Below are 50,801 nucleotides of genomic sequence, written 5' to 3' on the forward strand. Positions count from 1 at the left end.
CGCCTGCTATTAGCGCGCACCTGCCCCGGGCATCCGGGTCTGGTCCCTGATAGCTCAGCGGTAGAGCTCTCGACTGTTAATCGAGTGGTCGTAGGTTCGAATCCTACTCAGGGAGCCACTACTTTCCATAAAACCCCGCATTTCCGCCGTTTATCGGACCTTTGTGTCTCACCCATCTGAGGTGGTGAGACATATTCAGTCGTTCGCGAGAGCTTGTCGACCGACCAATTCCTGCGCTTGGCGAGCACTCATTTCCCACTTCGCGAGGGTATCCATCGCGCTGCTAGCCAGCTTTTTCTGGTTCGCCGCGCGCGTGTAGATCGCGAGAACCTTGTCGCTTTTCTGTCCGCTCACCGATTTCATGAGCTCGTTTGCCATTTCGAGTTCGGCCATGCGGCGCAGCGTCGCCTTGCGCAGGCCATGCGCCGAGCAATGAGGCAGACCGGCATCGACACACGCTTTCTTGAAGAAATTGCCGAACGACTCCTTGCGGAACGGCTGACCGCGCTTCGTCATCAGGAAACAGAACGGACTGGTGTCCGACGGCTTCATCGCGATGACGGCCTCAAGGAGCTGCGGCGGCATCGGGATCCAGAGCGTTGCCCCGGTCTTCTCCTGTTCGACAGGAAGGCAGCCGTCGACAATCTGAGCCTTGCCCATGCGCACTACGTCGCACCGGCGCTGATCGGTCCACAGGATCAGTTCCATAGCCAGGCGCTCGCGGGTGCCGAGGGCATGGTGATCGCGGAACATCTGGATCTCGTCCTCGGTCCACGAGTGGAAGCCGCCCGTGCGCTCGGCCACCGTCAGCCTGACCTTCTCGGCAAGCGCCGCCGGGTTGTGGTCGATCATCCGCGACTTCACCGCGAAATCGAACAGGCGGACCAGCTCCTTGCGCAGCTTCTGCGCAGCGTGAACCCCGCCCTTCGTCTTGTTCCCCTTGCCCGTCTTTACCCGCTTGCGCGCGACGATCTTGTCGATGGCTTCGAACGTGACTCGAGCGGTCGGCAGGGTGCCGATCCTGAGGCCGGTCTGCGTCACTCCCTCACGAAAGTCCTCGAGGATGGCGCGGATTTTCGACTGCGTGACCTCGCTTGGCCCAAGGCGCTCCGGCACTGACACATACCGCGATACGATGTCATCGATCGATCCGGCAGCGTAACGCGGCGCAACCTCGGGGGCCTCTACCTCGCCGGGATGCAGGAAGGCATGATATTCCTGCCGGAATTCCTCTGTCCCAGGCTCCGCCTTGAAGTACCCGCCCGGTAGATCCTTGTGCCGGAAACGATAGCGCGGCGCACCGTGCTGGCTGTCGAACCGCGTCACGTACTTCGGCAGGAACTTGTTCGAGCGGATGCGTTTGCGGTTCATCAGACCTGATCCCACGGGTTGTCGGATGCCGGCTGCGGCGGTTCCGATTCGCCGATGATGATCTCAATCTTCGCGTTCGCCAAATCCATCACGATCCGCGCGCGCTCGATCCCGGCCGCAGCGACCGCCTTGCAGGCCCGGGTCATGTCGTCCTGGATGATGCGCGCGGGAACCGTCATCCCCAAAGCTCCTCGCGCAGCACCGCCATTTCCGCCTCGGTCACGCTCTGGCAGACCAGAACACCGCGGTTGAACATGATCGCCGCCGCAACTGCCGCGCCGGGCGTCGCCATATCGGCGAAGTGCTCGCCGTCACGCAGGATCTCCTTGCCGCTAGTGGTGAAGCGCTCGCTCATGCTGCCCTCCCACGAGGGCATTCCCAGTCGCAATCCTCTGTGCCCGCCAATGTGCAACCATGGCCGGGAATGAAACCGCACTGGTACGAGAGAAACGCCTCGTCCTCGTCCATTTCTTCGGGTTCGTCAGAGTCCATGTCGTCGGAGAGGCAGGCTGCGCAGAGGCCGCCGTGCTTGTGCCGGATGATGGTGTCGCAGCGCTCGCATTTGCGCTCGGTAATGGCGACGGGGTCAGCCATGGGCGCTCTCCCCGAGTAGGCATCCGCTCGGATAGCCGCTGTTGTGCGACCAGAGATCGCGGTCGAAATCCTTGCAGGCCTCGCCAACGCTGGGAGCCCGCTCGCAGAAATTGCAGATGGGGCGATCTGGCTCGTCCAAAGCTCGGAGCCGCTGAGGCGACACCTTCACGAACAGCCGATCGTTCCTGATGTAGTCGCGCGCTGGCGTTCCTTCGTCGCTAGGCACATCATCCACCGCGACAACAAAGCGTGTGCCGTTCTCGCGCACGACAGTCCCCGGCCACGTCTCGTCAAGCGAGTAATCCGCCTCGGTGGAAACCTCCCATGTGATAGCCACACGCTGGCCGACGTGGAACATGGACTGGCGCTTGTCGCACTTGAACTTGACCGAGGTGATCCCCGAGCCCTTGATCGCAGCGCGCACTTGCTCCCTGCGTTCACATGTCGCCTTGTCGGCAGCGCAATTGATGCAGGTGGAATAGCTGGTCATTTCCCTACCTCGTCGACGTAGCCGTGATGGACGGTGAAGCTGTAGGCAACGACCCACGGGTTATCAGCCCAGCGCGTTCCCGGATCGGTGTGCAGTTCGTCCCAAAGGCTCGAATAGCTGCGCCACGGCTCAGCGTAGGGAATGATGGCATGGGGATGGGCAGCGCCCTTGTGCCGACCCTCGTGGATCGTCTCGTAGTCGCGCCAGCCTTCGACCTCGCCGGTGTCAGGGTGGCGCCCTCGCTCGATCCCCTCAGCGATCGCATCCGCCTCGCTGATGTCCTGCAGCCGCTGGACGCGAACCTCGGTCACATCGAGCCAGAGGCGCGAAGCCCAGCGCGGCATGTGGATCGAAGGGCGACCTTTCGTGAACTGCTTCGGCAGCGCGCGACTGCCGTCCTTTGCAGCCGGTCGGATATGCTCGTCAGCGGCATAGCGCACGCTCCATAGGGTCGGGTCAATGTCGCGGGGCTTCTGATCATTGGTCGCCCAATGGCAGGCCCACGCCTCGCGCACGTAGAGACGGTCGCCGGGGGCATAGCCGATATGCGCCATCCATCCGGTGCGCTCGGCCGGAGCCTGCCATTCGAAAGCGTCGGCCTCCCACAGCCAGCCATCCCCGCCGAGGTGGCGAAAGCGGTCAGCGCCTTGCAGCGCCCGCACCATCGCCTCTCCCTTGAGAGTGAATGCAGGTGCGTGGGGCGTGCCAAATACCCGCGCGCTAGTCAGCAGCCGCCGCGTTTGCGTCTTGGTGCCTGCGAGCAGCGCTCTGACCATCGGCGCGCTGAAGATGATGCCTTTGGTGGTCACCGGCTTGTCTCCCGCTCAGCAATCGCCTTGATCGCATCGGCGATGATCGGACGGATGCGCTCGATAAGGACTTCGGTGACGGTATCGGGCTCTGCCCCTATCCTTGCGGCCAACAAACCTGCGGGGATCGCGAATGCCCGACCAGCGGCCATCATCGCTACCATCGTCTTGCTCATCGGATCGTCGACGAGCGCCATGTTGCGATCGATCGCCGCGCAGACATCATCGCTGCACTTGATCGCAATATCGCGTGTGATTTGGTCGTAGCTCATGCACTTTCTCCCGGCAGCGGATCGGCAAGGTGCAGAACGCCGCCGCGATCAATCGCCACGCCGTTGCGGAGAAGCTGCGCGACCCCGTTGTTGAAGTTGCCGCCGCGCGGGACGACGCCGAGGCTGGCAGCGAGCGCAGCCCGTGTCAGCGGACCTTCCTCCTTCAGCGCAATCATCATTCGTGGTGCAGGATTGCTCAGTACATCCGACCACAGCGCGAACGCCTTATCTCGCCGCAGACCAGTCGTCGCCAGCCATGCGCTGCGCACAGTATCCCCATCCTCGATAATGCGGCCGCTCTCTCGCATGGCCTTCCGCGCAGCGTTGAAGCTGCCGCCCCGCGCCTTGTTGCCGACCATGGCCGCCAGCGAGCCCCAAGGCACGCGCGCCGGGCTGATCTGATCCAGCATGTCGAGCATCTTGCGTGCCGAGGCGTTGAGCGCGGTTGCCGTCTCTCCGGCTGTCACCTCCTGCGGTTGTTTCCGCTGACGCTGAGGTTTCGCCCTCGGGGTCGCCGACATCATCGCCTGATGCCCCTCTGTTTGGCCGGCAGTCTCCTCACCGGCCTTCCGCTGCCCACTTGCAGGGACCTCTTTGGCGAGTGCGACGATCTTCTCCGCCCACTCGCTCATCTGAAAAATCTGGTCCAGCTGGTCGCTGATGACCATCGCACATTCGGCGTTCGCGCGGATCAAGTCGGCAATCTGCCGGTCTTTCTCGACCAGCAACCCGCCCCCCGCCGCACCAGCCTCGTAGGCCAGCTTGGAATCGGCGGCGGAGGCTGGCCGCACCGGAGCGAGCGCCGCCCGAATCACGCCCAGGTCGATCTGCGCCAGCATCTTAGGCTGGGTCGCCAGTTCTCCCGGCGCCGGGGTGCGGCTGCTGTCGAAAGTGGTCAGCGCCGGAGACATGCCAAGAGCGAACATGGCAAGGCGCGGCGAGTAGACGTAGCGCTTGCCCCTTTCCAGAGACGCAAGCGTGGTCTTTACCGCGCGAAACTCGTGCGTGGAGGCATTGTCCCGCAGATAGTCCAGCACCGGCTTCTGATCGACCGGCGCCACGAGCTGGTGCACCACGAGGGTCTGCGCCTGCGTGAGGACTTCCTTGTCGATCGAGGCCGGGCGCTGCGTGATCAGCATCAGCACGAAGCCAGCCAGTCGGCCGCGCTTCGCCATCCAGATGAGCTCTTCACCGGCCTCGTAACCGAAGTCGTCGCGCGGCTTCTGCGCTGCGAACTCATCCGCCTCGTCCACGATCAGGTGGAAGTTGCCATCGGACTTGGCGCGGAGGCGGCGCAACAGGTCGCGAACAAAGCGGCGCTGCTCGGAACCGGTACGGAGGCCGGAGACATCAACCACGGCGGACACCCCGTCCGCAATGATCGCGCCGATGGCCTCACCTTGGTCGACCGCGATCGGCACGTCGCCGTGCGCGCCGCCGAAGATAGGGATGTCGAAGCCCGGGCCATCACCGGCGGCGTTGCTGCGCAGGCCCCACCATGCGCCAGTCGGGTCAATGATGCAGACGTGGCGGCGATCAGTGAGAAGCGCCTCGGCGTAGCCCTTGGCGGTGACGGTCTTGCCCGAACCGGACGCGCCGACGATGGCCATGTGCATGGTGATGGCATCGGTACTCATGATAGCGCCTCAGGGAAGCCGTTGTGTTCGACGCCATCGAGCAGCCGGCCGGCGGCTTTCTTGCCGACCTTCAGCATCATGTTGAGCTTGTCGCCGTGAAATCCCTGCCCTCCTGCGAGGTTCAGCCAGCGCTTACGATCCCAGTCACCCGGTTTCGGTACCTTGTTCCATTCGGGATCATCGCGGTCGCGATCATAGACTGACACCCACTCGCCGTTCTGCTTGTGGAAGTAGGCCACCCCGAAAGCCTCGCACCAGTCGCGGGTATCGCGGAACCACTGCGGATGAGCTGGCCGCGCCTTCGGCCCGCTTTCGCCGCCGCCAATGATCTGGTCGACAAAGCTCCAGCCCGACCAATCGACCGGCCCGAGCGCGGGCTCGTAGCTTACGAAATGCACAGCCGCAGGGGTGTTGCGGAAGTCATACATGCGCTCGTCCGCACGCTGCTGATCCTCGACACTGACACCAAGCCAGATGCCGGGTGGCGGGTTCTCGGGGCCGTAGTCGTCCAGTTTGGCGCGGGCGTCGTCGCTGCGCCGGTCGAGCGGATCGACGCGCTCCATGACGTGCACCCAGGCCGCCGCGTTCGCGATGTCCCAGAACTCAGAATTGTTGAGCCACGCCCGCATGACGTCTGCACGCTTGGTCAGCACCTGCAGGGTATGGCCGCGCAAGTGGTGAGCCGCGATCATAACGCCGAACAGCTGGGCGACGTCCTCCATCTGCAAGGCGGCATGGAAGAAGTCGCTCGTGCTACTGGCGAAGATCTTCGCGGGCTTGCGCCAACGCAGTGGAAGGTAAATGCGGTCCCATTGAACAGCCACTTCGCCGGTCCAACGTCCACCCTTTGCGATGCGCTCAGCGAAGCCATGGCCCCACTGCCCGGGATCGGAAAAGCGAGCGGCCATCGCCTCGGCGTAGCAGCCGCCGTGATCACCGGGCCCACCGCATCCCGGGGAGATGCGCGTGCAGCCGCGGATCGGGTTCCAATCGGACCGGTCGGTCCATTCGATCTTGCTGGTTGCCATGATCAGTCCACCTCCCCCGGAAGAGTTTCCTCGTTCCGGCTCTCCGCGAACCAGATCATCTCCTCGTCGTTGAAGGCGTCGTCAAAGTACCGGCATTCGATGATGGTGATCGCTTTGCCCGGATACTCCTTGCGCGCCCACGCGATCGCATCAGCGCGAGTCAGACACTCGTTTTCGTAGCTCTCGGCCTCCGCCTCCTTTGCCCACCAGCGCCATGGGCTGAATGCCGCCTCGCCGCGCGCGGCGCGCCAGCGGGCAAGGATCGGTTCGTGAGCCTCGGGGAGCCATTCATCACTGGCCCAAAGCGCCTCGAGCAGCTTCTCGATGTCGGCCGTGGCCTGCGAAGAGGCGTAGGGCTCGAGAGCGGTGGTAAGTGCTTCGGTCATGCTGCTTGCGCCTCCTGCGCGGCTGGGATCATGGGGAGCGGGATCGGCATGGCCTGACCGCTGGCGAGGTTGATGAAGGCCCCGGCGTGGCCGATGGAGCCGCGGCCGAGCAGCTCGAACAGCAGGGCCAAGGCGTGGCTGGCGACGACGCGGTTGACGAAGAGGCTCTGCCGTTCGAGCGCTTCGGCGACGGAGCAGCTGGGCGCGTCGTCCTCGGCGATGCTTTCGTCCGCTAGCTCGGGGAAGTATTCGAGCACGGTGGGCAGGCGCGGCGGCGCGTCCTTGCCGATCGCCTGCGCAGACGGCTGCCCGATCAGGAACTGGCCATCTGATGCGCGGTTGCCGAGGTCGAGCCAGTAGGCCGGAACCGGCTGATAGCGATCAGCGGCCAGCTTCTCAGCAAAGGCAGCCCCGATGGCGCGGCGCGCGCTAGCGGTATCGACACAGGTGATGACCATGTCGAAGCCGCCGACGCTCACCGCCGCCGGCGCCCTCCCATGCACCGCGCGCCAGTTCAGCCCATGGGCGATGTTGATGCGCTCGACGAGGGTGCGGGCTTTCGAATTGCCGAGGTCGCACCGGTAGAACGGCTGGCGGCCGAGGTTTGCCTCGGACACCACATCGTCGTCGACCACGGTGACATCGAGCGAGCGCGACGAGATCTCGCGCAGCGCCGTATCGAGCGAAGCCAAGCCCATCAGCATTTGGGCGCCGTTGCCGCCGCAGCCGACGAGGAGCACCTTGAGCGCGCGGTCCTGCAGCTTCGCAGGGAGGTAGTGGCGGTTGTCAGGCTGCATCGGTTGCCTCCTCGAACGGCAGCCCGGGCAGTTCCAGGAACATGCCCCCGGCGCAGAGCCGCGCGGCAAAGGTTGGGCCATCGTCCCGGGCAAGCGAGCCCGCGACGATCGCGATCTTGGTGCTGTGGGCATCGTCCGCGTTATCGGTCGAACTGAAGAACGCCGCCGTCGCGCCGTGGCTGTGCAGATCGCAGACTAGATGCCAGCCCTGCGCCAGCACCGGCGGCCGGTAGACAAGCCGCGAGGGCGTGGCAGCATCGATGTCCGGATATTCAAGGCGGAACGTCCTCGCTTGCTCGTGCCAGAGGATGAACGCTGCCGCCTCGTTCGGCAGAGCCGCCGCGAAGTGCTCCAGCACTTGCGTGAACAGGACGCCGGGGATGGGCCCGCACCGGAAGTGCAGAGCATCCGGGCCCACCCCGCCGTAGGGCGCATGGCACTCCGGCCCCTCGGTCACGCGGTAATCGAGTTCCAGCCATGGACGGCGCAGGATCAGCATCATGCCATCGTCGCCGACGATAAAGCCATGCCCGGTGCGCGCGGTGCGCAGGGCATCGATGGCGGGTGAGCCGCCCGTCGGCGGCACCGGGTAGCAGGGGACCGCATCAAGCACGGCGGCGGCGGTCGGATCGGAGGCGACGATCATCGTGCGCTCCCCGCGATGAGCTTGCCCACTGTCAGCGGCTGCCTGTGCACGGTGAAGGGCTTGAGCCGCCGCACAGGAAAGGTCTTTGCCTTGCTGGCGGCGAGAGCGTCCCACAGGCGGACGAGACCGCCCTTCCCCGTGATCGCCTGATCCTGCCCGTGGTTGGCGTGCGTCGACCAGGAGTCGAATACGGCCGCCTCGTATTGCGGTATCGATGCCACCGCGAGCGCCTTCGGCTTGGCGATGTTGCCCCAGCACAGCGACCCGCTGATGAAGACGTTCAGCACCGGCGAGTGATAAGCCACAGTCTCGGCGGTCGGCCGCTTGTTCACCGCGAGGGCGTAGACGCCGAGGCGCCCGCGCGTGGCAATGAGCAAGTGCGCAGGATAGGGCACTGCGACAGTCGTCCGCTGGCGCAGCGCCTTAAGATCGTCGGCTGGCTTGCTGATCGCGAAGTGCGCCGCGCGGATGCGTTCGGGGATCCACCACACCAGCATGTCAGGGTGCGCGACCAGCACGTTTTCGGGCAGGATTTCCGGCGGGGCGGCGCGGCCGAGAAGCTTGGTCCATTGGCGCAGGTGCGCGCGGGTCAGCGGCTCGCCAGCGGCAATTGCCGGGCGGCCGTCCTGATCCTCGATGCTGTGCACGCTGGCGAACGCGTCGGCCGCGCCGTGGCCACCGGGTGTGCGATACAGCAGAATGGCGCTGTCCAGCATCAGACCACCGCCTGTTGCCTGAAACTCGGTCGAGACGGTCATGCGCGCCTCCGTTCGGCGAAAGGTTCGAATGCGATCAGGTCCTGCGCGGCTGTCAGCAGCTCGGCGCCGAGGCGCAACGTCGCAAACCAGCGATCGATCGCGGCGACATCGGTAATCGGGCAAAGGCCTGCCGCGCTCTGAAAGATGGTTTCCATCCCCATGCGCCCTACTTCGTCGACCTCAGCGGCGAAGAAATCGACCGGCACAAGTGTCATCGGCGGCAGGTACGCAGCGTCCTCGTACTCCGGCGCGTATTCGATCAGATGCTCGTGGTCGAAGTACCAGGCATTGCCCTCGCTGATCGCTGTCAGCGCGATGTGGGCTTTGTGAAGACGGCGCAGGATCGCGGCGAGCGCAAGCGGCAGGTCCTTTAACGGCGCTGCATTCTCCGCCAGCATGAAGTCAGGCTTTTTGGCGTGGACCTGAGACGGCAGGATGATGTCATCCGGATCGTGCCCGAGCATTTCTGCCGCTTCGGCAGCGCTGCCATCATCGGTCGCGCCATCCCAGTACATCCCCGCCAGTTCATCGAACATCTCGTCGTAGGTAAACAGGGGCAGCGCGGCGGCGAGCGTGTCGACCAGCGCCTTGTAGGCCCGCGCGCGCCAGCCCAACGGGGCGACGCTGCCCTTGAGCGTGTTCGCCAGCACATTCGTCTGTTCGATCCAGCCAAGCTCAACCTGACCGATACTGTCGCAGATGATCGCAAGCGCGGGCGCGGACGGATTCTCGTCATGACCGGCAAGGACCGCGACGCGGAAGTCCGCGATATTGATGCCGCCCATCACCTCCATCACCGCAGCGTCGAACGCCGCTTCGATCTGCTTGCGCGCTTCCATCCGGGTCATCACCCGGTCGCTCGGCTGGTGCGCGGCAAGCCAACGACCAAGCAGCTTATGGTGCGGTGCCAGCGGCTCATCGAATGCTGCCGGAACGGCCGGCGACAGCGCAACCGCCCTGCCCGCCAGATCAGCCGAGGGGCGCGAGAGCGAGGCCTGCCGGCGGCGTGAGCGGTTCGCGCGAACCGGTGACAGGCCCGACGGCGATGGCCGCGTGAAGGACGCGCTGCGCGTCGCTGCAGGTGGGGCGAATGTCGCTGGGTGTGTCGCCATCATCGGTTTCAATCCATTCGAGGAGGGTTTTGCGGGGCGGCGGCGGAACGATGCTCATCGGCCCTTGGTGCCGACCGCGCGCCTGTACTCGGTCACCAGCGCGCCGTTCGACACGCCGAGGTCGACCGCCTCCGCGTTCAGGATCGCGGGGTAGAGCGTGGCGTGGTAGGCGCGCAGGGCCGAGGGATCGCCGGCGAGGTGCGGCGGGACCGGCAGATCGATGCCATCATAGCGATAGACGCGGGTGAGCGTGGTGACTTCCATGGAAGGGCCTTTCAGAACAGGGCGACGGGTTCGCCGGGGGCGGCAGGCGCAACGACCGGCGCGGGTGCAGGCGCTGCCTTCGGCTCGGGGGCCTTTGGCGCGGGCTTGGCCTTGCTGCTGGCAGCCGACTTCGCCGCTTCGGTCGCGGCGCGATGTTCGGCCAGCTGATCGCCAAGGGCCTTGCGCGCGGCGAAGATCTGGCCGAGCGCGCCAGCTTCGCCCAGAGCGAGCTCTGCATCGATCTCGGCTGCGGTGGCGGTGATCGCGATCGGGCGTACCTCTGCCGCCTCGGGGCTAGCCTTGGCGCCTTCGGCCTTGCGCGGGATGATGGTGAGCGTGACAGTATCGCCCGCGCCGGCGACGAGATCGATGCAGAGCGAATAGCGGGCGAGCAGCGGCAATAGGCTGGTGATCAGCATCGGTCAGGCCTCTTCGGTTTCGGGGGTGGCGGAGTTCTTTGCACTTTCTGCAAATTGCTCGGCGGGCGGCTCTTCGGCGGAGAGCGACAGGCCGACCTTGCCATCGAGCGTCATCGCGCTTGGCAGGCGCCCGGCCCAGTCGAAGCCGGTGGCGTTCAGCATCGAACTGGCGACCGATTGCGTTGTCTGGCCGAAGATCTGCGCGAACTTGCGCGCACCCATGTGAGCGATCAGGCCGCATTCCTCGGCGACGAACTTCAGCTCATCCTTGTTCAGCTGATCGAGGAACTTGGCATCGACGCGCCATGTCGTGCGCAGGTCGACCTCAAAGTCGGCTGCGAGATTGCGAACTTCGTCAGGTGACACGGATACGCCGGTCCTGACACACTTCGCGGCTAGATCCACAATGCGCAGCGCGTTGGCGCTTTCGCTGATCGCTGCGGCAACAGCATCCCGCCAAGCCTGATCCCGGGTCGCGACCATTTTCACCCTGAGGCCAGCCACGGTGACCTTGGGCTTGGCGGACGTCGTCGGTGCGGAAGGCTTGGCAGGTGCGCTCGCCTGCTCCGGCTGTGGAGCAGGCGAGCTATCCGGGGTACTCGGATAAGGCTCACCCGACACAGCCGTCGGGGTTGCCTCATCACTCGCCGCTCCGGAATTAGGTTCAACAATAGGCGCAGCCGCAGCCAGCGCAGCCTCGACCTTCAGGGCAAAGCATCCGGAGTTGGTGCAGTGGCCGTCCTCGACATGCGTTTCGAACAGCGCGCGCTGGCGAGCGGAGTTGTAGCTGCAGCCGACGCATTCGGCCTTGTCGAAGGTCGCCGCAGCAAGGTTCTGGGTGACGCGCATCAGCAGCTCGCGCGTCTTCGCGACATCGATGCCGGAAGTGAGGATCGTCTCCAGCGCCTTGTCCTGCTTGTCGGCCGGGACGGCGGCGAGCAGCTCGGCATGGCCGACCTTGATCCGGCGCTCGTCCAGCGCGACCTTCACCGCATTGGAAAGGCCGGCCAATGCGAGGCGGCGATCGAGTTTGAAGGTCGACCAGCCCAGACGCCTTGCCGCCTCAGCGCGATCGTTCCCGCATGCCGCCAGCACGCGCGTCGCGGCATCGGCCTGTTCGGTTTCCGAGGCATCTTCGCGGACATCGTTCTCGTCGATCGCCGCCTCGAGCGCTTCCTGATCGGTCATGGTGCGGATGATGGCGGGGATCAGGCCATCGGTGCCGAACGCTTCCGTTGCCGCGCGGAAGCGCCGGCCGCCGGCGACGAGCTCAAACACCTCGCCACCAAACGCATCGTCATATCCGATCTGGCGCACCAAGATCGGCTGCAGCACGCCGTTGCGCCGGATCGATGCCACCAGCTCGGCATGCTTGTCGGGATTGAAGTAGCGGCGCGGGTTGCTGCCCGCCTTGATGGCTGACAGCAGAATCTTCCGCTGCAGTTCGATAGTGTCGGTCATGCTGGCTTCCTGATCTTGAGCATGGTGGTCGGGACGTTGGTGCCGGCCTCGGCAAAGCTGGCGACCGGCAGGTCTTCCCAGTCGCCCTCAAGCTCGCCGTGATCGTAGCGGGCGCTGGCGGGGAGGATGGCGACCAGCACACCGCCCGGCTGGACGAAACGCAGCGCATGACGGACGTGCTTGGCGTAGTGCCGGCCATAGAACGGCGGGTTCATCACCACGGCCTCGAAGGGCATCGGCTCGCAATCGAGGAAGTTGGCGCTGAGCACGGAATGCCCCTTGGCCTTCGCCTCGGCCGCGCGGCCTGGATGGTACTCGATCCCGTATCCGGCGTGACCATAGGTGCGCAGCATGTCGAGGATGCGACCGTCACCGCAGCTCGGCTCCAGCACCTTCATCGGTTCAGGGCGGCTGGTGCGGTAACGATCCCACTGGCGCAGATCGGGAATGCCGGCGAACGCCAGCGCGCGCTCGGCCACCTCCGGCGACGTCCAATAGAACTGCAGGTCCTTCGACACCGCGGTGCTGGCGCTGGGCTTCACGCCTTCGGGCTCGGCATCCGGCAGCACTTCGCCATAGAACTCGGCCAGGGCGCGGTTGACGGCGTGCAGGGCGTCCTTGTCGAAATAGACGTGGGCGTTGCCGTTGCCGAACTTGCGGATAGTGAGCCCACGGTTCGGGGCGTAGTACTTTTCCTCGCCCAGCCCCGACCTGTACCGCGACAGGGTGCGGCCGTTCATCACGGCATCGCTGCCAAGCTTGTGCTGATCGTCGATGTCGAGCATCTCGCACCACTCGACGCTCGGCTGGCGGCGGAACGCGGCAAGAGCGTTCGCCATGTCCTGAAACCGGTCGCGGCCATAGGTGCTGGAGAAGCCGCCCCAGTTGTTCAGGACGACGCGCTTCGGCAAGCCCTTCACGCCGATACGGACCCGGCTGTGCGACTTGTAGGCCGGATCGAGCGCGGTGAACGCCTCAGCCAGACCGCGCAGGATGTGAAAGCGCGGGCGGATCAGGTAGTCGCCGAACGTGGCCTTGGCGGTTTCGATGCTGAGCGGGGGCGGATTGGCGAGCGCCTGGTCGAACAGCTTCTTGTCCTTGGCGCTGGCGATGCTGGCGATCTGCAGGCGATCGTAGACCGCGCGCCAGCCCGACTTGAGCAGGTTCTTCCGCAGCGTATCGATGTGGAGATAAGGCCGCTGGGCCACGCGTTCGACGTAAGCGCCCTGCACCGTGGTCGCGTGGTCAAGCCGCGTGAAGGCATCCTCCAGCGCCTTGATCTCAGCGGCCATGGCGCTTTCCTTCGCCTCGTACTCGGCGACGATGTCAGCAACGGTCAGGGGGAGCGCGATCGCGTTCATCAGAACGGCATCTCGACATAGACCCGCGCCGTCACTTCCTTGCACTCGGCGATGAACTGCTTGTGGATTTCGCGGACCTTGGTCAGCGCTAGGTCGCGGTCCTCGTTGGTATTGCTGCGCAAGCCATCGATGATCACCTCAAGCTCATACTCGGTGATCACGCAGGCGAACGTGCGCTCATTGGCGCCAAGCAATCTACTCACGCCCAGCGGCAGACGATTGAGCCATTCACGAACGCGAAGCAGGCTCGCCCCGAGATTGTCGGTCGGGTCACTCGCATCGGCAGGCTGCGCGGCACGGAAGCCCTTGAGCCACCAGATCGCGTCGGCAATCAGGTTGTCGGCGGTGGTGTGGTTGATGCTCATAGCGGGTCAAACTCCTTGATATCGAACGGGTGAGGCACAGGGCGGCGGATGCTCCAATTTGTCGGAGGACGTCCGCTGCGAGCGGGCCAAGGGCCGGCGCCCGCCTTGCGGCTGTCCCACCCGTTGAAGAGCCGGACGTGGATGGCGCGGAAGCCGATGCAGTGCCCGTCGGCGTCGTAGATCTCGCACTCGGGCGGCAGGTGGCCGGGATTTGGGAGCCAAGGCACATCAGGCGGCCTCCCGCGCCCGGCAAATCTCGACGACGCGCCAAGCCTGTTCGGCGGACATCATGCCGATGTGGCAGTCCTTCCGGGTGAGGCCCATCTGCTTGGCCAGCCACTTGTAGCCGCGGCCGCGCGCGACGCTCTGCTTGAGGCCGGAGAGCTCCATCCGCTTGCGCCACATAGGATCGAACGCGGCGTGCGCCGCTTCGCGAGCCCGGCGTGTTTCGGGACCGCAGGGTGTGCCAAGCGGGTTGATAGTGCCCGTGTGGGTGCCAACGTAGGCACCGCAGTTCTCGCATCGCCACCACCAGCGGTCGACGCCATCCTTCTGCCAGAGGTCGGGCCGATGCGGATAGACCACCGAACCGCCGACCAGTTCGACGACACTCGCACCCTGCCCGGTGCACTCGCCGCAGGCCGGTGCGACCTTGCGCAGCGCGTCGGGTGTGAAGTCGCGAGGGTCAACCTGGATCATCGCGCCTGCTCCGCCCGAAGCTTCGCAACTTCGTGACGCATGGCCCAACTCTGGTCCCGTTCACCTCGCGCAAACGCATCGGCCTCGTCGGCGCTGCCCCGCGCCAGCAACCTCGCAGCGCAATTGGCGCGGGCAGCCGCCATCAAATCGGCGGGCGCTTCGAGCACCGGGGTCGGCTTGATGGCGCCGGCGGTCATGCCTCGACCTTCCCCAGCTTGCTGTCGACTAGCTGCACCAGCTCGGACAGCGCGTGCGGCGCTGTGACACCGTCATCGGTGACGAAGGGATTGGCTTCGTCATCACTGATCGCGATTCCGAATTCCTCCTCGATCCCCATGACCAGCTCGACCAGATCAAGGCTGTCGAGCTTGAGATCAGCGATCAGATTGACCTTCGTCGGCTCCGGGAAGTCGCGAAGGTCGATCCCGAAGAATTCCTTGATCATCGCGGCGAGACGGTCAGCCGTGCTGCTAGGTGCGGTCGTCACCATCGGTCAGGCCTTCCCGCCGCGCAGGCGCTTGGCACAGCCGTCGCGTTCGTCGCTCAGTGCTGCGTAGGCGTCGTCGATGAAGTAGCCCTTCACCTCGTCGAAGCGCTTGTTCAGGTCGATGATCGTCGGCGCGGCTTGCAGGTATTCGAGCGCCTGGTCGAGCGTGGGGGCGTCTGCGGCGTTGTTCGCCGTGCCGTCATGCTGATCGCCGTACTGGTGATCCTCGCGGCCCTCCCCGGCATCGAGCGCGCGCGCAGTTTCCTCGTCGACCTCGGTCATGCCGGTGCGCGGGTCGCGCGGGAGCACCTCGCCGGTCTGCGGGTTGTGCTGGTCGATGATCTGCGCACTGGCGTTCTGCTCAATTGCACCAGTGAAGGTGGGCATGACGAGCGTCGAAGTTTGCCGCACTTCACCGCCGTCAGCATCGTCGACGCCCTCGATGCCCGCCGTGATACCGAAAGCAAGACGCACCGCCTGACAGGTGCAGCGCACATCGAGCATGTGGCGCGGCTTCTGCTTCCACGGATCGGTGTTCATCTTGAACTCGTCGAGGTAGACCATCTTCTTGGTCGGACGGGTCCGGTCCTTCCGGTAGATGATCCCCTCGACCGCCTTGATCTCGCCCGTTTCGTCCTCGATGTGCTCGTACTCGATGCCATCGAACTGCGGGTGCCGGTTCATGATCTTGATCCAGCCATCGTAGGCCACCATGGGCACCACGCCGCCGCCGCGCTTCGGAAATGCGTAGATTTCCTTGGTCAGCGGATTGAGCTCGTACTCATTCGCCACCATCACGCAGACCATGAATTCTTCGTAGCTGGTGCAGCTGGCGAAGGCCGTCTTCGCCAGAGTGTCCTGCAGCTTCTGGGGATCAAGCGCGAGGCGAGCGGCAAGCGATTCCAGCGCGCTCATGGGCTTGGGGCGCTGCGTTTCGCGCGCAGCAACCGCGCGCAGGCGGCTTTCCTCGATCTGCGCATCGGCGCGCTGGACGGCTTGGGAACGGGCATTCATGTTCATTTTCTCCGGTTGAAATGAGGGATCAGAATTCGGCTTCGTCGCCGAGAAGGTCGCCGATCCAGTCCGGCCTGTCCGCCTTCGCGGCGGCTGCCGGAAGGTCGGCGGGTTCGGCGTCCGGGTTGTAGATCCCGAGGATCGGCTTGCAGGCGAAGGACGGCGCTTCGCTGGTGACCTCGTCGACCCAGACGCGCTTCCATGCGGTCGGGTCGCGGTTGTCAGCGACCTTGACGACATCGCCCTTCTGGAGCGGCTCGCCATCCCACTGGTAGGTATAGGTCCGGGTGTCGGACGGGCGGAACTTGCACTTCACGTACTGCATGGCGGTATTCCTGCTTTGTTCGCTGGCTGGATGGTTGGCGCGGCTCAGCGGACGCTGGCGCGCGCGTGGTCGGTGATGGTGACGCCGGGGATCGCGACCTGGCCCTTGGTCGCCTTCACGAACCGCTGGATCGCCTTGTCGATCGCCTCGCGCACCGCAGCGTCGTCCTTCACCTTCCTGAAGGCTTTGGCGTAGTCGGTGACCTGCGAGCGCCATTCGATCCCCGAGGAAATCGTCGCGCCGTCGGTGCGGACCGGACCGGCAAGCGGTGCCGGGGCGGCGAGCGGCGGAGGCGGCGGCGCTTCAGGGAGAACGTCGGCGCTGATGCCGTTCTCGCGCAGCACTTCGGCAGCCTTCCGGCGTTCCTCTTCCTGCCGCTGCAGTTCGGCCTGACGCTCCAGCTCGGCCTCGCGCTGCTTCTTGCGTTCGGCTTCAAGGTAGCTTTCCATCTGAGCCAGCACCCGTTCGCGCGCAGCCTTGATCCTGCCGATCAGCGCATTGCGCTCGGCGTCGACCATGCGACCACCCTGCAGGTATGGAGCCTTGACGACGGTGTGCGTGGCGTCGACGTGCTGCTCCATCGCGCGCAGCTTCTTCGCCAGCTTGCCGCACCGCTCGTAAGTGTCCTGATCGGTGCACTTGGCCCGATCCGCTTCGCCGGTCTGATAGCCTTCGCTGCTTCGGTCGCCGACGCCGCAGCGGTTGTCGACAATCACCAAAAAGTCAGGGTGCTCGGCGGTCAACTGCTCGCGGAACTCGAGCGGGATCAGCTCTTCGAGCGGCGGCTTGTTGTGATCGCGCGGCGCCGGGGCGATAGCCTCGTCATCGAGCTTGCGTGCAGTAGTGATGCCCATGGCAAATGGCTCCTCGGCTAGAAAAGTTGGGGGTCGTTGATTGAAAGGGGATCGATGCGCTTGCGCGGGTCGGCATATGCGCTGCCGGGCGCGTTCTCCGCGGCCCAGCGCTGGCGGGCGCAATACGTGCGGTATTCATCCTCGGAGATCGGATCGCCGGCGCATGTCGGCCAGACACGGTCGAGATCGATCAGCTCGCCGTTGAACATCGCCTGCCAGCGCCAGGAACGGTCAAGCTCCTCACCGGTGACCGGATCCAGCGGGGCACCATACCAGATGCGCACACCGCCGAAGACCGAACCCGAGCGAAGGCGAAACCGATAGTAGCCCTCGGCAGGCCGGGTGACGTCGACCGCGCCGGCCACCGCAACGGGGCGCACGGGCCGCTCAGCATAGGGGGCGGCATCATTCCGCATCGGACGATGCCCCGTTATCGAAACCGGCCTCGACGGCTTCGATGTGGGAGGGGCGCGCACCGTGCGGGATCGGCGAGGCTGCGCGGGGAACAGAGAACAGGCGCTTCCACCATGGGCGGCGGGCGGCGCGGAGCCGGGCCCATTCCTCCATGGTGGGGGCACCGCCGCGCACGGGCGGGAATGCGGTCCCGGCGCGGCTCTGGTGGATGAGGATGTAGGAGGCTCGACTCACGACACGACCCACCCGATGAAGGCGAGAACGATGGTGATGGCTGCGAGGCCCGCGATGGTTGCGCCTACGCCGATTGCAAGGCCCATCATCGGGCCCATCCCGCTCGGCTCGCGGCCAAGGGTGCGGTGCGCTTCCTGCTCTTCTCGGTGACAGCGCTTGTAGGTTTCGATCACGACACGATCCCTTCGATCGCACCGCTCCGCCGGCCCACCACATCGGCGCCCGGCGTCCAGCGCCACGGCTCGACCGGATCGAAGCCGCGCACCTTCATTGCCATCTGCCGGTCAGCGAAAAGGTCGCGGAATTGCTTCGACACGAGCGTGTCGGGGCACTTACGCCAGACCGGCTTGCCCTGCCGAACAACGGCGGTGGCAAGCACCTGATCGCCGGAAATCGCATCGGTCTGTAGGACCGCGATGTGTTCCTTGTGCGCGCAGCCGTGCAGCGCCTTGGCGAAAGCCTGATCGAGCGTTTCGGCGTTGCCGCAATCGAGCGGGTGCGCCTCGCCGTTCGCGCCCTGCTTCCACGCCTTGAAGCGGAGGCGGCGGAACTCTGCGGCGCGGCCAGTCGGCAGCACGCGGGCCATCTGTGCGACGCCCCCGTTCATGCTGCGATACTCCGGAGAGCGGCAAGCGCGGTCTGGACTTCGCGGTCATGGTCAAGGCGACCATCACGCAGCATGGCCTCGTAAGTCGGAATGTGATCGGCCCACGCGAACAAAGTTGCGTTCGGCGTCGGATACTTAAGGGACAGCCGGATGTACTGGTCCGCTGCAATGTCGCGGGCGCGCTGGAGAAGGTCGCTCATGCTGCTTCTCCCTTGGCTTTGCAAAGGGCAGCGCGGGCACGATCTTGCTTGGCGATCAAGCCGCAGACGCAGGGCTTATCCATGTCGTCGCCGTGGCCGCAGTAAACGTGGTGGCCTTCGTATCTGAGCAGTTCTTCCATTGTCTGGATCAGCTCAGGAAGTGCAGCAATGGCGCGGGCATCTTCCGGCTCGACAGTCTCGGCAACGATGCGGCCGTTCGTGCAACCGACATCTTCAACGCGGACTGTGTGCCAGCCATTGGCGCTTTGCGGACCCTGAAACCAAGGCCCCGGAGTGTGTTGCGCGCTCATGCTGCGATCTCCCGCACAAGGCCGATGTGCTGAAAGCGGCGCTCGGAAACGCGCTCGCCATCGGCATCAAGGTCAGCAACCCGAACCTCGGTGACGCGGTCCCAAGCCTTCGTTTCGCGGGCGTTGTAGAAGAAGATGCCGACGCCGGTTTCGTCGACCGCACGCAGGTCGCAGTCGTAAGCGTGCTCGCTGCGAGTGAACACGTCGACCGCAATGTTCTGGCGGGGGAAGCCCTCGGGGCTGCGCGGCGGATTGAGCTTGTAGCCAGCGTGCGGCGCGAGGATCGCGATCAGCTCGGCGGTGGTGACGGGGGTTGCCATCGGAAGTCTCCAAACTGGCCGGGTCTGCGCTTTCGGCTCACCGGCTGTTGGATTATGCGTACAGTCCGTGTGTACGTTCGTCAAGCTGAAACAAACATATTTTGCGTACACTGGGAGACGCAAAAAAGCCCGCCGGTGAAAGCGGGCTCGGATTAAGGCGGGTCAATGACTTAGGCGTTAGACCTCTTCTACGAAATCAACTCCTGCCATGGTATGACCCGATGCATCTTGAGCACGTCCTTGGCTGCGACTGCAAACGTGATGGGCGGGTTGTACTGCGCCAGCTCGATCAGTGACGCCGTTCGCTTGACCAACCGCTTCACTAGGACGGTGCGCGCGCTCTCGCCGTCATCGTCGTCGTGTTCGTGGCCGTTTTTACGCAGGTAAACCACGACGTTGTCGCCAATACGCGGTGGCCTCTTTGTTTCGACCAGGATCAGCGACGCATCCTCGTAGACTGGATCCATCGAGGCGCCCTGCACATAGAGCCCATAGGCATCGGCGCGGCCGTCCAGAATAACAGGGCGCTTAGCGTGCCCGATAACTTCGTCCTCAAACAAGTAGGTTTGCTCGATAGCTAGACCGTCAGCAACCCGATCGGCACCGAGCGCTGTGCCCAAGATTGGCAGGTCCTGTCGCATCCGCTCCAGCGATGCACCCTCAAATTGCACGGGTACGCCGTTCGGCAAAGGTAACCCGACAAGCGCGTAAATCTCTTGCGCTTCGATTGGCGGCGTGCCCCTCCCCGTCAGTGCATCCGCCATTCGCTTGGCGACATCTGGCTTGATGAGGCCCTCGAAGTGCGGCTCGATATAGCGTTGAACGCCGGAACCGTGAGAGTAACCGGCCGCCTTCGCGAAATCCCGAACGGAGTAGCCTGCGCGCTCCATCAGGTGACGTAGAATCTGTCCGGTAGCCTGGCCGTCGCTCATGCGAACAGTATCTGCGACAGGGCTTACACAATCCACATTGACGCTCGTACACACGGTATGTACGTAAGCGTCATGGAACACCAAGCCGCGATCCAAGCCCTTGGAGGCATTCGAGCACTGGCCCGCAAACTGGGTCATACCAACCACACCACTGTGCAGGCGTGGTTCGATCGCAATTCGATCCCGCTCAATCGCTGGGCCGAAGTGATCGCTGCGGCTGAGGCCGAGGGGATGGTTCTGACGGCGAGCGATCTGCTGCCGCCCGAGTTGCGTCTTCCAAAGGATAGTGGCGCAGAGACACCCTCTTCGCCGCAAGAGGCAGCCTGACTGATGGCGCCAAAAACTTCCGATCTGCTCAGTTTTGCTGATCGCGCGCCGACGTTCATGTTTGGCATGGGCGCGGCATTTTTCCTGTCTGCCTTGGGCCACACAGTACACGACGCGCTATTTGCGGCCAAACAGGTGGTCGAGAAACACCATGTAGAGCAGCAGCAGCGTTCCGCCGATGCCGAAGTAAAGTGCGAGCGGCTGGAGTGTTTCAGCAGCGGCGGGATCTTGCTTCGCCAGATAAAGCCCGGCGGCAAAGCTGATTCCTGTGGACGAAGCGACGACGCACCACGGAGCGACCGCGCGCCAGAACCGATCCCAAGGATCACTGTTTTGCTTTGCGAGCGAGAGGATGACACCGCCGATCGCGACCACCGCCGCAACGATCCATTCCATACCTTTTCCCATGCTAGTCTCGACAACCGCATGGTGACCGATGCCGGTGGGGCGGACAACCCCGCCGGCGGAGGGTTTTCCGCATGATCGACGACACCAGCCTCGCCGGATCGTGGGCCGAAGCGCTGACCTACCCCCACAGCATCACTGTGTCCGAATTCCGCGCGCCCGACACCCTGGAAGAATGCGCGGCACCTTGCCGGGACAGCACAGTCCCACTGCCGGCGAAAGCCCGCTTCCCTGTGCTGTCCCGGTTTCTTTCGATCTTCCATGGAGCCATAAATGGCTGACAGCGCACGCAATGTCCTGTTGCCTCTGATGCTTCCGACGCAAAAACAATTGCGCGCGGCGGTAGCTGCGATCATCCGCGATATTCAGCACCGGCATGCTGAAAGTGACCAGTGCACCGCCGATCGGGTGGGCATTTCCGTCGGCACGATCCGCAATGCTCGCGATGAAAAGACCGATCTCAACGCGCTGTCGATCGCGAAGATCGGCGCCATTTACGGCGCGGATGCGGTTGCCCCCTACAATGCGCTCTACGGCGCCACCGCACATGGCGTGGCATCGTCCGATGCTGCTCCCCTGACCGAAATGGCGGACGCGCTGGCCGCGCTGATGCGTGCCGGTGGTCCGAAGGCAAGGCTTGATGCGCTCCCCACCTTGCGCGCCGCGCTCGATGCCATGGGCGCATATGTCGTCACTCTTGAGCGTTGGAAGATCGCAGCATGAGCGCGCCTGGCTTCTGCCCGTGCTGCGGGTACAACTTCCGCGAAGATGAAATCGTCGAGCGCGACGGCTTCACGATCGATCCGCGCGCTGCGTCGGTCATCTACCACGGCAGGAAACTGCAAATGGCGGCTAGCCCAGCCCGCATCATGCACGCGCTGGCTGCATCGGATCGGGCTGTGCTGCGGGAGGCTCTGCTGGCGCGCGTCAGCGGCTCCGAGGACATGAACACCTTGGCCGTGCAAGTGCATCGGGCACGCAAGGCTTGTGAGGATGTCGGCGCGCCTTGCCCGATCTTCACCCAGCAGGGCGTCGGCTACATCTGGCAGGTGGCAGCATGATCCCCCGCCCTGCTTATGCCGCCGCCGACAATGCCGCGCTGCGCCACGCCGACTTTCGGGACTATACCAAGGCGGTGCTCGCATCCGCGAAACTGCGCGACAGTATCCTGATTGCACGCGGGCTGCCGCCGATCGGTATCCCGCACATCAACGACAACGTCCGGCGCGGATGCCTCCAGCCCTCCCCGCACAAGGGCAACTGCACGGGGTGCGGCGCCGGGCTGAACGGGCGCAAGAACAAGTCCGGTCTCTGCCTCGCCTGCTACGGCGCGGCGCAGCGAGCCAAGCGGAAACGGTGCTCGGTCTGCAGCGTGCCGCTGACCGGCAAGAATACGACCGGGCGCTGCCGGGCACACCGGGTCGGACCGCGGTCCGCGACGCCGAGCGATGCTGTTCGCGCCATGCTGGCGAAGATCGGGCCTATGCTGCGGGTGCAGCCCGCTGACGTGCTTGGCGGATCGCGGGAAAGCGATGTCGTTGATGCGCGCTGCGTCATTGCAGTGGCGCTGCGGAGGAACGGGCATAGCCTGAACCAGATCGGGCTGCGGCTGGGCCGCGAACACAGCTCGATCAAGAGCCTGATCGCCAACCTGCCCATCTACATCGAGCGCAATCCTCGTGTCGCCGACGCGCTGGAGGCGCTGGCGTGATGGCTGCGTTCAACAAAGACATTCCCACGGCGCCGATTTACGACGAGCACTATCGAGCGATGCAGCAAGGCAGCGACGCGCTGCGCGATCGCATCCTCGACTTCCTCTCCCACCGGGCCGAGCGTGAAACCCGCGTGCGCGAGCGCAACAATGCCGCGCGCAAAGCAATCGCCGCCGGCTGGCCAAAGTCGGAAGTCATGGACCGCTACAGCCTGTCCGTCACCGCATATGAGCAGCTTGCCGGGCAAGTGCGGGCAGGCTCGCTATGACCGGCCAGAACCGCAGCAGCGCGGTCATGCAGCAGCGCAGTGAGCCGCACGAAATCGTGAGTATTGCTGAGGCAAAGGCACGCGGGCTGAGATGGTATTTCACCGGCATTCCTTGCGTGAATGGGCATATCGCAAAGCGGTCTTTGTCGAACCGCGGTTGCCGCGCCTGTGTCGAAATGCGCCGCGCCGCGAAAGACCAAGCCAATCCAGCGAGAGCGCGCGAGCGCAACGTTCGGCGCTATCACAAGGACGTGACAGCTAGCCGCGAGAAGGTTCGTCTTGCTCGCGAGCGCCACGCAGAAAAGCGTCGCGCATATGATCGTGAGCGTTACGCGGACCCAGACCGCAAGGCAGCTCAGAAGCAACAGGCACTGCGCTGGGCGCGCGAAAATCCCGGAAAACGCAACGCTATTGTCGCGGCGCGGCGATCATGGATCAAGCGCGCTACACCCCGTTGGCTGACGCAGGAAGACCGGCGCGCGATTGCCGTGATCTACCGCAAGGCAGCTTCATATGGCCCGGGGGTCATGGAGGTGGACCACATTGTCCCGCTGCGTGGACGCAACGTCTGCGGCCTTCACGTGCCGGGCAACCTCAGGATCATTCCCGCCCAAGTCAATCGGCTCAAGAGCAACCTGTTTTCGGAGGCCCTAGCATGAACATGCGCCTGTTCCGCCGCCAGCACCAACCGATCGGTACCGACACCGCCGCCCGCCGCCTGCAGGAGCTTGCCTGCCTATCCACTCGCGAGCGTTTCCGCGCCCGGGCCCGGATGATGCGCGAGGATATGGGGCTTCCTCCGTCGCCTGCGCTGGAGCCGCGCGCATGATCGGCGGCAGCCAACAGGCGCGCATGTTCCGCTGCGCCATCCGCGATGGCTTCGATCTCGACAGGGCCGTTGCCCACGCAGGGCTGAGTCTCGCTGAGGCCAAGCTGCAGCTTGCCGACGAGCAGCGCAATCCGCCCCCGGCAGAGGCGTTCGAACTCCTGCCAACCCGTTCCACCACCGAAGCAAAGGAGGCCGCTGTGGCCAAAGAGAAGAAGGACAAGAGTGACGGCGCCGACCCCGAAGGCGGCGTCTACAACGCGCCCAACGCCCGCGAGGCCATCAAGATCTACCGCAACGAGGTCGCGCCCCGCAAAGCGTTCATCAACGAGAAGAGCGGCGATCTCTCAGATCCGTACAGGCGGATCAAGGACGACTGCAACTTCCCGCGCAAGGTCATCGACTTCCTGTTCTTCCTCGAAGGCTGCGAGGACGCCAAGCGCGATCACTTCCTGACCGCACTCCATGCCGGTCTGACCGAGATGAACTTCAAGCGGCCGACTGACCTGCTGACCCTCGCCGAGGGCAACGCGGGCGGCGATGTCGTCCCCGGCGGCGCGAAGGCCGAGAAGCCGCGCATGGCGACGCTGCAGCCCCACACCGCTGGCGACGATGATCTCGCGCGCGCCGGCGGCGCCGAGCCGACGACCCTGCAACTGAACTGAACCCGGAAGGGGGCGGCGCTCGACGTGCTGCTCCCGCCGTGTGGAGAGTGCCTGCGTGAGCAACCTTCCGATCATCGCCCTCGATCTGTCCAAGCGCTCCACCGGCTGGGCGGTCTGGATGGGCGACGACAGCCCGGTCAGTTACGGCTCGTGGGAGCTTGGCTCCGAGTACACCACGCGCGGCCAGACCTACGCTAAGCTGCACGCGAACCTGCTCGACCTGCGCGCGCTGTCGCGTTTCGAGGCGCTGTATTTCGAAGAGCCGATCAACCCGAACAAGCTCAAGGGCCATACCAACATCGACACGCTGCGGGTGCTCTCCGGCCTCGCGGCGCACGCCGAGAGCTTCGGGCACGCCATGGGCCTGCGCATCGTGCAGGGCATCAACATCGATTCCTGGCGGTCAGCCTTCATCGGCCGGATCAATTCGAGCGCAGCGAAGGCCAAGGCAAAGGCAGCGGGCAAGAGCGCCACGGACAGCCTCAAGTCACTGACGATCGAGCGCTGCCGCCAGCTCGGGTTCAACCCGCGCACGACCGATGAGGCTGATGCGCTGGGCATCCTCGACTACTGCGTGTCGATGCGCGGCGTCACACCGCCATGGCGCACTGACGAGGTCCTGCAGCCGATGATGGCTGGAGGTGCACGCTAATGTTCGACGAGGATGAGGGCCCCGCCCGCTGCTGTCCTGACGAGGAGCGCATCGATGCCGTCGCCACGCGCGAAGGAAAGCGCGCATTCGACGTGCACCGGCACAAGGGCTTGCTGCGCGGGTTCGTGGTCGACGGCGATCGGCGGCGGCTGGTCCACTGGTTGCGCAACGGTCGCCTGACACGCGCCACGGAATCGCCACTCGATCTGAAGAGAGTTGCAGGGTGACGGCGCCCGCGCGGCTCAGTGACGAACAACGGGCGGCCCTCGCATTCGAGGTCCACGCCGCGTTGCTGCGCACCGAAGCCACGAACCCGAAGCTCAAGGAAAATCCCCTCTGGCTGATCCTGCGTCAGGACAGCTTCGAGGAATTCTACGTCGCCATGGACAAGATCGCATGAATTCGGGGATCGCCACCATTTCGAGGATGCAGACGCCTATCGAGCTTCCGCCGGCCGCGATCGTCAACGTCGAGGCCGAGGCGACGCTGCTAGGCGCAATGATGATGGATCCGCTCCTCATTGATCGCATCGCTGATCGGGTCAAACCGGATGACTTCTCCATCGCGCTGCACAACCGTCTGTTTGAGGTCATTGTGCGCGAGGCCGCTCTCGGTCGGGGCACATCACCCGTCGCGATCAAGGGGTACTTCGACGGTGACCCGCAGCTCGAGCAGCTTGGGGGCCCCGCCTACCTTGCTCGCCTCACCGGCAATCCTGTGGCGATGGTCAGCGACGTGCGGGATCTCGCCCGCCAGATCACGGACCTTGCCGATCGGCGCCGCATGCGCTCCGGTCTCATCGAGGCCGTCGAGGCGTGCGCGGACCTTGGCACCAGCTTGCCGGAGATCAGTACGCTTGCCGACGCCGCAGTCGCCGCGCGCGCTGAGAGCAGTGTCGTCGAGGCGGACGCGGCCGAGTGCGTCGATGCCTGGCTCGCCGAGCTTGATGCCGATGTCACCGGCGTCAGCTGCCACATCATCCCGAACGTCGACGAGTTGCTCGGCCAGCTCAGACCCAAGAGCCTCAATATCGTCGCCGGGCGACCGGGCATGGGTAAGACCGCCTTCGCCTGCTCATACGCCCGCGGCGCCGCCTCCCGTGGTCATGGCACCCTGTTCGTCAGCCTCGAGATGTCGAAGGAGGATCTGATCGGACGTATGATATCGGACAGCCTGTTCGACCACGAGAGCTGCCGTATCCCCTACTCGGTGCTGCAGCGCCGGCGGCTCAACAGCTGGGAGCGGGAACGCGTTGCCGAGGCGGGTTCTCTGCTGTCCCGCATCCCGCTCACCGTAGTCGATGCCGGCACGCTTGCGATCGGCCGCCTCCAAACGCTGGTGCGCCGTCACAAGAGGCGCATGGCCGCGCGCGGTCACCCGCTGGACCTTGTCATCGTCGACTACCTGCAGCTGCTCCATCCCGACACCAAGATGAAGGACGCCTATCAGGCGACCTCCGAGGTCTCGAAGCGGCTGAAGGCCATCGCCAAGGACGAGGACGTCGCCATCATGGCGCTGGCCCAGCTGAGCCGCAGCGTCGAACAGAGGCAGGACAAGCGCCCACAGCTTTCCGACCTGCGCGACAGCGGCCAGATCGAGCAGGATGCCGATGTCGTGCTCTTCCTGCTCCGGGAGGAATACTACCTCGCCCAGACCGAGCCGCAGAACGACCCCGAGGCGCACGAGCGCTGGGAAGACCGCATGGAGCGCATCCGCGGCGTTCTCGAATTTATCCTCGCCAAGCGTCGCAACGGGACAACCGGGATCGCGCGCGGGCGGTTCTTTGCACCCTACCAGGCCGTGAGATGACCATGACAGATCTACCCGAACCCCTCACCCCGGCCGACTGCGATCTGCGTGATTTCGAGTTCATGCCGCTGCATGTTGCCCGTCTGCGCGATAGCGATCTCGCTGCCGAGGAAGACCCTGAGGCATGCTGGTATGCCGTGTTGCTGTGGGCTGCATCCTGGCATCAGGTGCCCGCGGCCAGCCTGCCGGACAACGATGCGGTGCTCTGCAAGTTGATCGGCCTGGGCCGCGATCTGAAGACGTTTCGGAAGCATCGAGCGGGTTCGCTGCGAGGTTTTGTGAAATGTTCCGACGGAAGGCTCTATCACGCAGTTGTAGCCGAGCGTGCCATGACTTCATGGATGCGCAAGCTTGATCAGCGCTGGAAGACCGAATGCGCGCGGGTGAGAAAGCACAATCAGCGCCACAGCACTGAATTGATTCAGCCCGCTTTTTCCGATTTTGTCGCCAGTGACTTCCCCCTGTCTGTCCCGTTCCTGTCTTTGGGACAGAGCGAAGTTGTCCCAAGGGACAGTGATGGCCTGTCTCATGGGACGTCACAAGAAAAAGTCTGTGACATTGGCTCCAAGGGAGAGGGAGAGGGAGAGGGAGAATATACGGTACCTACCGGTACCGGCGACGCTGGCGAAAATCGTTCGCAGGACACGCATCCCCCGGAGCCTCCCCGGAGCGAGCCAAACCATCCCCCCGACCCCAACCGCGCCCTGTGGCTGAACGGCGTCGCGCTACTCGGCGAGACGGCGCGCCCCCAGATCGCGAGGTGGATCAAGACCCACGGATCCGAGATCGTGGCGGAAGCGTTTGACCGCGCCCTCGTCGCCAAGCCGGAGCGGCCAGCGGGGTACATCCAGTCCATCCTCACCCGATTGGCGCAGGAGGCGAGCCAGCGCGCCGAGGAGCAGCGGCAGGCAGACGCCCTGTTCGACGCCCGGTACCCGCCGCGCCAGATGTCCGAGTTCGAAGCTCGCGCCCTGATGCCACCGGAGGATTTCCAACGCTGGCAGGCTCGCCAGATCGGGGCGCAGGCATGACCCTGACCCGCACCAGCCTTACCCCGTTCGCGAGGTCAATGCGCGATCCGGACCCTGCCGGTGCCCGCCGCGTGGCGCAGGAGCTCTACGACGAGCACGGGATCGTGGTCATCTTTCCGAACGACGTCGCCAAGGTCGATGCGATGTGGATCGAAGCCATCGGCAAGCGGCTCTACGGCCGCCGACGATGATCCGCTGACCTGTCAACGAAACTCAACAACCAAGCCGCCTGGGTCTCTACGGCGCTCGGGTCACCACCAAGGGGGAAAAATGCAGCCTCGGACGTTCAGCCGCAAACGAGATCCTCGGGTCAAGCGCCGGGACGAAACACATGCCCAGTGGCAGGCCCGTATGGACGCGATGAGCGATTTCGAGCGGGAAACCGGCGAGCCGATCATCACGCCGGAGGCTGAGGCGCACGGCGAATTCGAAGACGTTTTCGTGCCCGATGAAGGCGGCCATCTCACCAAGACGAAGCGTCGGCGATCGGCGTCATCGATGGCGAGGATGCACGAGAACGGACAGATCACCGCCGACCAGCATGCCGCTGCCATGGAAATCGCGCTGGTGGCCGAGCTGATCGAGCGCAGCGTGTCGGTACGCGGAGCCAGCCTTGAAGCCCGAGTGGATAGTTCAGGTTCAGGCCGGGATGTTCTGGTCGAGCGCCTTGCCATCATCAGGCTCGAGCGTGCTTATTCGGATTGGCGCCGGTTCTTGCCGATGCCGCGGCGCATGGTGATCGATATGGTGCTCGCCGATCGAGACCTCTTCGCGACTGCCCGAGTGTTCCGGGTCAGCTGGCCAACCGCGCGCAAACGGCTGATCGCAGCCCTTGATCGCTGGATCGACATCCGGGAGCGGACATGGCGCAATGTGGACGAGCGGGACGTGCTGCAGCGGTATGCGATGATCGGTTGCGGGGTGCTCTTGTGATTTGCTCTTGCGGAGGTGAGTGGGAACGGGCATAGATGTCGGCGCACGAACTATGCCCGGAGCTGGAAACAGCGTCCGGGCTTCGTTGTTTTCAGGCCACGCAAAGCGCGGAAATCCAACGTTTCCGCCCATCGAAGGGAGGTGATCCTGTCCACCGATCCTGACTGTGGCCGTCATCGCCGATGCAGGGTCGAAAATAATTTTTCGGGCCCCCGGCGGAAAGGTCTTCAACCATGGCCCTCACGCCCAAACAGCAGGCGTTCGTCAACGAGTACCTGATCGACCTATGCGGCTCAAAAGCTGCCACCCGCGCCGGCTACAGCGCCAAATCGGCCCGCCGGATCGCGGTAGAGCTGCTCGAAAAGACCGAGATCCAGGCCGCCATCAAGCTGGCAATGGAGCAGCGCTCCGAGCGGACCGAGATCACGGCGGACATGGTGCTGCAACACTGGTACGACCTCGCCACTGCAGACCCGAACGAGCTGGTGCAGTACCGCCGCCACGCCTGTCGACACTGCCATGGCAAGGATCACGCCTATCAGTGGCGCGATATCGGCGAGTTCGAGGAAGCAGCGGCCAAGGCGACGCAGAACAAGCGGGCGCTTCCCACCGACGAAGGTGGGTACGGGTACACCACACATGCGGCCCCCGCCCCGCACTGCCCGCGCTGCGATGGTGACGGCGTCGAGCGGACATTTTTCGCCGACAGCCGCCGCCTCAGCGCAAAGGGCAAAGCGCTCTACGCCGGCATCAAGCAAGGCCGCGACGGCCTCGAGGTGCTGATGCACGATCGCGAGAAGGCTTGGGACAGCGTCGCGCGCCACCTCGGCATGTTCAAGGATCGCCTTGAGCTGACCGGCAAGGATGGTGGCCCGGTCGAAATCAACAGCACCGGCGGCGTCTCCGGACTTCTGGCTGCTGCAAGGCAGGCCGCGAGCGATGCTGACCGAAGCCCAGCTTGATGAGTATCAGCAGCTTCGGGGAATCTGGCGCAAGAACAACGTCCTCTACGCCAAGCAACGCCTTGGTCTGAACCCCACCACGCAGCAGACCCAGCTGCTTGAAGCGATCCAGCCTGACGGTGCCAAAGTCAGCGCCCGCGCCGGCCACGGCGTCGGCAAATCCGGCTCGGTCTCCGCCGCGATCTGGTGGATGCTCGAATGCTTCGACTATCCGAAGATCCCATGCACCGCGCCGAGTGCCAGCCAGCTGCGCGACGTTCTGTGGTCAGAGCTTGGGAAATGGGCGCGCAAGTCCGATGCGCTGAGCCGCGCAAATGGTCTGCCGCCCGAACTCTGGCTTTCGAACCTGTTCACGATCAACCAGGACAGGATCGCGGACAAGGGATCACCGGACCAGTGGTTCGCGGTTGCAAGGACCGCGCGGAAAGAGAACCCGGACGCCCTGCAGGGGTTCCACGCCAGCGGCATCCTGATCAGTCAGGACGGCTCGTCGATCGAGGAGATCGAGGACGACGGGCAGATCATGTTCGTTGTCGAAGAAGCCAGCGGCGTCGACGACAAGATTTTCGAAGTGGCTGAAGGCGCGCTGTCCTCGCACGGTGCGCGGCTGCTCATGGTCGGAAACCCGACCCGCAATACCGGGTATTTTTCCCGCTCGCACAAGCAGGACAGGGCCGACTTCACCGCCCTGCACTTCCGCTGCGCCGACAGCCCGCTGGTCGATCCGACCTACCGCGAGCGCCTCGTCCGCAAGTTCGGCGAAGGCTCGAACGTTGTCCGCGTTCGCGCCGATGGCGACTTCCCGAAGCAAGACGATGATACCCTCATCGCGCTTGAGGATGCCGAGACCGCAATTGCCCGGAACGAACCGGCCAGGCCCGGCATGGAGCGACGGCTTGGTATCGACGTCGCTCGCTTCGGTGATGATCGGACCGTGTTCATCCTGCGCGTCGGTAACGTCATCGAGAAGTGCGAGATAAGGTCCAAGCAGGACACCATGACCACGGCCGGGCAGGCCAAGCTCTTTCGGGAGCAGTGGGACGCTGACAAGATCTACGTCGATGCCAACGGCCTCGGCGCCGGGGTCGCTGACCGCCTCATCGAGATGGGCGAGCCGGTTGTTGCTGTCATGGTGTCCGAGTCCGCCCCAGAGCGCACGCAATGGGACGCCGTAGACGGCCAAGCGTTCAAGCTGCGCGACTACCTCTGGCTTGAAGTCGCCCAATGGGTTCGAACCGAGGAGCCAAGCTTTGGTGCACTGCCGCGTGAAATCGCGGAGGACCTCGCCGGTGAGCTGACTTCGCCTCGATACCGCATCGACAGTTCCGGCCGGATCGTGGTCGAAGGCAAGGCTGACATGAAGAAGCGCGGTCTGCGATCGCCGGATATCGCCGACTCGCTGGGCCTGACCTTCGCGCCTGACGGGTTCGACCTCAACACCTACATCAAGGCCTACGCATGAGCCGACGATCACAGCGCCGTGCCCGTGGCCGCGCCGCCGCCGCGCGGCCGCAGATGGACCGGGCGACCGCAGACAACTTTCAGAACATGCAGGCTCGCCTCGGCGTCGGTACCGGCAACATGAGCGACAGCAACACCTACGCGCTGTCGAACCTGCTCACCCGGCAGCCGCGCACGCTGGAGGCGATGTACCGCGGTTCGTGGGTGGTCGGCGCCGTCGTCGATGCCGTGGCCGAGGACATGACGCGCGAGGGCGTCGATTTCGGCTCAACGATCAAGCCCGACGCTATCGAGTTGATGCGCGCTGCCGAGGATGATCTGCAGATATGGCAGTCGCTGCAGGAGACCATCCAGTGGGGCCGGCTTTACGGCGGCGCGATCGGCGTGATCGCGATCGATGGCCAGGACATGGCGACGCCGCTCCGTGTCGAGACGATTGATCGCGACCAATTTCTCGGTGTGGTGCCGCTCGGCCGCTGGGAATTGCTGCCGATCATCACCGACGTCGTATCGACCGACGGCAAAATTGTTGGCCGCCCTGAATTGTACAAGGTTGGTCCACAGGCCTCTGCGTTTTCGATGCAGGACATCCATCACTCGCGCGTGATCCGGATCGAAGGCGTCAAACTGCCGTACTTCCAGCGCCTTGCCGAATCGGGGTGGGGCATGTCGGTGGTCGAGCGCATGTATGACCGCCTCGTGGCCTACGATAGCGCCAGTCAGGGATCCGCGCAGCTGATCTACAAGGCCTACCTGCGTACGCTAAAGATCAAAGGGCTGCGGAGCATTCTCGCCGCAGGCGGTGCGGCGCAGACCGCGGTTGAGAAACATGTCGAGGCTATCCGCAAGTTCCAGTCGAGCGAGGGCCTGACCTTGCTTGATGCCGACGATGATTTCGAGACCCACACCTACTCGTTCGCGGGATTGAACGATCTGCTGCTCGGCTTTGGTCAGCAATTGTCCGGCGCGACGCAGATCCCGCTGGTCCGCCTCTTCGGTCAGTCGCCAGCGGGGCTGAACAGCACCGGCGAGAGCGACCTGCGCAACTACTACGATGCCATCAAAGCCAAGCAGCAGAAGGACCTGCGAGAGCCGGTCAACAAGCTCTCAACGATCCTTTACCGGTCGGCCGTCGGGGGTAACCCGCCAGAAGGTTTCCGGGCAGAGTTCAACCCGCTCTGGCAGATGTCCGACACCGAAAAGGGCGCGCTGGCGAAGACCATCGTTGAAGCCGTTGGAACCGCCTCAGAACTGGGGTTGATCAGCGCGCCATCGGCGATGCGCGAGCTCAAGCAGTCGGCGGAACAGACCGGTGTGTTCTCGAACATCATCGACGAAGAAATTAAGGAGGCTGAACTTGCGCCCCCTCGCCCGACCGAGCTTGATCCCGACTTGCAGCCGAATGCCGGTGATGGACCGGGCTCGGGCGTCGCGCCGACTGGTCCAGACGACGAAGGTGGAGCGGCAGTACGCGAGCCAGCTGCGTAAGATCGCGACGCATATCGGCGAACTCGTCGCCACGGTCTGGACGCCGGACGATCCGGCCGTCGCCGATCGCATCGGGCAGGCGCTGGAGCGCTATGCTCAGATCATCGAGCCTTGGGCCCGAGTGGTCGGGCGACGGATGGTCGAGGAGATCGATTCGCGGGACTGGCGCGCCTGGCGAGAAGCGTCAGCGGAAATGTCGCGCATCATGCAGGTCCAGCTTAATTCCAGCGATGTCGGGCAGCTGACACAGCAGCGCCTCGCCGATCAGGTCGCGCTGATCACCAGCTTGCCGCGCGAAGCGGCTGAGCGGGTGCACAAGCTCACGCTTGAAGGTTTGACCCAAGGAACCCGCGCGAAAGACATCGCTGCTGAGATCATGCGATCGGGTGATGTGGCAAAAAGCCGCGCCAACCTGATCGCCCGGACCGAAGTAGCCCGCACCTCGACCGAGTTCACGCGGGCCCGGGCCGAGGATATCGGCTCGACCCACTTCATCTGGCGCACCTCGCGCGACAGTGATGTGCGGCAAAGCCACAAAGCTCTCGAAGGCAAGACGTTCCGCTGGGACGAACCGCCCGAGTGCGATCCGGGTCACCACGCGCTGCCGGGCGCGATCTGGAATTGCCGCTGCTACCCCGAACCCGTGTTCTGAGGCGACGATGCACGTCCATGTCTACCTCCGTGACAGCGGCGCCGAACTGGTGCGCGCGGCCGGAATCATGTGTGTGACCCGCGATGGCCGGATGCTGTTCCTGAAGCGTAGCGAGCGCGCAGGGGACAATCGCGGTACGTGGTGCTTTCCTGGCGGCAAGATCGAGGACGGCGAGAGCCCTATCGAAGCCGCCCGGCGCGAAACCGGCGAGGAGGCGGGCGTCACTGCTGATTGGCCGCTGCGCCTGATCGACACGAGGTCGGATTTCGCGACCTACCGGGCCGACCTCGCCGAACCATTCGAACCCCGCCTCAACGGCGAACACTCCCACGCCATCTGGGCACTGCCAGATCAGGCACCATCACCGCTGCACCCGGGGGTGGCCGCCACGCTCGGCCATGTCATCGCCGTGTAAGCGGCAAGGAAAGGAAGCATCATGTCGTCGATCAAGATCCTCACCGAAGCCGCCGCAGCCAAGCGCGATAGCGCGCGCGGTCATATCGAGACGTCGGAAAAGCTGCTCGCCCAGGCCGAGGAAGCACAGGCGCTCGCCGATGCGGACAATGCCGAGGCGGATGCTATCGAAGCCGACATCGCGCTGATCAAGAACGGGGGTGCCGCACCGAAGCCGCGCGTGTTCGCGGGCAAGGGTGCGCAGGCCTAAGCCTCGAGAATCCATTTCCTGAAATCCAGCGCCTCGCGCGCCAGTTCAACCGGGTCGCCGTCCCCGTCCCTGATGCGGGTCAAATAGCCCCACAGGTATTCGATGTACTCGGCGGCATCGAACTCCACGAGATCCTCGGCCGCAAGGTCGGGAAGCTCGACAGCGTCCAGCGCGGCAATGGCCCGCAGCTGATCGACGATGTCATCCGGTGCATGCCTCATAGCAAAGGACGATACCCATGGCTCTTGCCGCCTACAAGCGGAAGGGTGCGATCCGTCGCGCCCTGCTCGACGCTACCGCATTTCTTCTCAACGGCCTGTCCGCGACGGTCACCCTCACCAAAGCCGGCGCGCCGACCAACGGCACGAACGGTACCGGAGCCGGTACCGCCCTGCCCGGCCATCTGCTGCTCGATAGCACTGCAGGCGTGGTCTACCAGAACACCGGCACGCAGGCCTCGCCCGTCTGGACACCGCGGTTCTCGCCGGTCGGCGATGCGCAAAGCGTCACCACCGGCATCACGGCCAGCACTACGCAGACGCTTGCCGGCGCGACGGCCCTGACCACCAAGCTCAACTTCGTCGCCACCTCGGCGAACTCAGGCGACGCGGTATCGCTGCCCGCGCTCGTTCCGGGTCAGTCGGTCACCGTGTTTAATGACGGCGCCAACCCGATCAAGGTGTTCCCGGCTGCAGCCAACGTGCAGATCGATGGCGGCTCGGCGGGCGCAGCGGTCACACTGACCAATGCCAAGCGCGCGACGTTCTTCTGCAAGAGCGCGACGGCGATTACGTCGGCGCAGCTCGGCGTCCCCAGCGCCTGACCATGACGGTCCAGCATGACCGGGCCATGGTGCTGGACCGTGGCTCGCAGGCAACTTACGCGCCGGAGCAGATCGGGCGGACCCAGGCCTTCACGCCTGAGGGCTACCTGCTTTGCTCCGACGTGCGCATCGCCCGCACCGGCGCGATGCTCTACCGGCCCGAAGAGGTGCCCGAGGTTCGCCCGGCCGCCAACGGCCAGATGGTCGTCATCATTCGCGATGCCGACGTCCTGTTCGCGCCGGAGACCATCGCAAGCTTCAGCGGCAAGCCGGTCACCAATGATCACCCGCCGGCCCTGCTGAGCGAGACCGACACCCGCAAGTACCAGATCGGGGTGCTGCTCAATCCGCGTCGCGGCGAGGGCGTCGACTCCGAATACCTGATGGCCGACCTGCTCATCACCGATGCGGCCACAATTGCGCTGATCGTTGCCAAGAAGAAGCGCGAGGTCAGCCCCGGCTATGACGCCGAACTCGAAGAAGTGAAGCCGGGCCTGGGGCGCCAAACCTCCATCCTCGGAAACCACCTTGCCATCGTCGACCGCGGTCGGGGTGGCTCCACCTGCGCCATCCAAGACAAGGAGACTGATATGGCGAAGCCTCGCAAGATGTCCCTGATGGACCGCCTTCGGGCCGCCTTTCGGGACAATGATGAAACCGCATTTGAGAGCGCCCTTGCCGACGCACCGGAAGGCCTCGCCGGAGAGCCGGACGGCGATGAGGGCGGTGTTCACGTCCACATCCACAACGCGCCTGCTGATCCGGTTGCGCCCGCCGCCACCGCCGACACCGACGAGAACCCCTATGAAGCCCGCTTCAAGGCTCTCGAGGATGCGATCGCCGGCATGAGTGCCAATTTCGACGAGATGGCCGCCGCGCAGACAGCCAGCACGACCGAACCGACCGTCCAAGTCACCGACGAGGACGCCGAGGAAGACGAGCCTGCGGACAGCAAGGAAGTGATGGACGCTGCCGCGAAGGCCGAAATCATCTTCCCCGGCTACAAGACCGGCACGATGGACGGGCAGCCGAAGCGGCGCGCCATTACCGACATGCGCCGCGATGTGCTGACCCGCGCTTTGACGGACAGCGCTCGCAAGGCACCTGTCGAGGCAATCCTCGCCGGTGTCGATCTGGCCACCTCGAAGCCCGCGCAGGTCCGCGTGCTCTTCGATGCTGCCGCCGCCGTCGCAAAGGAGCGCAACACGCGCCCACGCGTTACCGCCATCCCGCAGGGGCCGATGACCGCGGCCCTTATGCAGGAGAAGATCGCAGCCCGCCGCGCCAAGGCATCAGGTCGCTGATCGCACCGCCCACCACCTCCGAACGAAAGGAAGCCGACATGACGGCAATTACCACGCGGATGAACGTTGCCATTCCGGGCGCCGTCAGCCGCTCCTTCCCCGGCCAGGTGATCTCGCAGGAGATCATCGACACTGCCAACCCGCCTACCGCCTACGGCCAGCCCGTGAAGTTGGTCAACGGCAAGGTCCGCACGCTTGCAAGCGGCGACGCAGCCGGCGTCATCTACGGGTATACGGTTCGCCCGTATCCCACGCAGGATGCTTCGGGTGCCACATCGGCGCTTGGGGGCGGCACTCCGCCCTCCTCCGGTCTGATCGACATCATGAAGGTCGGATTCCTCGGTGCTACGCTCGCGAACGGCACGGCTGCGCGCGGCGCGCAGGCCTATGTCCGCACCACCGTCAACGGCGGACTCGCGATCGGCGGCATCGAGGACAACACGACCAGCTCCGGGCAGGTTGACCCCGCTTTGCTGACCTTCACGGGGCCTGCTGACGCGGCTGGCAACGTCGAGCTCGCGATCGGCATCCCCTACTGATCCACCCATCTGGCACCGGCCGAGATGGCCGGGCCGTTCTCCTGAGGAGACTGCAGTCATGAATACCCACCACCTGCGGGGGAGCGGTCCCGCCATTATCGTGCCGTCGATTGCGCTCGTCGCATCGGCCGCCGCACCTGCGATCGCCGCCGCGCTCGCGTGGGGCGATAACCGCAAGGCCACTCGCTACCTGCGCGATGCGTTCCAGACCTTCGACCAAGCCACTATCGACAGCGCCGGTGCGTTCCTCGTCGGCGAACTCGAACGCCTTGACCCGATGATCCATGAGCCCCTGGTCGACATGACCTGGGATCGTGACATCGACCTGCGCACCGACGTGACCATGGGCGACGAGAGTTCGTCCTACACCACATCGACGTTCGCCTCGACGGGCGGACCGTCGTCGAGCGGCATCAGCTGGGCTGGCAAGGAGTCCACGACCCTGCCGCGCATCAACGTCGACATCGACAAGAAGGTGAACCCGCTCACGCTCTGGACCGAGACGGTCAGCTACACCATCACCGAACTGCTGAGCGCACAGCAGCTCGGTCGACCGATCGACAGCCAGATGCTTGCAGGCCTCAACCTCAAGCACCAGATGGACGTCGACCAGATGGTCTATGTCGGTGATCCGACCATCAGCGCGACCGGCCTCATCAACGGTGCGCTGGTGATCAACACCGGCAACGTCGCTGCGGGCGCCGCCACGTCGCTGCCGTGGATCACGAAGACGCCCGATGAGATCACGGCCGACTTCAACGAGCTGCTCGTGTCGGTGTGGGCCGCGACGGGCTACAAGGCCCCGCCGAAGAACGTCCTCATCGCGCCCAACCCGTTCGGCTACATCGCGACCACCAAGGTCTCCGAGGCGGGCAACGTCAGCATTCTGGATTACGTGAAGCAGAACAACGTCTTCACCGCCCAGAAGAACATCGAGCTCGAGATCTACCCGGTGAAGTGGCTCGACAAGGCCAACCTCAACGGTCCGGGCGGCGCGGCTGCGACCTACGACCGCATGGCCGCATACACTCGCTACGAGCCGTATGTTCGCTATCCGATGGTGCCGCTGCAGTCGATGCAGCCCCAGTACCGCGGCATCTGGATCGACGTCCCCTACTACGGCCGCCTTGGCCGGGTTGAGACCGTCTATCCGGAGACGATCGGCTACCGCGACGGCATCGGCTGATAGAGCCGGTCACCGACAAGAAGGCGGGGGCGTCCAGCGCGGCGCTCCCGTCGTTTTTCAGGACTTGGCCCGATGAGCTTCACCTACAGCGACTTCACCGCTGCTTTCCCGGAGTTCTCGGACACTGCGGCCTATCCTGAGGCCAGTTTCGATTTTTGGAAGGGCATCGCGGTCCTGCGTCTGCCCGCTGATCGCTGGGCCGAGCTGTTTGATCACGGATCGATGCTGTTCGTGGCCCACAACATGGCGGTGCAGCGCCGCAACGCCAAAGCGGCAGCCAAGGGCAACACGGTGGGCGCGATCGAAGGGCCGACGACCGCCAAGTCGATCGACAAGCTGTCCAAGAGCCAGGACGCCTCGGCAGTCACGCTGGAAGGCGCGGGCGATTGGAACGCGACGACCTATGGTGTGCAATTCTGGCAGCTGGCTCAGATCGTCGGCGCCGGCGGCCTGCAGCTGTGAAGAATGTCAAGATCACCTTGGACCGCACCGCCGCCGTCAAGGCTGCAATCAAGGCGTTGGTGCAGGATCGCGTACTGGTCGGCATTCCGTCGGAGCATGCGTTCCGCGATCCCGACATCGAGAATCCCCACCCGCACCTGAACAACGCGGAGATCGGTTACCTCAACGAATTCGGCGCGCCTGATGCAAACATCCCCGCTCGTCCTCACCTTGTGCCGGGAACGCAGAAGGCTCTGCCCAAGGTCGAGAAGATCTACCGAGATGCTGTTGGCAAAGTCGTGGTGGGCGATGTCAAAGCCGTTCGTGATGCCCACACCAAAGTGGGCTTCGTGGTTGTATCGTCGGTCAAGTCGCTCATCACCGATGGCATATTGCCGCAATTGGCTGAAAGCACAGTCAAGGACCGCAAGCGCCGGGGTCGCACCGGCACGACGCCGTTGCTCGACACTGGCCAATACCGGCGGAACATCGATTCTGTCGTTCGCGCGGTCAAAGGCGTGAAGGTGCAGTCATGATCGACATGGACGAGCTGGTTGGCGACGACGATTTCTTCCAGCCCATGACCGTCTGGCGGCGGCAGATCACCTACGACAGCAATGGATCGGAGGTGCTCGTCCCGACGCTGATCAGCCCTGCCCCGCTCGGCTCGATCCAATCGGGCGCGAATCCGGAAATGCTCCGCCAGGCGAACCTGACGACGGTCGAGGACCTGATCACGATCTACACCGCCTTTCGGCTTTACCGCGAAGGCGACTTCACCAGCGCGACAGGGCCCTTGCCTGTCGGGCCTGTAGCGACTGACAGCTACGGAAACGCAATCCTTCCTGACGACCTTGAGCGCTTCAAATCCGACACGGTCGTGTTTCAGGGCGATGTCTATCAGGTGTTCCTCGTGCAGGATTGGACGACCTACGGAGCCGGTTTCGTCGAGGCACTAGCGCGCAAGGTGAACCGCGGGCAGGTCGCGCAATGAGCAATGACAGCAGTACGGGCGGCTATCTGCTGCCGACTGGCACCGCCCCGATCAACGACGAGGCGCTGGACAATCTATTTCGGGGCGTCATTTCGGCAGTGACGGGCCTCACGGCTCGCAATGTCGTGCGCCGGTTCAACCCGGAGCCTGGTGCACCGCCGCAGTTCGATGGCACCTGGGCCGCCGTCGGCGTGCTCGCGATCGATGACGACGATTATCCGTATCAGGCCCTGCAGGCCGACGACACCTACAAGCTGGTTCAGCATGAGGTTCTGCAGGTCATGGCAAGCTTCTACGGCGCCAAGGCACAGCAGGCGGCGCGCGCGGCGCGGAATGGCCTTCAGATCGCTCAGAACCGCGAGGCGCTGACGGCGGCCGGAATCGTCCTTCAGGACGCCGGCAGGCCTGTCCGGGCTCCGGAAATGATCAACAGTCGGTGGGCCAATCGCATCGACGTCACCTTCACTTTCAAGCGCCAGACCGCAGACACCTTCGCGATCCTGCCCGTCGCGAGCGTGGTTGGCAGCATCAAGAACACCACCGGCACTCAGCTTCCGCTGAACACCGAAAATCCGCCCCACTGACCTCCCGGAGGCTGACACATGACCACTGGACTTCCCGTCTCGCGGCTGATCACCGCGAGTGTGAACCTGACGCCTGCGGGCGCGCAGTATGCGAACATCGAAACCCTTCTGCTGCTTGGCGACTCCCCAGTCATCGACACGCTGACGAGGATTCGCAGCTACAACTCTCTCGCGGGCGTCGCGGCCGATTTCGGGACGAGCGCTCCTGAATATGCCGCAGCACTGCTGTACTTTGGCCAGAGCCCGCAACCGACGCAGCTGTATATCGGCAGGTGGGCCCGCACCGCGACGGCGGGCGCGCTCTACGGCGCACCGCTCACGGCGGCACAGCAGGCTCTGGCGAACTTCACGGCAGTGACCGCCGGTGGGTTCAAGGTGCAGGTCAACGGTGGTGCTCTAACGGGCGTCACCGGGATCAACCTGTCCACCGCGACAAGCCTCTCGCAGGTCGCTTCGCTGATCACCACCGCCCTGACCGGCGCATCGCTCGCTGCAACCTGCGTATGGACCGGTAGCCAGTTCCAGATCGTATCGACCACCACCGGCACCAGCTCGTCGGTCTCGCTGCTCCAGGCGCCGGCCAGTGGCACCGATATCTCCGGCCTGCTGGGTGGCACAGCTGGCGCTGGTGCCTATGCGGTCGCCGGCATCGCAGCAGAAAGCGCGCTGGCGGCGGTTACCGCGCTCGATGCAATTCCGACGTACTGGTATGGCCTCACTTTTGCCGCATCGACGATGCCGAGCAATTCCGACTATCTCGCGGTCGCGGCCTTCATCGAAGCGACTACGCACATCTTCGGCCTGACCACGGCTGACGCAAATGCGGTCAACAGCGCGTCGAACACCGATATCGGTTCGCAGCTGATCGCAGCCGGGTACACGCGGACCTTCGGCCAGTACTCGACCACCAATCCCTACGCGGTGATCTCGATCTTCGGCTCAATCCTCACGACCCAGTTCAACGGGTCGAACACCATGCCCACGGTCGCGTGGAAGGTGGAACCGGGCGTGCCCTACGAGCCGCTCTCGCAGAATGCCGCGAGCGTGCTCGACACCAAGCGCTACAACTACTTCGCCAATTTCCAGAACGGCGCCTCGGTGCTCGTGAACGGGTGCTGCTTCGGACAAGCCTATGTCGACGAGATCTTCGGCCTCGACTGGCTGCAGAACCGCATCCAGACCAACCTCTTCAACCTGTTGGCAGCCCAGCCCAAGGTCCCGCAGACCGATCCCGGCATCCACCAGTTCGTCAATGTCATCGACCAGTCGATGGAGGCGGCGATCACAAACGGGCTGGTTGCGCCGGGTCAGTGGCAGGCGGCTGGTTTCGGCCAGCTGCAAACCGGCGACTACCTGAACGCTGGATACTACATCTACGCCCCGCCGATTTCGACGCAGAGTTCGGCCGATCGCGCCGCCCGAAAGTCGCCGCCGATCCAGGTGGCCGTCAAGCTCGCGGGCGCGGTGCACACCGTGAACGCCATCATCAACGTCAACCGCTAAGGAGCCCCGACCGATGGCATCCTACTCTTTCCAGAACGTCGTCGCGGCCATCGCGGGCCCCAACGGCAACGTCCAGCTCGGCGTCGGTGCTGGTGTATCCGAAGGCGGCATCACCGTGGCCATGCGCGGCGCCAAGAACACGCTGACGGTGGGCGCCGACGGCTCGGGAATGAATTCGCTGCATGCCGACAACTCCGGCACGGTCACGGTCCGTCTGCTGAAGACGTCGCCGATCAATGCGTTGCTGATGGCAATGTACAACGCGGACCGGTCTTCCTCGATCGTCTGGGGCAGGAACACGATCACGATCCGCGACTTCGCCCGCGGAGATAACGTGACCTGTTCCAGCTGCGCGTTCCAAAAGGCACCGGACATCACTTGGGACAAGGAGGGCGCTATGGTCGAATGGACGTGGGACGCCACCCGCGTTGAAGAGCGTCTGGGCACCGGCACGCCGGCGGCCGTGGTGGGTGGCATCTGATCATGGAAGAGATCGAAATCGGCGCCCATACCTACCGGCTCGCCAAGCTCGACGCGATGACGCAGTTTCACATCATTCGGCGTCTCGGCGGTGTGCTGGCGGCGATGCGCGACGGCGCCGAAGGGGGCGATGTCTTCACTGTGCTGATGCATGCAATTGGCGAAATGTCAGACGCCGACAGCGAATACATCATCGCGAAGTGCCTCAACGGCTGCACTCGCCGTCAGGACGGTGACGCCGGTTGGGCCGCCGTGTTCCGCCACGGTCAGATCATGTTTGCGGACATATCGATGCCGGACATGATCCAGTTGGTTTGGGCCACGCTGCAGAGCAATCTCAGCGATTTTTTTACCGGACTCCGCTCGGGTTCGCTCCCAGCGGGGAATTAGGCTTCGAGCCGGTCTCGATGCCGGACGGGGAGGATTGGCTCCTGCGCCCGGTCGTCGAGGGAATGTGCCTGTATCCGAGCCTGATCGACGGAACGCTGAGCCTTTGCGATGTGGCGCGGATTAATGATGCCATCAGCGTCCGAAACGAAAATCAGCGGCGGATGGAGGCGGCGGCGAAGGGGCGCTAGTTGCGCGGGCCAAAGAATTCCTCGTCTATGGCTTTACCGGCTTCTTGGCGCAGCCGGCCCTCAGTCATGTAGTCAAAGTCCTTGGGGACAAATCCACCGTATTTTAGCATGCCTGGCAATTGATTGGCGATTGAACGGCATCGGTCCGCAACAATATCGATAGCCCTTGCTCTGGTTGTTGATCCGGGCAGAAGATAAATGGTCTGCTCCATGCACTGCTTAAAAGCCTGACCCCAAGCATTGTAGATACCAAACTGCCGCTGGATCATCATTTTCTCTTCGGCAAGCGTTCCATTTGGATTGGTCGGCATCAGCTGCCGATTATCGTAATCCAACGGCTGAGAGGATGGCTCCGCCTGCACAGGAGCTTGCTCGGACGGCGGGTCTTTGAGCTCTTCCGTTTGAACGGCGCTTGGTCGAGAGGCTTGCTGTTCTTCCCGGACCGAACTGAGGTCAGCACTTCTGACTACCGCAAACACGGCAAGCCCGACCGTGATGATCGCAGCGGTGCGCAAACAGGACATCGCCAAACCCCCGAGTCTTTCGGGCGGCAGGCTACTTTTCTTGGGAGGAGAGTCCAGCCTCTACAAGGCGACGGATTGCTTCGGGACGATTTACGTTGGCGCTGTTGGCGTAGGTGTCGACCCGATTAAGCAACGGACGTTGAAGGCGCACCTTCACTGCTTCCGAATCGACCTGCGGCCGCCCCCGTTTTTTTGGGTCCATTTTTTCCGTTGACATAGTGTTTTTATGGCCCCATAAAATTCGGGCGTCAAGGGAGTTCCAGTCCCAAGACGCCCTAACCACCAACGTGAAGGCACACGTCATGGCTGAATTCGTCTTTACCCCGTTGCAGTCCCCGGCACCAGTCCACCCCATCAACGACATCCAGCGCGAAATCCTGCGCCAGCTGGTTAAGACCGGGGGGCGCGGCTGATGGGACACGCTCAGATTATCACGCAGCGCAGCGCGCTCACAGCGCAAGCGCTTGCGACCATGGGGGCTGATTCGGAATGGGATCGTTGCCTCAGAGCTTACCTTGCATGGGATACGAAAGTCAGGGCCCAAACCCAATACGGGGCTTACGACAAGGCGATGGAGGCAGGAACGCTTGGTCGTCTCGATCTGGAGAGCCGGTTCGGCAAAGGCTGGATGCGTCATCCCGACGCGCAAGGGGAGTTCGAAAGCATCCGGGCGATGGAGAAGGACGCGGACGATGCGTTCACCCTCAACTTCACCGTCCCATTTTGGAAAGCAGCACGCGATCTGGTGCTGACCCCCGCCCCATCGCTTGCCGCCGCTTTGTTCAAGGCTGCAGTGATCGAATGGGAGGAGGTCTGGAACGATAGTGACATGACCGCGGACTGCGTCGAAATCCTCGACGCCGACCTAGCTCGATTCGTTGGGGAGGCAGCATAATGGCCGCTACTCAAAAGATCGAACTCCCCGCGCTCAAGATCGAGCAGATCACGCTGATGCTGATCGGGGATAGCCCGCTGATCGTGCATGCCTGGTCCGAAAAGGCCAAGCGGCAGATGCTCGATAAGCAGATGAAGAAGGCCAGCAAGGGCAAGGAGGCGAAAGACCCGGAGGCCGATTACGAGGCCTGTTTCTACCGCACCGAAACCGGTGCCTATGGCTTCCCGGCAATCGGCGTGAAGGCGGCGATGGTTTCGGCGGCGCGCTATGTCGATGCGAAGATGACTGTCCTGCGCGGCGCCTTCCACATCGATGCCGAGATGCTGACAGTGATCGGCGAACCCAGCCCGCGCGAGGACATGGTCCGGGTTGGCATGGGCACGGCGGACATCCGCTATCGCCCGGAGTTTCCGGATTGGCGAATACCGGTCACGATCAAGTTCAACGCGAGCGCGATCAGCCCGGAGCAAATCGCCAACCTACTCAACGTGGCAGGCTTCGGCGTCGGTATCGGCGAATGGCGCCCGGAACGGAACGGCTCCTATGGCCGCTTCCATGTCGGGAGTGCGGACCAATGATCTACAAGTGGAGAGAGGGTCTCCGCGCTCCGACCTCGGTCGATCCGCAGAAGGCCGGCGAAGAGCTTGAGCGAATCCGCACCCGGCATAACGGTAGGCTTGAGCCGGAATGGGTCGTGCACAACGCCAAGTCGCCGCAAAACGTGCTGCACGACCTGTTTGAGTGGGACGACAATGTCGCAGCACAGAACTTCCGGATTGATCAGGCTCGCGCTGTGATCCGGTCGGTTGAAGCGGTGATCGAGGAAGCGCCGGAAGCCAAGCCGATCCGGGCTTTCGTATCGGTTGTGCAGGAGCGGGACCGGGCCTACACCTCGGTCCAGCACGCGATGGCTGACGCTGACCTGCGCAAGCAGGTGCTTATGCAGGCGCTCACGGAACTGGAGGCGTGGCGGAAACGCTACGCAGAGCTCGTGGAACTGGCGACGGTGTTCGCCGCGATCGACGAGGCTCGGGTCGCCTGAAAGGGCCCGAAACATGGCAGGCTAGGCAAGGCGCGTCGAGGCAAGGTTCGGCAGGGCTCGGCATGTCGTGGCAGGCAAGGCGTGGCGGGGCTTGGCACGGTGTGTCACGGCTCGGCAGGCACGGCTGGGTAAGGCGCGGCGCGGCGCGGCAAGGCATGGCGGCGCACGGCGAGGCCGGCAACCAACAAAGGGCGGTCCCTTCGGGGCCGCCCTTTTCATTTGTGAGGGTGTTTTGTGGCCGACAATGTGATCAAGGAATTTCTGGTCGGCCTGGGCTTCAAGGTCGATGCTAAAGGCGAAAAGCAGTTTTCGCAAAGCATCGACGTCGCCACCGCCAAGGCGGTCGCGCTCGGCGAGGCGCTCTACGATGCCGCCAAGGCCGTTGCGGAATCCGTCGTCAAGATGGCGGCCGACTTCGACCAGCTCTACTGGAAAACCCAGCGGCTGGGTTCGTCGGCCATCGACATCCGGGCGTTCTCCTATGCGATGAGCCAACTCGGCGGTTCATCCCAAGGCGCAGCAAGCGCGCTGGAGAGCATCGCCGAGTTCACCCGATCTTCGCCAGGCGCTACGGATTTCCTCCTGCAATGGGGTGTGCTGCCCGAGCACATCGGAAATGCGGAAAAGGCTCTGCAAGATCTGGCCAAGACCTTTCAGCGCATGCCGTATTGGCAGGCGAAAAGCATTGCCAGCGTCATCGGCGTGGATCCGCTCACGCTGCAAGCCATGAAGCGTGATAACGGGGAATTTGAGAAGTGGTATCGCGGCATGGCGGCGCGATTGGGCAAGCGCTTCGGTGTCGACTTGAACGACACGGCGGAGGGAGCAAACAGCGCACAGACCAAGCTTCGCGAACTGAAGGCCGAGCTTGGCCTTCTCGTAGAAGTTTTCCTGATCAAGGCGTTGCCTGCCATCAATCAGTTCCTGGGCAAGTTCATTGAGTTTCTCGAAAACCTCGACCTCGCCAAGATTTCAACGCCGGAGGTGGTTGGGGCGCTGACCGCGATTGCCGTCGCCGCTGCCGCCCTTGCGTCGCCCTTCACTGCCGCCGCTGCGGCCATCGCTGCTGCGACGTTTGCCTACGAAGGTTGGGTGTCGAAATCACCTAGCAAGCCGGGTGAGCCAGCCAAGCAAGGCTACGAGAACGGCTGGGGCATACCCGGCCTTTTCTGGTTTTACAACGAGACCGACCAAGAGAAGAAGGACCGCCTTGCTGGCAATTATTCGGCCATCGCAAAGCCTGTTAACCGGGGCATGGACCCGGTCGGTGATCCGAACAACCTGATGCCGGACTGGATGCGCGGCGGTGCAAATGACAACGCGCGAGGCGGTGGCAACGCAGCCGGCCGCAGAGGCCGCGGCACCCGTGCCGAACGTAATCGGAACCCTGGCAATATCATCGATAGTCCCTTCGCGCGCAGCCAGCCCGGCTACGCGGGCAGCGATGGCCGCTTTGCGATCTTCGACGACGTGGCAAGCGGCATGAATGCCATGGAACGGCTTCTCAGAAGTTACATGGCACGGGGCCGTGATACGATTGCCGAGATCATCGCGAAGTGGGCACCGTCGAGCGAGAACAACGTCGGTGCATATGTTGCGCATGTCGAGCAGCTGACTGGCATCGGTAGATTCGACCAGCTGCAGATGTCCGATCTCCAGCGGGTTGCTGCGGCCATGGCTCAACATGAAGGCTTCCGAGGCCTCGGTGTGTCGGGCGCTGGTCGGTCGGCCACTGTAAACCAGACCAACACCTACAACGTCCACAGCAATGCCGATCCGCGCGCTGTCGCGCACGAGATCGCATCGATGCAGGACTCGGTGAACCAGCGGCTCGTCGCAAATTTCGGAGTGACAGTTCAGTGATTTCGAACACCGGCATCCTTCGCGTCTTCGGCGGCTTCATCGCCGAGGTCACCGTCCGCGAGCAGCATGTCGACGATCTCACGATCACGACGCATCCTGTCGAGCGCGGCGCGCCGATCACTGACCACGCCTTCAAGATGCCGGCGCAATTGACGATCGAAGCCGGGTGGTCGGCGGCGGGCGCCTACAGCCAGGCCAATTCGCTTACGGCTGGCGCCAAGCCCAAGTCCAATTTCCAGAAGCTCACCGACGCCTACAATCAGATTCTGCCAATTGTCGGGGCTGTGGGCGGCCCCAGCGCGGTAGGCAAGCTATCGACCGCCTACAACACCATCGCGCTGGGCAACGCCCTGTCATCGCAATCTTCGACGCAGAACCTGAACGACCTCTACGGCCAGATCGCCCCCGTCATCGACGAATTCAGCCCGGAGGCTTCGGCGACTCTGGCAGGCATCGTCGCCACCATCGCCGCCACACAGGATCAGCAAACCGGCATCGAGGACGGCGCAAAGCCGCTGCGCGACCTCTACGAGAAGCTTCTGCAGCTTCAGTCCAGTGCCGAGCTGATCTCGGTCCAGACTGGAAAGCGCGCCTATGACAACATGTTGATCCGATCGATAAGGACGCAAACTGACCAGACTTCCGAAAACATCCTAATGATCACGGCTCAGCTTCAAGAAGTGCTGCTCGTCGAGACGGTCCAGTCATCGATGCCAGCGACAGCGAAGAGAGCTGATCCTGCAGCCTCTGGTGGTGTCACGCAGAAGGGGACGAAATCGGCGGTCAGCTATTCCGGCCCGATCCCGACATACGCGTGAGGCTTCAGTGGCAGCTTTCGAAATCCCCCTTACAGCAGAGCCGCAGGCGTTTTCGATCCAGTTGCTTGGCGTGCCCTATCAAATGACCCTGCAGTGGCGGAACAACGCCCAGGGAGGCTGGGTACTCGACATCGCTGACGCCACCGGCGTGCCGATCGTTCTGGGCATTGCGCTGGTAACCGGGGCGGACCTGCTCGCGCAGTACGGCTACCTCGGCCTCGGCGGCGCCCTTTTCGTGCTGAACAGCGCCAGCAGCGACGATGCGCCGACCTTTGCCGACCTCGGCACCGATGCCCATCTCGTCTTTGTGACCGCCTGACCATGGCAAACCAGTTCATCCGCAAGGCAGGTTTGCTCATTGGTGACGATGCGACCGCCATCGACGTTTCAAATCTGCAGTTCTCGTTCCGGATCAAGCAGGCGGAAGTTGGCGTCCCGCAAACTGCATCTATCCGCGTCTACAACCTGTCCGATCAGACCTTTCAGAAGATCCGGGAGTATACCCGCGTCCAGCTGAGTGCTGGGTATCAGCAAGGCGCCTATGGGGTGATCTTCAATGGCGAGATCATCCAAACCAAGGCAGGGCGTGAGAATGCCGTCGACTCCTACGTCGATCTCATTGCAGCTGAGGGATACGAGTCGCATCAGAAGCCGATCAACATTACGCTCGCCAATGGTGGAACAGTGCTTGATGTCGCGAAAGCCGCCGCCGCCGCCATGGGCCGTAAACTGAACGTCTACACGACGGAAACCCCGCCGCAGCTTCCGCGCGGTACGGCGCAATACGGCATGGCGCGGCGCGCGCTGACCGACGCAGCCACGAAAATGAAGGCGGTCTGGTACTACTCGAACGATGGTATCGATCTCGTCTCGGTCGAGAACCCTAAAGCCGGAGAGGCGACGGTCATTAACGGCGATACGGGCATGATCGGCTGGCCGGAACAGACGCAGGACGGCATTCGCGTCCGCTGCCTCCTGAACCCGAACCTGACGATCGGTGCAACTATCAAGCTCGACAACGCTTCGGTTCAGGCGGCGACCTTTTCGACCGCCTATTCAGCCGCAGTGGCCAACAGCAATATTCCACGTGCCGACGCAGACGGTCTCTATCGCATGTACGTGATCGAGCATTCCGGCAACACGCGCGGTGCCGACTGGTATTCTGACATCATTTGCCTGTCACTCGATCCAACGACACGCGGCTTGTCCGGCATTTTTCAGAGGTATCTATTCTGATGGACCAGCGGCAACGCCTCGGCGACCCCACGTCTGCCATAGCGATGGCCACGCGCGAGAGGCAGGCACAGATATGGACGGCCCTGCCCGGCATCATCCAGTCTTTCGATCCTGCAGCCATGACCTGCGAAGTGCAGCCCTCGATCCAAGGCACGCTGTCCGATCCAAAGACCGGCAAGGCCACCAGCGTGAACCTGCCGCTTCTTGTCGACTGCCCGGTACAATTCCCCTCCGGCGGCGGCGTCACGCTGACCTTGCCGATCGCTGCAAACGACGAGTGCCTCATCGTGTTCGCCTCGCGCTGCATCGATGCCTGGTGGCAGAACGGCGGCATTCAGCCTCCGATGGTCTACCGCATGCACGACTTGTCCGATGGCTTTGTCATCCCGGGCATCTGGTCGCAGCCGCGCGTCCTGACCGGGGTGTCGACGAGCAAGGCGCAGCTGCGGAGCACTGACGGGGCCACAATGCTCGAGCTGGACCCCGAGGCGCAGCGCATCAATCTAATCGCGCCGGGCGGCGTCTACATCAATGGCATCCATTTCGACGAGCACCACCACACCGGTGTCCAGACCGGATCCGGCATCAGCGGAGGCCCGCAGTGAGAGTTCGCGCGCTCGACGCCAACGGCGATATGACATTCGGACAAAGCGCCACGAACTTCCTGATCAATTCGCCGGCAGCAGTCGCTCAATGCATCAACACCCGGCTCGGTCTGATCAAGGGCGAGTGGTTTCTCGATACGACCGAAGGCACCGACTGGGGCGGCAAGATCCTCGGACGGCAGCCCAAGGCAGGTTACGACGCCGAAATCCGCCGCGTGATCCTCGGTACCCCTGGCGTGACACAGATTACCGCCTACTCCAGCGACCTGACCAATCGCGCGTTGGCGGTAAATGCGACGGTGCTGACTGCCTACAGCGCGCAGGCCCTTGCGCTCAGTGCGGCATTCGGCCGTCGGCAGCAACCGGTCGCGCCGGTGACCGGTTTTCCTGTGGGGACCTCACCGTCTCTGGCGCTGCTCGACTTCACCTTCGTGCTTGATCAATCGGTTCTCGGATAAGGGCTACCGCTCCAGTGACAACCTATCCGCTGCAGACGTTGGGCGCTCAGGTGGGCCCGGCGGGCATCACTGCGCCCTCTTTCGACGACACGCTGCTCTCGCTTCAGGCGACCTATCAGCAGATCTATGGCGTCGATGCGGTCCTCACCCCGGACACGCAGGACGGGCAGTGGATCGCCGCCATTGCGCAGGCCATCGCCGACGTGAACGCTGGCGCGATTGCGGTCTACAACAGCTTCTCACCGAGCACGGCACAGGGCGTCGGTCTCTCTTCGGTCGTGAAGATCAACGGGCTTCGCCGGGAGACGCCCTCGAACTCCACCGCTCAGGTCCTGATCACCGGCACGGCAGGGACCGTCATCACGAACGGGCAGGTGCAGGACACCGCAGGCAATGTCTGGAGCCTGCCAACGACTGTCACCATCCCGGAAGGAAGCTCGATCACAGTGACGGCAACGGCGGCACAGCTGGGGTCGATCTCGGCTGCGATCGGGACGATCACCAAAATCCTGACGCCGACGCGGGGCTGGATCTCGGTGACCAACACCGCAGCCGCCTCACCTGGGGCTCCGGTCGAAAAGGACGCGACGCTGCGCCAGCGGCAGGCACGCTCGACCAACCTTTCGGCGCGTACCCCGCTGTCATCGATCCTTGCAGCCGTCCGCAACATTCCCGGGGTCTCTAGAGCCGAGGCGCACGAGAACAGCACCGGCGTGATAGATACAGACGGGGTGCCCGCAAACACGATTTGGCTGGTGGTCGAAGGCGGAGACAGCACCGCGATCGCGATCGCCATCGCCAACGGCAAGATCGGCGTCGCGACCTATGGCGGCGTCGTCCAGACCGTGACCGATGAATTCGGCATTCCTTCCACGGTTCGCTTTGATCGGCCGACCTACCAGCGGA

At 63.9% G+C, this 50,801-nt stretch carries 79 protein-coding genes and 1 tRNA gene (1 of these 80 running past the window's edge); 45 read left to right on the plus strand and 35 right to left on the minus strand.

The window, feature by feature from the left end:
• Positions 1-43 precede the first annotated feature (43 nt).
• A tRNA-Asn gene (locus Q0071_RS02580) sits at positions 44-118 on the plus strand.
• A 77-nt stretch (positions 119-195) separates the two neighbouring features.
• Here the strand turns inward: Q0071_RS02580 and Q0071_RS02585 are convergent.
• From Q0071_RS02585 to Q0071_RS02745, 33 genes are all read right to left on the minus strand, one after another.
• The gene (locus tag Q0071_RS02585; RefSeq protein WP_298164988.1) at positions 196-1,371 is read right to left on the minus strand and encodes a tyrosine-type recombinase/integrase; all 1,176 of its coding nucleotides are present in this window, start codon (positions 1,369-1,371) and stop codon (positions 196-198) included.
• Entirely contained in the window at positions 1,371-1,550 is a 180-nt protein-coding gene (locus Q0071_RS02590) for a hypothetical protein (RefSeq protein ID WP_298164991.1), read from the minus strand. Before Q0071_RS02590 ends, Q0071_RS02585 begins: the two co-directional genes overlap by 1 nt.
• Positions 1,547-1,726 (minus strand): hypothetical protein, encoded by a 180-nt coding sequence (locus Q0071_RS02595; protein WP_298164993.1) that lies wholly within the window; start codon positions 1,724-1,726, stop codon positions 1,547-1,549. Before Q0071_RS02595 ends, Q0071_RS02590 begins: the two co-directional genes overlap by 4 nt.
• Positions 1,723-1,965, minus strand: coding sequence for a hypothetical protein (locus tag Q0071_RS02600; RefSeq protein ID WP_298164995.1), 243 nt, complete (start codon positions 1,963-1,965; stop codon positions 1,723-1,725). Before Q0071_RS02600 ends, Q0071_RS02595 begins: the two co-directional genes overlap by 4 nt.
• Positions 1,958-2,455 carry a hypothetical protein gene (locus Q0071_RS02605; protein ID WP_298164997.1) on the minus strand — a complete coding sequence of 166 codons (498 nt, stop codon included), beginning with the start codon at positions 2,453-2,455 and terminating at the stop codon, positions 1,958-1,960. The genes Q0071_RS02600 and Q0071_RS02605 overlap by 8 nt, the downstream gene beginning before the upstream one ends.
• Positions 2,452-3,264 carry a hypothetical protein gene (locus tag Q0071_RS02610; RefSeq protein ID WP_298164999.1) on the minus strand — a complete coding sequence of 271 codons (813 nt, stop codon included), beginning with the start codon at positions 3,262-3,264 and terminating at the stop codon, positions 2,452-2,454. Before Q0071_RS02610 ends, Q0071_RS02605 begins: the two co-directional genes overlap by 4 nt.
• A complete protein-coding gene (locus tag Q0071_RS02615) occupies positions 3,261-3,536 on the minus strand; it encodes a hypothetical protein (RefSeq protein WP_298165001.1) in 276 nt (91 codons plus the stop codon). The genes Q0071_RS02610 and Q0071_RS02615 overlap by 4 nt, the downstream gene beginning before the upstream one ends.
• Positions 3,533-5,173: a DUF87 domain-containing protein gene (locus Q0071_RS02620; RefSeq protein WP_298165003.1), complete on the minus strand. Its 1,641-nt coding sequence runs from the start codon at positions 5,171-5,173 to the stop codon at positions 3,533-3,535. The genes Q0071_RS02615 and Q0071_RS02620 overlap by 4 nt, the downstream gene beginning before the upstream one ends.
• Positions 5,170-6,201 (minus strand): DUF5131 family protein, encoded by a 1,032-nt coding sequence (locus tag Q0071_RS02625; protein WP_298165005.1) that lies wholly within the window; start codon positions 6,199-6,201, stop codon positions 5,170-5,172. The genes Q0071_RS02620 and Q0071_RS02625 overlap by 4 nt, the downstream gene beginning before the upstream one ends.
• Before the next feature lie 2 nt (positions 6,202-6,203).
• A complete protein-coding gene (locus tag Q0071_RS02630; protein ID WP_298165007.1) occupies positions 6,204-6,587 on the minus strand; it encodes a hypothetical protein in 384 nt (127 codons plus the stop codon).
• Positions 6,584-7,384 carry a PRTRC system ThiF family protein gene (locus Q0071_RS02635; RefSeq protein WP_298165010.1) on the minus strand — a complete coding sequence of 267 codons (801 nt, stop codon included), beginning with the start codon at positions 7,382-7,384 and terminating at the stop codon, positions 6,584-6,586. The genes Q0071_RS02630 and Q0071_RS02635 overlap by 4 nt, the downstream gene beginning before the upstream one ends.
• Positions 7,374-8,030, minus strand: a complete 657-nt coding sequence (locus Q0071_RS02640) for a PRTRC system protein A (protein WP_298165011.1) — start codon at positions 8,028-8,030, stop codon at positions 7,374-7,376. Before Q0071_RS02640 ends, Q0071_RS02635 begins: the two co-directional genes overlap by 11 nt.
• Positions 8,027-8,788, minus strand: coding sequence for a PRTRC system protein B (locus tag Q0071_RS02645; RefSeq protein WP_298165013.1), 762 nt, complete (start codon positions 8,786-8,788; stop codon positions 8,027-8,029). The genes Q0071_RS02640 and Q0071_RS02645 overlap by 4 nt, the downstream gene beginning before the upstream one ends.
• Positions 8,785-9,900: a hypothetical protein gene (locus tag Q0071_RS02650; RefSeq protein WP_298165015.1), complete on the minus strand. Its 1,116-nt coding sequence runs from the start codon at positions 9,898-9,900 to the stop codon at positions 8,785-8,787. Before Q0071_RS02650 ends, Q0071_RS02645 begins: the two co-directional genes overlap by 4 nt.
• A gap of 54 nt (positions 9,901-9,954) precedes the next feature.
• Complete coding sequence (locus tag Q0071_RS02655) at positions 9,955-10,164, minus strand: PRTRC system protein C (RefSeq protein ID WP_298165017.1); 210 nt, start codon at positions 10,162-10,164, stop codon at positions 9,955-9,957.
• A gap of 11 nt (positions 10,165-10,175) precedes the next feature.
• Positions 10,176-10,583, minus strand: a complete 408-nt coding sequence (locus Q0071_RS02660) for a PRTRC system protein E (RefSeq protein WP_298165019.1) — start codon at positions 10,581-10,583, stop codon at positions 10,176-10,178.
• A 3-nt stretch (positions 10,584-10,586) separates the two neighbouring features.
• Entirely contained in the window at positions 10,587-12,044 is a 1,458-nt protein-coding gene (locus Q0071_RS02665; RefSeq protein ID WP_298165021.1) for a PRTRC system ParB family protein, read from the minus strand.
• Entirely contained in the window at positions 12,041-13,405 is a 1,365-nt protein-coding gene (locus Q0071_RS02670) for a DUF4942 domain-containing protein (RefSeq protein ID WP_298165023.1), read from the minus strand. The genes Q0071_RS02665 and Q0071_RS02670 overlap by 4 nt, the downstream gene beginning before the upstream one ends.
• Positions 13,405-13,770 (minus strand): hypothetical protein, encoded by a 366-nt coding sequence (locus tag Q0071_RS02675; protein WP_298165025.1) that lies wholly within the window; start codon positions 13,768-13,770, stop codon positions 13,405-13,407. The genes Q0071_RS02670 and Q0071_RS02675 overlap by 1 nt, the downstream gene beginning before the upstream one ends.
• A gap of 228 nt (positions 13,771-13,998) precedes the next feature.
• A complete protein-coding gene (locus tag Q0071_RS02680; RefSeq protein ID WP_298165028.1) occupies positions 13,999-14,469 on the minus strand; it encodes a zinc-finger-containing protein in 471 nt (156 codons plus the stop codon).
• Positions 14,466-14,666 carry a hypothetical protein gene (locus tag Q0071_RS02685; RefSeq protein WP_298165030.1) on the minus strand — a complete coding sequence of 67 codons (201 nt, stop codon included), beginning with the start codon at positions 14,664-14,666 and terminating at the stop codon, positions 14,466-14,468. Before Q0071_RS02685 ends, Q0071_RS02680 begins: the two co-directional genes overlap by 4 nt.
• Entirely contained in the window at positions 14,663-14,959 is a 297-nt protein-coding gene (locus tag Q0071_RS02690) for a phosphopantetheine-binding protein (protein ID WP_298165032.1), read from the minus strand. The genes Q0071_RS02685 and Q0071_RS02690 overlap by 4 nt, the downstream gene beginning before the upstream one ends.
• A 3-nt stretch (positions 14,960-14,962) precedes the next feature.
• Positions 14,963-15,970, minus strand: a complete 1,008-nt coding sequence (locus tag Q0071_RS02695; protein ID WP_298165034.1) for a RecT family recombinase — start codon at positions 15,968-15,970, stop codon at positions 14,963-14,965.
• A 28-nt stretch (positions 15,971-15,998) separates the two neighbouring features.
• Positions 15,999-16,295: a hypothetical protein gene (locus Q0071_RS02700; protein WP_298165036.1), complete on the minus strand. Its 297-nt coding sequence runs from the start codon at positions 16,293-16,295 to the stop codon at positions 15,999-16,001.
• 44 nt (positions 16,296-16,339) lie between these two features.
• A complete protein-coding gene (locus Q0071_RS02705; protein WP_298165038.1) occupies positions 16,340-17,149 on the minus strand; it encodes a hypothetical protein in 810 nt (269 codons plus the stop codon).
• Between the two features lie 17 nt (positions 17,150-17,166).
• The gene (locus Q0071_RS02710; protein ID WP_298165040.1) at positions 17,167-17,565 is read right to left on the minus strand and encodes a hypothetical protein; all 399 of its coding nucleotides are present in this window, start codon (positions 17,563-17,565) and stop codon (positions 17,167-17,169) included.
• The gene (locus Q0071_RS02715; protein WP_298165042.1) at positions 17,555-17,797 is read right to left on the minus strand and encodes a hypothetical protein; all 243 of its coding nucleotides are present in this window, start codon (positions 17,795-17,797) and stop codon (positions 17,555-17,557) included. Before Q0071_RS02715 ends, Q0071_RS02710 begins: the two co-directional genes overlap by 11 nt.
• Positions 17,794-17,970: a hypothetical protein gene (locus Q0071_RS02720; RefSeq protein ID WP_298165044.1), complete on the minus strand. Its 177-nt coding sequence runs from the start codon at positions 17,968-17,970 to the stop codon at positions 17,794-17,796. Before Q0071_RS02720 ends, Q0071_RS02715 begins: the two co-directional genes overlap by 4 nt.
• A complete protein-coding gene (locus Q0071_RS02725; protein ID WP_298165046.1) occupies positions 17,967-18,404 on the minus strand; it encodes a hypothetical protein in 438 nt (145 codons plus the stop codon). The genes Q0071_RS02720 and Q0071_RS02725 overlap by 4 nt, the downstream gene beginning before the upstream one ends.
• Positions 18,401-18,604: a hypothetical protein gene (locus Q0071_RS02730; RefSeq protein ID WP_298165048.1), complete on the minus strand. Its 204-nt coding sequence runs from the start codon at positions 18,602-18,604 to the stop codon at positions 18,401-18,403. Before Q0071_RS02730 ends, Q0071_RS02725 begins: the two co-directional genes overlap by 4 nt.
• Positions 18,601-18,915, minus strand: a complete 315-nt coding sequence (locus tag Q0071_RS02735; protein WP_298165050.1) for a hypothetical protein — start codon at positions 18,913-18,915, stop codon at positions 18,601-18,603. The genes Q0071_RS02730 and Q0071_RS02735 overlap by 4 nt, the downstream gene beginning before the upstream one ends.
• Entirely contained in the window at positions 18,912-19,235 is a 324-nt protein-coding gene (locus Q0071_RS02740) for a hypothetical protein (protein WP_298165052.1), read from the minus strand. The genes Q0071_RS02735 and Q0071_RS02740 overlap by 4 nt, the downstream gene beginning before the upstream one ends.
• Before the next feature lie 188 nt (positions 19,236-19,423).
• Positions 19,424-20,167: a S24 family peptidase gene (locus tag Q0071_RS02745; protein ID WP_298165054.1), complete on the minus strand. Its 744-nt coding sequence runs from the start codon at positions 20,165-20,167 to the stop codon at positions 19,424-19,426.
• Positions 20,168-20,239: 72 nt separating this feature from the next.
• On the opposite strand from Q0071_RS02745, the gene Q0071_RS02750 reads away from it, so the two are divergent.
• The 23 genes from Q0071_RS02750 (at position 20,240) to Q0071_RS02860 (ending at position 34,022) form a co-directional block, all read left to right on the plus strand.
• Positions 20,240-20,494 carry a carph-isopro domain-containing protein gene (locus Q0071_RS02750; RefSeq protein WP_298165056.1) on the plus strand — a complete coding sequence of 85 codons (255 nt, stop codon included), beginning with the start codon at positions 20,240-20,242 and terminating at the stop codon, positions 20,492-20,494.
• 3 nt (positions 20,495-20,497) lie between these two features.
• Positions 20,498-20,977, plus strand: coding sequence for a hypothetical protein (locus Q0071_RS02755; protein ID WP_298165059.1), 480 nt, complete (start codon positions 20,498-20,500; stop codon positions 20,975-20,977).
• Positions 20,974-21,180: a hypothetical protein gene (locus Q0071_RS02760; protein ID WP_298165060.1), complete on the plus strand. Its 207-nt coding sequence runs from the start codon at positions 20,974-20,976 to the stop codon at positions 21,178-21,180. The genes Q0071_RS02755 and Q0071_RS02760 overlap by 4 nt, the downstream gene beginning before the upstream one ends.
• Positions 21,173-21,622: a hypothetical protein gene (locus tag Q0071_RS02765; RefSeq protein WP_298165062.1), complete on the plus strand. Its 450-nt coding sequence runs from the start codon at positions 21,173-21,175 to the stop codon at positions 21,620-21,622. Before Q0071_RS02760 ends, Q0071_RS02765 begins: the two co-directional genes overlap by 8 nt.
• The gene (locus tag Q0071_RS02770) at positions 21,619-21,960 is read left to right on the plus strand and encodes a winged helix-turn-helix domain-containing protein (protein WP_298165063.1); all 342 of its coding nucleotides are present in this window, start codon (positions 21,619-21,621) and stop codon (positions 21,958-21,960) included. The genes Q0071_RS02765 and Q0071_RS02770 overlap by 4 nt, the downstream gene beginning before the upstream one ends.
• Positions 21,957-22,610, plus strand: coding sequence for a hypothetical protein (locus tag Q0071_RS02775; RefSeq protein WP_298165064.1), 654 nt, complete (start codon positions 21,957-21,959; stop codon positions 22,608-22,610). Before Q0071_RS02770 ends, Q0071_RS02775 begins: the two co-directional genes overlap by 4 nt.
• Positions 22,610-22,879 (plus strand): hypothetical protein, encoded by a 270-nt coding sequence (locus tag Q0071_RS02780; protein WP_298165065.1) that lies wholly within the window; start codon positions 22,610-22,612, stop codon positions 22,877-22,879. Before Q0071_RS02775 ends, Q0071_RS02780 begins: the two co-directional genes overlap by 1 nt.
• Complete coding sequence (locus tag Q0071_RS02785; RefSeq protein ID WP_298165067.1) at positions 22,876-23,538, plus strand: hypothetical protein; 663 nt, start codon at positions 22,876-22,878, stop codon at positions 23,536-23,538. The genes Q0071_RS02780 and Q0071_RS02785 overlap by 4 nt, the downstream gene beginning before the upstream one ends.
• Entirely contained in the window at positions 23,535-23,708 is a 174-nt protein-coding gene (locus Q0071_RS02790; protein ID WP_298165068.1) for a hypothetical protein, read from the plus strand. Before Q0071_RS02785 ends, Q0071_RS02790 begins: the two co-directional genes overlap by 4 nt.
• Positions 23,705-24,370, plus strand: a complete 666-nt coding sequence (locus tag Q0071_RS02795; protein ID WP_298165070.1) for a hypothetical protein — start codon at positions 23,705-23,707, stop codon at positions 24,368-24,370. The genes Q0071_RS02790 and Q0071_RS02795 overlap by 4 nt, the downstream gene beginning before the upstream one ends.
• Before the next feature lie 55 nt (positions 24,371-24,425).
• Positions 24,426-25,022 (plus strand): hypothetical protein, encoded by a 597-nt coding sequence (locus tag Q0071_RS02800; RefSeq protein ID WP_298165071.1) that lies wholly within the window; start codon positions 24,426-24,428, stop codon positions 25,020-25,022.
• On the plus strand, positions 25,022-25,249 hold the full coding sequence (locus Q0071_RS02805) for a hypothetical protein (RefSeq protein ID WP_298165073.1): 228 nt from the start codon (positions 25,022-25,024) through the stop codon (positions 25,247-25,249). Before Q0071_RS02800 ends, Q0071_RS02805 begins: the two co-directional genes overlap by 1 nt.
• Positions 25,246-25,422 carry a hypothetical protein gene (locus tag Q0071_RS02810; protein ID WP_298165075.1) on the plus strand — a complete coding sequence of 59 codons (177 nt, stop codon included), beginning with the start codon at positions 25,246-25,248 and terminating at the stop codon, positions 25,420-25,422. Before Q0071_RS02805 ends, Q0071_RS02810 begins: the two co-directional genes overlap by 4 nt.
• Complete coding sequence (locus tag Q0071_RS02815) at positions 25,419-26,831, plus strand: DnaB-like helicase C-terminal domain-containing protein (protein ID WP_298165077.1); 1,413 nt, start codon at positions 25,419-25,421, stop codon at positions 26,829-26,831. Before Q0071_RS02810 ends, Q0071_RS02815 begins: the two co-directional genes overlap by 4 nt.
• The gene (locus Q0071_RS02820; RefSeq protein ID WP_298165079.1) at positions 26,828-27,862 is read left to right on the plus strand and encodes a DUF1376 domain-containing protein; all 1,035 of its coding nucleotides are present in this window, start codon (positions 26,828-26,830) and stop codon (positions 27,860-27,862) included. The genes Q0071_RS02815 and Q0071_RS02820 overlap by 4 nt, the downstream gene beginning before the upstream one ends.
• Positions 27,859-28,053, plus strand: a complete 195-nt coding sequence (locus Q0071_RS02825; RefSeq protein WP_298165081.1) for a hypothetical protein — start codon at positions 27,859-27,861, stop codon at positions 28,051-28,053. Before Q0071_RS02820 ends, Q0071_RS02825 begins: the two co-directional genes overlap by 4 nt.
• Positions 28,054-28,222: 169 nt before the next feature.
• Positions 28,223-28,795, plus strand: coding sequence for a hypothetical protein (locus tag Q0071_RS02830; protein ID WP_298165083.1), 573 nt, complete (start codon positions 28,223-28,225; stop codon positions 28,793-28,795).
• A 233-nt stretch (positions 28,796-29,028) separates the two neighbouring features.
• The gene (locus Q0071_RS02835; protein WP_298165085.1) at positions 29,029-29,757 is read left to right on the plus strand and encodes a terminase small subunit; all 729 of its coding nucleotides are present in this window, start codon (positions 29,029-29,031) and stop codon (positions 29,755-29,757) included.
• On the plus strand, positions 29,735-31,219 hold the full coding sequence (locus Q0071_RS02840) for a hypothetical protein (RefSeq protein WP_298165087.1): 1,485 nt from the start codon (positions 29,735-29,737) through the stop codon (positions 31,217-31,219). Before Q0071_RS02835 ends, Q0071_RS02840 begins: the two co-directional genes overlap by 23 nt.
• Positions 31,220-31,272: 53 nt before the next feature.
• Complete coding sequence (locus Q0071_RS02845) at positions 31,273-32,706, plus strand: DUF1073 domain-containing protein (protein ID WP_298165088.1); 1,434 nt, start codon at positions 31,273-31,275, stop codon at positions 32,704-32,706.
• Positions 32,621-33,358, plus strand: coding sequence for a phage minor head protein (locus Q0071_RS02850; RefSeq protein WP_298165089.1), 738 nt, complete (start codon positions 32,621-32,623; stop codon positions 33,356-33,358). Before Q0071_RS02845 ends, Q0071_RS02850 begins: the two co-directional genes overlap by 86 nt.
• 7 nt (positions 33,359-33,365) lie before the next feature.
• Complete coding sequence (locus Q0071_RS02855) at positions 33,366-33,773, plus strand: NUDIX hydrolase (protein ID WP_298165091.1); 408 nt, start codon at positions 33,366-33,368, stop codon at positions 33,771-33,773.
• 21 nt (positions 33,774-33,794) lie between these two features.
• A complete protein-coding gene (locus Q0071_RS02860; RefSeq protein ID WP_298165093.1) occupies positions 33,795-34,022 on the plus strand; it encodes a hypothetical protein in 228 nt (75 codons plus the stop codon).
• Here Q0071_RS02860 and Q0071_RS02865 read toward each other — a convergent pair.
• The gene (locus Q0071_RS02865) at positions 34,019-34,243 is read right to left on the minus strand and encodes a hypothetical protein (protein ID WP_298165095.1); all 225 of its coding nucleotides are present in this window, start codon (positions 34,241-34,243) and stop codon (positions 34,019-34,021) included. The two genes, Q0071_RS02860 and Q0071_RS02865, sit on opposite strands and share 4 nt — an antisense overlap.
• Before the next feature lie 17 nt (positions 34,244-34,260).
• Between Q0071_RS02865 and Q0071_RS02870 the strand changes: the two genes are divergently transcribed.
• The 11 genes from Q0071_RS02870 (at position 34,261) to Q0071_RS02920 (ending at position 42,266) form a co-directional block, all read left to right on the plus strand.
• Positions 34,261-34,845: a hypothetical protein gene (locus Q0071_RS02870; RefSeq protein WP_298165097.1), complete on the plus strand. Its 585-nt coding sequence runs from the start codon at positions 34,261-34,263 to the stop codon at positions 34,843-34,845.
• A 2-nt stretch (positions 34,846-34,847) separates the two neighbouring features.
• Positions 34,848-36,149 carry a DUF2213 domain-containing protein gene (locus Q0071_RS02875; RefSeq protein WP_298165099.1) on the plus strand — a complete coding sequence of 434 codons (1,302 nt, stop codon included), beginning with the start codon at positions 34,848-34,850 and terminating at the stop codon, positions 36,147-36,149.
• Between the two features lie 38 nt (positions 36,150-36,187).
• Complete coding sequence (locus Q0071_RS02880) at positions 36,188-36,688, plus strand: hypothetical protein (RefSeq protein ID WP_298165101.1); 501 nt, start codon at positions 36,188-36,190, stop codon at positions 36,686-36,688.
• A 58-nt stretch (positions 36,689-36,746) separates the two neighbouring features.
• Entirely contained in the window at positions 36,747-37,874 is a 1,128-nt protein-coding gene (locus Q0071_RS02885) for a DUF2184 domain-containing protein (RefSeq protein WP_298165102.1), read from the plus strand.
• A 72-nt stretch (positions 37,875-37,946) separates the two neighbouring features.
• Positions 37,947-38,336: a DUF4054 domain-containing protein gene (locus tag Q0071_RS02890; protein ID WP_298165103.1), complete on the plus strand. Its 390-nt coding sequence runs from the start codon at positions 37,947-37,949 to the stop codon at positions 38,334-38,336.
• Positions 38,333-38,851: a hypothetical protein gene (locus tag Q0071_RS02895; protein WP_298165105.1), complete on the plus strand. Its 519-nt coding sequence runs from the start codon at positions 38,333-38,335 to the stop codon at positions 38,849-38,851. The genes Q0071_RS02890 and Q0071_RS02895 overlap by 4 nt, the downstream gene beginning before the upstream one ends.
• Entirely contained in the window at positions 38,848-39,309 is a 462-nt protein-coding gene (locus tag Q0071_RS02900) for a hypothetical protein (RefSeq protein WP_298165107.1), read from the plus strand. Before Q0071_RS02895 ends, Q0071_RS02900 begins: the two co-directional genes overlap by 4 nt.
• The gene (locus Q0071_RS02905; RefSeq protein WP_298165109.1) at positions 39,306-39,893 is read left to right on the plus strand and encodes a hypothetical protein; all 588 of its coding nucleotides are present in this window, start codon (positions 39,306-39,308) and stop codon (positions 39,891-39,893) included. The genes Q0071_RS02900 and Q0071_RS02905 overlap by 4 nt, the downstream gene beginning before the upstream one ends.
• An 18-nt stretch (positions 39,894-39,911) precedes the next feature.
• A complete protein-coding gene (locus Q0071_RS02910) occupies positions 39,912-41,396 on the plus strand; it encodes a DUF3383 domain-containing protein (RefSeq protein WP_298165111.1) in 1,485 nt (494 codons plus the stop codon).
• Between the two features lie 13 nt (positions 41,397-41,409).
• The gene (locus Q0071_RS02915) at positions 41,410-41,877 is read left to right on the plus strand and encodes a phage protein (RefSeq protein ID WP_298165112.1); all 468 of its coding nucleotides are present in this window, start codon (positions 41,410-41,412) and stop codon (positions 41,875-41,877) included.
• Between the two features lie 2 nt (positions 41,878-41,879).
• Entirely contained in the window at positions 41,880-42,266 is a 387-nt protein-coding gene (locus tag Q0071_RS02920) for a phage tail assembly chaperone (RefSeq protein WP_298165115.1), read from the plus strand.
• A 184-nt stretch (positions 42,267-42,450) separates the two neighbouring features.
• Here the strand turns inward: Q0071_RS02920 and Q0071_RS02925 are convergent, their stop codons facing one another.
• Positions 42,451-42,978, minus strand: coding sequence for a hypothetical protein (locus tag Q0071_RS02925; protein WP_298165117.1), 528 nt, complete (start codon positions 42,976-42,978; stop codon positions 42,451-42,453).
• Between the two features lie 412 nt (positions 42,979-43,390).
• On the opposite strand from Q0071_RS02925, the gene Q0071_RS02930 reads away from it, so the two are divergent.
• The 10 genes from Q0071_RS02930 to Q0071_RS02975 all read left to right on the plus strand — a co-directional run.
• Complete coding sequence (locus Q0071_RS02930) at positions 43,391-43,873, plus strand: hypothetical protein (RefSeq protein ID WP_298165119.1); 483 nt, start codon at positions 43,391-43,393, stop codon at positions 43,871-43,873.
• Complete coding sequence (locus Q0071_RS02935; RefSeq protein WP_298165121.1) at positions 43,873-44,451, plus strand: hypothetical protein; 579 nt, start codon at positions 43,873-43,875, stop codon at positions 44,449-44,451. Before Q0071_RS02930 ends, Q0071_RS02935 begins: the two co-directional genes overlap by 1 nt.
• On the plus strand, positions 44,448-44,915 hold the full coding sequence (locus Q0071_RS02940) for a hypothetical protein (RefSeq protein ID WP_298165123.1): 468 nt from the start codon (positions 44,448-44,450) through the stop codon (positions 44,913-44,915). Before Q0071_RS02935 ends, Q0071_RS02940 begins: the two co-directional genes overlap by 4 nt.
• A 234-nt stretch (positions 44,916-45,149) precedes the next feature.
• Positions 45,150-46,778, plus strand: coding sequence for a hypothetical protein (locus tag Q0071_RS02945; RefSeq protein WP_298165125.1), 1,629 nt, complete (start codon positions 45,150-45,152; stop codon positions 46,776-46,778).
• Positions 46,775-47,596, plus strand: a complete 822-nt coding sequence (locus tag Q0071_RS02950; protein ID WP_298165128.1) for a phage baseplate protein — start codon at positions 46,775-46,777, stop codon at positions 47,594-47,596. The genes Q0071_RS02945 and Q0071_RS02950 overlap by 4 nt, the downstream gene beginning before the upstream one ends.
• Before the next feature lie 7 nt (positions 47,597-47,603).
• The gene (locus Q0071_RS02955) at positions 47,604-47,915 is read left to right on the plus strand and encodes a hypothetical protein (protein ID WP_298165130.1); all 312 of its coding nucleotides are present in this window, start codon (positions 47,604-47,606) and stop codon (positions 47,913-47,915) included.
• 2 nt (positions 47,916-47,917) lie between these two features.
• Complete coding sequence (locus tag Q0071_RS02960) at positions 47,918-48,832, plus strand: hypothetical protein (protein WP_298165132.1); 915 nt, start codon at positions 47,918-47,920, stop codon at positions 48,830-48,832.
• The gene (locus Q0071_RS02965) at positions 48,832-49,437 is read left to right on the plus strand and encodes a Gp138 family membrane-puncturing spike protein (protein ID WP_298165133.1); all 606 of its coding nucleotides are present in this window, start codon (positions 48,832-48,834) and stop codon (positions 49,435-49,437) included. The genes Q0071_RS02960 and Q0071_RS02965 overlap by 1 nt, the downstream gene beginning before the upstream one ends.
• On the plus strand, positions 49,434-49,895 hold the full coding sequence (locus tag Q0071_RS02970; protein ID WP_298165135.1) for a hypothetical protein: 462 nt from the start codon (positions 49,434-49,436) through the stop codon (positions 49,893-49,895). Before Q0071_RS02965 ends, Q0071_RS02970 begins: the two co-directional genes overlap by 4 nt.
• A 14-nt stretch (positions 49,896-49,909) precedes the next feature.
• Positions 49,910-50,801: the 5' portion of a baseplate J/gp47 family protein gene (locus tag Q0071_RS02975; RefSeq protein WP_298165137.1), read on the plus strand. It continues 290 nt past the right edge of the window; the window shows 892 of its 1,182 coding nt (coding positions 1-892); its start codon is at positions 49,910-49,912; its stop codon lies off the right edge, out of view.

This window comes from Novosphingobium sp. (genome assembly GCF_027486195.1).
Lineage (GTDB): Bacteria > Pseudomonadota > Alphaproteobacteria > Sphingomonadales > Sphingomonadaceae > Novosphingobium.

Bases quoted from the DNA above. Each gene is read 5' to 3' on its own strand.
- Q0071_RS02585 (WP_298164988.1), bottom strand. From the start codon at position 1,371: ATGAACCGCAAACGCATCCGCTCGAACAAGTTCCTGCCGAAGTACGTG.
- Q0071_RS02590 (WP_298164991.1), bottom strand. From the start codon at position 1,550: ATGACGGTTCCCGCGCGCATCATCCAGGACGACATGACCCGGGCCTGC.
- Q0071_RS02595 (WP_298164993.1), bottom strand. From the start codon at position 1,726: ATGAGCGAGCGCTTCACCACTAGCGGCAAGGAGATCCTGCGTGACGGC.
- Q0071_RS02600 (WP_298164995.1), bottom strand. From the start codon at position 1,965: ATGGCTGACCCCGTCGCCATTACCGAGCGCAAATGCGAGCGCTGCGAC.
- Q0071_RS02605 (WP_298164997.1), bottom strand. From the start codon at position 2,455: ATGACCAGCTATTCCACCTGCATCAATTGCGCTGCCGACAAGGCGACA.
- Q0071_RS02615 (WP_298165001.1), bottom strand. From the start codon at position 3,536: ATGAGCTACGACCAAATCACACGCGATATTGCGATCAAGTGCAGCGAT.
- Q0071_RS02620 (WP_298165003.1), bottom strand. From the start codon at position 5,173: ATGAGTACCGATGCCATCACCATGCACATGGCCATCGTCGGCGCGTCC.
- Q0071_RS02625 (WP_298165005.1), bottom strand. From the start codon at position 6,201: ATGGCAACCAGCAAGATCGAATGGACCGACCGGTCCGATTGGAACCCG.
- Q0071_RS02630 (WP_298165007.1), bottom strand. From the start codon at position 6,587: ATGACCGAAGCACTTACCACCGCTCTCGAGCCCTACGCCTCTTCGCAG.
- Q0071_RS02635 (WP_298165010.1), bottom strand. From the start codon at position 7,384: ATGCAGCCTGACAACCGCCACTACCTCCCTGCGAAGCTGCAGGACCGC.
- Q0071_RS02640 (WP_298165011.1), bottom strand. From the start codon at position 8,030: ATGATCGTCGCCTCCGATCCGACCGCCGCCGCCGTGCTTGATGCGGTC.
- Q0071_RS02645 (WP_298165013.1), bottom strand. From the start codon at position 8,788: ATGACCGTCTCGACCGAGTTTCAGGCAACAGGCGGTGGTCTGATGCTG.
- Q0071_RS02650 (WP_298165015.1), bottom strand. From the start codon at position 9,900: ATGGCGACACACCCAGCGACATTCGCCCCACCTGCAGCGACGCGCAGC.
- Q0071_RS02655 (WP_298165017.1), bottom strand. From the start codon at position 10,164: ATGGAAGTCACCACGCTCACCCGCGTCTATCGCTATGATGGCATCGAT.
- Q0071_RS02660 (WP_298165019.1), bottom strand. From the start codon at position 10,583: ATGCTGATCACCAGCCTATTGCCGCTGCTCGCCCGCTATTCGCTCTGC.
- Q0071_RS02665 (WP_298165021.1), bottom strand. From the start codon at position 12,044: ATGACCGACACTATCGAACTGCAGCGGAAGATTCTGCTGTCAGCCATC.
- Q0071_RS02670 (WP_298165023.1), bottom strand. From the start codon at position 13,405: ATGAACGCGATCGCGCTCCCCCTGACCGTTGCTGACATCGTCGCCGAG.
- Q0071_RS02675 (WP_298165025.1), bottom strand. From the start codon at position 13,770: ATGAGCATCAACCACACCACCGCCGACAACCTGATTGCCGACGCGATC.
- Q0071_RS02680 (WP_298165028.1), bottom strand. From the start codon at position 14,469: ATGATCCAGGTTGACCCTCGCGACTTCACACCCGACGCGCTGCGCAAG.
- Q0071_RS02685 (WP_298165030.1), bottom strand. From the start codon at position 14,666: ATGACCGCCGGCGCCATCAAGCCGACCCCGGTGCTCGAAGCGCCCGCC.
- Q0071_RS02690 (WP_298165032.1), bottom strand. From the start codon at position 14,959: ATGGTGACGACCGCACCTAGCAGCACGGCTGACCGTCTCGCCGCGATG.
- Q0071_RS02695 (WP_298165034.1), bottom strand. From the start codon at position 15,970: ATGAATGCCCGTTCCCAAGCCGTCCAGCGCGCCGATGCGCAGATCGAG.
- Q0071_RS02700 (WP_298165036.1), bottom strand. From the start codon at position 16,295: ATGCAGTACGTGAAGTGCAAGTTCCGCCCGTCCGACACCCGGACCTAT.
- Q0071_RS02705 (WP_298165038.1), bottom strand. From the start codon at position 17,149: ATGGGCATCACTACTGCACGCAAGCTCGATGACGAGGCTATCGCCCCG.
- Q0071_RS02710 (WP_298165040.1), bottom strand. From the start codon at position 17,565: ATGCGGAATGATGCCGCCCCCTATGCTGAGCGGCCCGTGCGCCCCGTT.
- Q0071_RS02725 (WP_298165046.1), bottom strand. From the start codon at position 18,404: ATGAACGGGGGCGTCGCACAGATGGCCCGCGTGCTGCCGACTGGCCGC.
- Q0071_RS02730 (WP_298165048.1), bottom strand. From the start codon at position 18,604: ATGAGCGACCTTCTCCAGCGCGCCCGCGACATTGCAGCGGACCAGTAC.
- Q0071_RS02735 (WP_298165050.1), bottom strand. From the start codon at position 18,915: ATGAGCGCGCAACACACTCCGGGGCCTTGGTTTCAGGGTCCGCAAAGC.
- Q0071_RS02740 (WP_298165052.1), bottom strand. From the start codon at position 19,235: ATGGCAACCCCCGTCACCACCGCCGAGCTGATCGCGATCCTCGCGCCG.
- Q0071_RS02745 (WP_298165054.1), bottom strand. From the start codon at position 20,167: ATGAGCGACGGCCAGGCTACCGGACAGATTCTACGTCACCTGATGGAG.
- Q0071_RS02750 (WP_298165056.1), top strand. From the start codon at position 20,240: ATGGAACACCAAGCCGCGATCCAAGCCCTTGGAGGCATTCGAGCACTG.
- Q0071_RS02755 (WP_298165059.1), top strand. From the start codon at position 20,498: ATGGCGCCAAAAACTTCCGATCTGCTCAGTTTTGCTGATCGCGCGCCG.
- Q0071_RS02760 (WP_298165060.1), top strand. From the start codon at position 20,974: ATGATCGACGACACCAGCCTCGCCGGATCGTGGGCCGAAGCGCTGACC.
- Q0071_RS02765 (WP_298165062.1), top strand. From the start codon at position 21,173: ATGGCTGACAGCGCACGCAATGTCCTGTTGCCTCTGATGCTTCCGACG.
- Q0071_RS02770 (WP_298165063.1), top strand. From the start codon at position 21,619: ATGAGCGCGCCTGGCTTCTGCCCGTGCTGCGGGTACAACTTCCGCGAA.
- Q0071_RS02775 (WP_298165064.1), top strand. From the start codon at position 21,957: ATGATCCCCCGCCCTGCTTATGCCGCCGCCGACAATGCCGCGCTGCGC.
- Q0071_RS02780 (WP_298165065.1), top strand. From the start codon at position 22,610: ATGGCTGCGTTCAACAAAGACATTCCCACGGCGCCGATTTACGACGAG.
- Q0071_RS02785 (WP_298165067.1), top strand. From the start codon at position 22,876: ATGACCGGCCAGAACCGCAGCAGCGCGGTCATGCAGCAGCGCAGTGAG.
- Q0071_RS02790 (WP_298165068.1), top strand. From the start codon at position 23,535: ATGAACATGCGCCTGTTCCGCCGCCAGCACCAACCGATCGGTACCGAC.
- Q0071_RS02795 (WP_298165070.1), top strand. From the start codon at position 23,705: ATGATCGGCGGCAGCCAACAGGCGCGCATGTTCCGCTGCGCCATCCGC.
- Q0071_RS02805 (WP_298165073.1), top strand. From the start codon at position 25,022: ATGTTCGACGAGGATGAGGGCCCCGCCCGCTGCTGTCCTGACGAGGAG.
- Q0071_RS02815 (WP_298165077.1), top strand. From the start codon at position 25,419: ATGAATTCGGGGATCGCCACCATTTCGAGGATGCAGACGCCTATCGAG.
- Q0071_RS02820 (WP_298165079.1), top strand. From the start codon at position 26,828: ATGACCATGACAGATCTACCCGAACCCCTCACCCCGGCCGACTGCGAT.
- Q0071_RS02825 (WP_298165081.1), top strand. From the start codon at position 27,859: ATGACCCTGACCCGCACCAGCCTTACCCCGTTCGCGAGGTCAATGCGC.
- Q0071_RS02830 (WP_298165083.1), top strand. From the start codon at position 28,223: ATGAGCGATTTCGAGCGGGAAACCGGCGAGCCGATCATCACGCCGGAG.
- Q0071_RS02835 (WP_298165085.1), top strand. From the start codon at position 29,029: ATGGCCCTCACGCCCAAACAGCAGGCGTTCGTCAACGAGTACCTGATC.
- Q0071_RS02840 (WP_298165087.1), top strand. From the start codon at position 29,735: ATGCTGACCGAAGCCCAGCTTGATGAGTATCAGCAGCTTCGGGGAATC.
- Q0071_RS02845 (WP_298165088.1), top strand. From the start codon at position 31,273: ATGGACCGGGCGACCGCAGACAACTTTCAGAACATGCAGGCTCGCCTC.
- Q0071_RS02850 (WP_298165089.1), top strand. From the start codon at position 32,621: ATGCCGGTGATGGACCGGGCTCGGGCGTCGCGCCGACTGGTCCAGACG.
- Q0071_RS02855 (WP_298165091.1), top strand. From the start codon at position 33,366: ATGCACGTCCATGTCTACCTCCGTGACAGCGGCGCCGAACTGGTGCGC.
- Q0071_RS02860 (WP_298165093.1), top strand. From the start codon at position 33,795: ATGTCGTCGATCAAGATCCTCACCGAAGCCGCCGCAGCCAAGCGCGAT.
- Q0071_RS02865 (WP_298165095.1), bottom strand. From the start codon at position 34,243: ATGAGGCATGCACCGGATGACATCGTCGATCAGCTGCGGGCCATTGCC.
- Q0071_RS02870 (WP_298165097.1), top strand. From the start codon at position 34,261: ATGGCTCTTGCCGCCTACAAGCGGAAGGGTGCGATCCGTCGCGCCCTG.
- Q0071_RS02875 (WP_298165099.1), top strand. From the start codon at position 34,848: ATGACGGTCCAGCATGACCGGGCCATGGTGCTGGACCGTGGCTCGCAG.
- Q0071_RS02880 (WP_298165101.1), top strand. From the start codon at position 36,188: ATGACGGCAATTACCACGCGGATGAACGTTGCCATTCCGGGCGCCGTC.
- Q0071_RS02885 (WP_298165102.1), top strand. From the start codon at position 36,747: ATGAATACCCACCACCTGCGGGGGAGCGGTCCCGCCATTATCGTGCCG.
- Q0071_RS02890 (WP_298165103.1), top strand. From the start codon at position 37,947: ATGAGCTTCACCTACAGCGACTTCACCGCTGCTTTCCCGGAGTTCTCG.
- Q0071_RS02900 (WP_298165107.1), top strand. From the start codon at position 38,848: ATGATCGACATGGACGAGCTGGTTGGCGACGACGATTTCTTCCAGCCC.
- Q0071_RS02905 (WP_298165109.1), top strand. From the start codon at position 39,306: ATGAGCAATGACAGCAGTACGGGCGGCTATCTGCTGCCGACTGGCACC.
- Q0071_RS02910 (WP_298165111.1), top strand. From the start codon at position 39,912: ATGACCACTGGACTTCCCGTCTCGCGGCTGATCACCGCGAGTGTGAAC.
- Q0071_RS02915 (WP_298165112.1), top strand. From the start codon at position 41,410: ATGGCATCCTACTCTTTCCAGAACGTCGTCGCGGCCATCGCGGGCCCC.
- Q0071_RS02920 (WP_298165115.1), top strand. From the start codon at position 41,880: ATGGAAGAGATCGAAATCGGCGCCCATACCTACCGGCTCGCCAAGCTC.
- Q0071_RS02925 (WP_298165117.1), bottom strand. From the start codon at position 42,978: ATGTCCTGTTTGCGCACCGCTGCGATCATCACGGTCGGGCTTGCCGTG.
- Q0071_RS02930 (WP_298165119.1), top strand. From the start codon at position 43,391: ATGGGACACGCTCAGATTATCACGCAGCGCAGCGCGCTCACAGCGCAA.
- Q0071_RS02935 (WP_298165121.1), top strand. From the start codon at position 43,873: ATGGCCGCTACTCAAAAGATCGAACTCCCCGCGCTCAAGATCGAGCAG.
- Q0071_RS02940 (WP_298165123.1), top strand. From the start codon at position 44,448: ATGATCTACAAGTGGAGAGAGGGTCTCCGCGCTCCGACCTCGGTCGAT.
- Q0071_RS02960 (WP_298165132.1), top strand. From the start codon at position 47,918: ATGGCAAACCAGTTCATCCGCAAGGCAGGTTTGCTCATTGGTGACGAT.
- Q0071_RS02965 (WP_298165133.1), top strand. From the start codon at position 48,832: ATGGACCAGCGGCAACGCCTCGGCGACCCCACGTCTGCCATAGCGATG.